Source organism: Escherichia sp. MOD1-EC5189, from assembly GCF_002966045.1.
In the GTDB taxonomy this organism is placed as follows: Bacteria; Pseudomonadota; Gammaproteobacteria; order Enterobacterales; family Enterobacteriaceae; genus Escherichia; species Escherichia coli_F.
This window is the reverse complement of record NZ_PTRX01000034.1, coordinates 1-48,556: the sequence shown is the minus strand read 5'-3', so window position 1 is coordinate 48,556 and position 48,556 is coordinate 1. Positions and strand designations below refer to the sequence as shown.

47 protein-coding genes and 1 pseudogene are annotated in these 48,556 nt (G+C 49.6%); 26 read left to right on the top strand and 22 right to left on the bottom strand.

Features of this window, described 5'->3' with window-relative positions; all coding sequences use genetic code 11:
* The 3 genes and pseudogenes from ATB02_RS26785 to ATB02_RS21965 all read left to right on the top strand — a co-directional run.
* Window positions 1–82: pseudogene (locus tag ATB02_RS26785) on the top strand (3'-5' exoribonuclease); the annotation flags it as partial.
* 72 nt (window positions 83–154) lie between these two features.
* Window positions 155–406, top strand: coding sequence for an excisionase family protein (locus tag ATB02_RS21970; RefSeq protein WP_000005552.1), 252 nt, complete (start codon window positions 155–157; stop codon window positions 404–406).
* A 34-nt stretch (window positions 407–440) separates the two neighbouring features.
* Window positions 441–1,721, top strand: coding sequence for a tyrosine-type recombinase/integrase (locus tag ATB02_RS21965; RefSeq protein WP_001459782.1), 1,281 nt, complete (start codon window positions 441–443; stop codon window positions 1,719–1,721).
* 187 nt (window positions 1,722–1,908) lie between these two features.
* On the opposite strand, the gene ATB02_RS21955 is transcribed toward ATB02_RS21965, so the two are convergent.
* From ATB02_RS21955 to ATB02_RS21940, 3 genes are all read right to left on the bottom strand, one after another.
* Window positions 1,909–2,928 (bottom strand): Zn-dependent oxidoreductase, encoded by a 1,020-nt coding sequence (locus ATB02_RS21955; protein ID WP_000836045.1) that lies wholly within the window; start codon window positions 2,926–2,928, stop codon window positions 1,909–1,911.
* 11 nt (window positions 2,929–2,939) lie between these two features.
* Entirely contained in the window at window positions 2,940–4,154 is a 1,215-nt protein-coding gene (rspA, locus tag ATB02_RS21950) for a starvation-sensing protein RspA (protein ID WP_039021285.1), read from the bottom strand.
* Between the two features lie 205 nt (window positions 4,155–4,359).
* Entirely contained in the window at window positions 4,360–4,686 is a 327-nt protein-coding gene (locus ATB02_RS21940; RefSeq protein WP_105272233.1) for a YnfA family protein, read from the bottom strand.
* 134 nt (window positions 4,687–4,820) lie between these two features.
* On the opposite strand from ATB02_RS21940, the gene ATB02_RS21935 reads away from it, so the two are divergent.
* Both ATB02_RS21935 and speG read left to right on the top strand, forming a co-directional pair.
* A complete protein-coding gene (locus ATB02_RS21935) occupies window positions 4,821–5,162 on the top strand; it encodes a DUF1283 family protein (protein ID WP_000705193.1) in 342 nt (113 codons plus the stop codon).
* Between the two features lie 34 nt (window positions 5,163–5,196).
* Entirely contained in the window at window positions 5,197–5,757 is a 561-nt protein-coding gene (gene speG / locus ATB02_RS21930) for a spermidine N1-acetyltransferase (RefSeq protein WP_001138584.1), read from the top strand.
* Window positions 5,758–5,759: 2 nt separating this feature from the next.
* On the opposite strand, the gene ATB02_RS21925 is transcribed toward speG, so the two are convergent.
* Window positions 5,760–6,470 (bottom strand): YnfC family lipoprotein, encoded by a 711-nt coding sequence (locus tag ATB02_RS21925; protein WP_105272236.1) that lies wholly within the window; start codon window positions 6,468–6,470, stop codon window positions 5,760–5,762.
* 107 nt (window positions 6,471–6,577) lie between these two features.
* Between ATB02_RS21925 and ATB02_RS21920 the strand changes: the two genes are divergently transcribed.
* The 7 genes from ATB02_RS21920 to clcB all read left to right on the top strand — a co-directional run bounded on the left by ATB02_RS21920 (window position 6,578) and on the right by clcB (window position 15,583).
* The gene (locus ATB02_RS21920) at window positions 6,578–6,883 is read left to right on the top strand and encodes a DUF1161 domain-containing protein (protein WP_105272232.1); all 306 of its coding nucleotides are present in this window, start codon (window positions 6,578–6,580) and stop codon (window positions 6,881–6,883) included.
* A 198-nt stretch (window positions 6,884–7,081) separates the two neighbouring features.
* Window positions 7,082–9,508, top strand: coding sequence for a selenate/tellurate reductase subunit YnfE (gene ynfE / locus ATB02_RS21915; protein ID WP_105272231.1), 2,427 nt, complete (start codon window positions 7,082–7,084; stop codon window positions 9,506–9,508).
* Window positions 9,509–9,568: 60 nt separating this feature from the next.
* Window positions 9,569–11,992, top strand: coding sequence for a selenate/tellurate reductase subunit YnfF (gene ynfF / locus ATB02_RS21910; protein WP_105272235.1), 2,424 nt, complete (start codon window positions 9,569–9,571; stop codon window positions 11,990–11,992).
* Window positions 11,993–12,002: 10 nt separating this feature from the next.
* Entirely contained in the window at window positions 12,003–12,620 is a 618-nt protein-coding gene (ynfG, locus tag ATB02_RS21905) for a DMSO reductase like molybdoenzyme iron-sulfur subunit YnfG (protein WP_105272230.1), read from the top strand.
* 1 nt (window position 12,621) lies between these two features.
* Entirely contained in the window at window positions 12,622–13,476 is an 855-nt protein-coding gene (gene ynfH, locus ATB02_RS21900; RefSeq protein ID WP_105272229.1) for a selenate reductase membrane anchor subunit YnfH, read from the top strand.
* Between the two features lie 42 nt (window positions 13,477–13,518).
* Window positions 13,519–14,133, top strand: a complete 615-nt coding sequence (gene dmsD / locus ATB02_RS21895; protein WP_000148700.1) for a Tat proofreading chaperone DmsD — start codon at window positions 13,519–13,521, stop codon at window positions 14,131–14,133.
* 157 nt (window positions 14,134–14,290) lie between these two features.
* Window positions 14,291–15,583, top strand: coding sequence for a voltage-gated ClC-type chloride channel ClcB (gene clcB / locus ATB02_RS21890; RefSeq protein ID WP_105272234.1), 1,293 nt, complete (start codon window positions 14,291–14,293; stop codon window positions 15,581–15,583).
* Here clcB and bioD read toward each other — a convergent pair.
* The 3 genes from bioD to ATB02_RS21875 form a co-directional block, all read right to left on the bottom strand.
* On the bottom strand, window positions 15,536–16,231 hold the full coding sequence (bioD, locus tag ATB02_RS21885) for a dethiobiotin synthase (RefSeq protein WP_000919226.1): 696 nt from the start codon (window positions 16,229–16,231) through the stop codon (window positions 15,536–15,538). The two genes, clcB and bioD, sit on opposite strands and share 48 nt — an antisense overlap.
* Before the next feature lie 124 nt (window positions 16,232–16,355).
* Window positions 16,356–17,576, bottom strand: a complete 1,221-nt coding sequence (gene mlc, locus ATB02_RS21880) for a sugar metabolism global transcriptional regulator Mlc (protein WP_000225276.1) — start codon at window positions 17,574–17,576, stop codon at window positions 16,356–16,358.
* A gap of 134 nt (window positions 17,577–17,710) precedes the next feature.
* Window positions 17,711–18,604, bottom strand: a complete 894-nt coding sequence (locus ATB02_RS21875; RefSeq protein WP_001019560.1) for a LysR family transcriptional regulator — start codon at window positions 18,602–18,604, stop codon at window positions 17,711–17,713.
* A gap of 106 nt (window positions 18,605–18,710) precedes the next feature.
* On the opposite strand from ATB02_RS21875, the gene ATB02_RS21870 reads away from it, so the two are divergent.
* On the top strand, window positions 18,711–19,964 hold the full coding sequence (locus ATB02_RS21870) for an MFS transporter (RefSeq protein ID WP_000091858.1): 1,254 nt from the start codon (window positions 18,711–18,713) through the stop codon (window positions 19,962–19,964).
* A 47-nt stretch (window positions 19,965–20,011) separates the two neighbouring features.
* On the opposite strand, the gene ATB02_RS27120 is transcribed toward ATB02_RS21870, so the two are convergent.
* Window positions 20,012–20,116 (bottom strand): KPN_01571 family protein, encoded by a 105-nt coding sequence (locus ATB02_RS27120; RefSeq protein WP_001351109.1) that lies wholly within the window; start codon window positions 20,114–20,116, stop codon window positions 20,012–20,014.
* Window positions 20,117–20,386: 270 nt separating this feature from the next.
* Between ATB02_RS27120 and asr the strand changes: the two genes are divergently transcribed.
* The 3 genes from asr (at window position 20,387) to ATB02_RS21850 (ending at window position 21,792) form a co-directional block, all read left to right on the top strand.
* On the top strand, window positions 20,387–20,695 hold the full coding sequence (asr, locus tag ATB02_RS21860) for an acid resistance repetitive basic protein Asr (protein WP_001362115.1): 309 nt from the start codon (window positions 20,387–20,389) through the stop codon (window positions 20,693–20,695).
* Window positions 20,696–20,787: 92 nt separating this feature from the next.
* On the top strand, window positions 20,788–20,871 hold the full coding sequence (locus tag ATB02_RS21855) for a hypothetical protein (protein ID WP_000233092.1): 84 nt from the start codon (window positions 20,788–20,790) through the stop codon (window positions 20,869–20,871).
* Between the two features lie 99 nt (window positions 20,872–20,970).
* Window positions 20,971–21,792 (top strand): trypsin-like serine peptidase, encoded by an 822-nt coding sequence (locus tag ATB02_RS21850; protein ID WP_032184293.1) that lies wholly within the window; start codon window positions 20,971–20,973, stop codon window positions 21,790–21,792.
* A 38-nt stretch (window positions 21,793–21,830) separates the two neighbouring features.
* On the opposite strand, the gene mdtI is transcribed toward ATB02_RS21850, so the two are convergent.
* The 3 genes from mdtI to ATB02_RS27115 all read right to left on the bottom strand — a co-directional run bounded on the left by mdtI (window position 21,831) and on the right by ATB02_RS27115 (window position 22,789).
* A complete protein-coding gene (gene mdtI, locus ATB02_RS21845; protein ID WP_105272228.1) occupies window positions 21,831–22,160 on the bottom strand; it encodes a multidrug/spermidine efflux SMR transporter subunit MdtI in 330 nt (109 codons plus the stop codon).
* Window positions 22,147–22,512, bottom strand: coding sequence for a multidrug/spermidine efflux SMR transporter subunit MdtJ (gene mdtJ, locus ATB02_RS21840; protein WP_105272227.1), 366 nt, complete (start codon window positions 22,510–22,512; stop codon window positions 22,147–22,149). Before mdtJ ends, mdtI begins: the two co-directional genes overlap by 14 nt.
* Window positions 22,513–22,618: 106 nt before the next feature.
* On the bottom strand, window positions 22,619–22,789 hold the full coding sequence (locus tag ATB02_RS27115; protein ID WP_085948401.1) for a protein YdgV: 171 nt from the start codon (window positions 22,787–22,789) through the stop codon (window positions 22,619–22,621).
* Window positions 22,790–22,923: 134 nt separating this feature from the next.
* Here ATB02_RS27115 and tqsA point away from each other — a divergent pair, with 134 nt between their 5' ends.
* A complete protein-coding gene (gene tqsA / locus ATB02_RS21830) occupies window positions 22,924–23,958 on the top strand; it encodes an AI-2 transporter TqsA (protein ID WP_097435872.1) in 1,035 nt (344 codons plus the stop codon).
* A gap of 24 nt (window positions 23,959–23,982) precedes the next feature.
* Here the strand turns inward: tqsA and pntB are convergent, their stop codons facing one another.
* Both pntB and pntA read right to left on the bottom strand, forming a co-directional pair.
* Window positions 23,983–25,371, bottom strand: a complete 1,389-nt coding sequence (pntB, locus tag ATB02_RS21825; RefSeq protein ID WP_000014036.1) for a Re/Si-specific NAD(P)(+) transhydrogenase subunit beta — start codon at window positions 25,369–25,371, stop codon at window positions 23,983–23,985.
* A 10-nt stretch (window positions 25,372–25,381) separates the two neighbouring features.
* Window positions 25,382–26,914 (bottom strand): Re/Si-specific NAD(P)(+) transhydrogenase subunit alpha, encoded by a 1,533-nt coding sequence (pntA, locus tag ATB02_RS21820; protein ID WP_001219378.1) that lies wholly within the window; start codon window positions 26,912–26,914, stop codon window positions 25,382–25,384.
* 523 nt (window positions 26,915–27,437) lie between these two features.
* Here pntA and ydgH point away from each other — a divergent pair.
* From ydgH to folM, 3 genes are all read left to right on the top strand, one after another.
* Window positions 27,438–28,382 carry a DUF1471 family protein YdgH gene (gene ydgH / locus ATB02_RS21815; protein WP_000769317.1) on the top strand — a complete coding sequence of 315 codons (945 nt, stop codon included), beginning with the start codon at window positions 27,438–27,440 and terminating at the stop codon, window positions 28,380–28,382.
* A gap of 185 nt (window positions 28,383–28,567) precedes the next feature.
* Window positions 28,568–29,950, top strand: a complete 1,383-nt coding sequence (locus ATB02_RS21805; protein WP_000412394.1) for an amino acid permease — start codon at window positions 28,568–28,570, stop codon at window positions 29,948–29,950.
* Between the two features lie 36 nt (window positions 29,951–29,986).
* Complete coding sequence (folM, locus tag ATB02_RS21800) at window positions 29,987–30,709, top strand: dihydromonapterin reductase (protein WP_000520808.1); 723 nt, start codon at window positions 29,987–29,989, stop codon at window positions 30,707–30,709.
* On the opposite strand, the gene ATB02_RS21795 is transcribed toward folM, so the two are convergent.
* Window positions 30,706–31,041, bottom strand: coding sequence for a GlpM family protein (locus ATB02_RS21795; RefSeq protein ID WP_000524867.1), 336 nt, complete (start codon window positions 31,039–31,041; stop codon window positions 30,706–30,708). The two genes, folM and ATB02_RS21795, sit on opposite strands and share 4 nt — an antisense overlap.
* Window positions 31,042–31,169: 128 nt before the next feature.
* On the opposite strand from ATB02_RS21795, the gene rstA reads away from it, so the two are divergent.
* The 3 genes from rstA (at window position 31,170) to tus (ending at window position 34,200) form a co-directional block, all read left to right on the top strand.
* Window positions 31,170–31,889, top strand: coding sequence for a two-component system response regulator RstA (gene rstA / locus ATB02_RS21790; RefSeq protein ID WP_001092512.1), 720 nt, complete (start codon window positions 31,170–31,172; stop codon window positions 31,887–31,889).
* A gap of 3 nt (window positions 31,890–31,892) precedes the next feature.
* Window positions 31,893–33,194 (top strand): two-component system sensor histidine kinase RstB, encoded by a 1,302-nt coding sequence (gene rstB, locus ATB02_RS21785; RefSeq protein WP_000732518.1) that lies wholly within the window; start codon window positions 31,893–31,895, stop codon window positions 33,192–33,194.
* A 76-nt stretch (window positions 33,195–33,270) separates the two neighbouring features.
* A complete protein-coding gene (gene tus / locus ATB02_RS21780) occupies window positions 33,271–34,200 on the top strand; it encodes a DNA replication terminus site-binding protein (protein WP_105272226.1) in 930 nt (309 codons plus the stop codon).
* Here the strand turns inward: tus and fumC are convergent.
* Together fumC and fumB are read right to left on the bottom strand one after the other, a co-directional pair.
* The gene (gene fumC, locus ATB02_RS21775) at window positions 34,197–35,600 is read right to left on the bottom strand and encodes a class II fumarate hydratase (protein WP_105272225.1); all 1,404 of its coding nucleotides are present in this window, start codon (window positions 35,598–35,600) and stop codon (window positions 34,197–34,199) included. The two genes, tus and fumC, sit on opposite strands and share 4 nt — an antisense overlap.
* Before the next feature lie 142 nt (window positions 35,601–35,742).
* Window positions 35,743–37,389, bottom strand: a complete 1,647-nt coding sequence (gene fumB, locus ATB02_RS21770; RefSeq protein WP_000066639.1) for a class I fumarate hydratase — start codon at window positions 37,387–37,389, stop codon at window positions 35,743–35,745.
* A 198-nt stretch (window positions 37,390–37,587) separates the two neighbouring features.
* Between fumB and manA the strand changes: the two genes are divergently transcribed.
* Entirely contained in the window at window positions 37,588–38,763 is a 1,176-nt protein-coding gene (gene manA, locus ATB02_RS21765; RefSeq protein WP_105272224.1) for a mannose-6-phosphate isomerase, read from the top strand.
* A 100-nt stretch (window positions 38,764–38,863) separates the two neighbouring features.
* Window positions 38,864–40,372, top strand: coding sequence for a YdgA family protein (locus tag ATB02_RS21760; RefSeq protein ID WP_105272223.1), 1,509 nt, complete (start codon window positions 38,864–38,866; stop codon window positions 40,370–40,372).
* A gap of 44 nt (window positions 40,373–40,416) precedes the next feature.
* Here the strand turns inward: ATB02_RS21760 and uidC are convergent, their stop codons facing one another.
* From uidC to malI, 6 genes are all read right to left on the bottom strand, one after another.
* Window positions 40,417–41,682 (bottom strand): glucuronide uptake porin UidC, encoded by a 1,266-nt coding sequence (uidC, locus tag ATB02_RS21755; protein ID WP_001227017.1) that lies wholly within the window; start codon window positions 41,680–41,682, stop codon window positions 40,417–40,419.
* A 38-nt stretch (window positions 41,683–41,720) separates the two neighbouring features.
* Window positions 41,721–43,094, bottom strand: a complete 1,374-nt coding sequence (gene uidB / locus ATB02_RS21750; protein ID WP_105272222.1) for a glucuronide transporter — start codon at window positions 43,092–43,094, stop codon at window positions 41,721–41,723.
* Window positions 43,091–44,902 (bottom strand): beta-glucuronidase, encoded by a 1,812-nt coding sequence (gene uidA / locus ATB02_RS21745; RefSeq protein ID WP_105272221.1) that lies wholly within the window; start codon window positions 44,900–44,902, stop codon window positions 43,091–43,093. The genes uidB and uidA overlap by 4 nt, the downstream gene beginning before the upstream one ends.
* Window positions 44,903–45,291: 389 nt before the next feature.
* Window positions 45,292–45,882: a DNA-binding transcriptional regulator UidR gene (uidR, locus tag ATB02_RS21740; protein WP_000969092.1), complete on the bottom strand. Its 591-nt coding sequence runs from the start codon at window positions 45,880–45,882 to the stop codon at window positions 45,292–45,294.
* 220 nt (window positions 45,883–46,102) lie between these two features.
* Window positions 46,103–46,870, bottom strand: coding sequence for a 7-alpha-hydroxysteroid dehydrogenase (hdhA, locus tag ATB02_RS21735; protein ID WP_105272220.1), 768 nt, complete (start codon window positions 46,868–46,870; stop codon window positions 46,103–46,105).
* A gap of 111 nt (window positions 46,871–46,981) precedes the next feature.
* Window positions 46,982–48,010, bottom strand: coding sequence for a mal regulon transcriptional regulator MalI (gene malI / locus ATB02_RS21730; RefSeq protein WP_000179513.1), 1,029 nt, complete (start codon window positions 48,008–48,010; stop codon window positions 46,982–46,984).
* 174 nt (window positions 48,011–48,184) lie between these two features.
* Here malI and ATB02_RS21725 point away from each other — a divergent pair.
* On the top strand, window positions 48,185–48,556 hold a 372-nt coding region (locus ATB02_RS21725), incomplete at its 3' end, for a PTS transporter subunit EIIC (RefSeq protein WP_157945215.1).

Sequence of the window (48,556 nt, the reverse complement as noted above, 5' to 3'; positions counted from 1 at the left end):
TGCACTTGATGACGCCCGTTACCAGGCAAAATACGTTTCAGTTATCTGGCAAAAACTGATCCCGAGTCAGGCTGATTCTTAATGTTCAACTGTCGCCGGTTGTGACTGGTATTCTGCAACCGGCGCTCGTCTAATGTAAGAGATAAAGAAATCGATGAGCGAAGTAATCATGATTGTCTCTCCCGGCAAATGGGTATCCGAAGAGCAGTTAATTGCGCTGAAAGGAATAAAAAAAGGTACCTTAAAAAAGGCCCGGGAAAAATCGTTTATGGAAGGAAGGGAATATAAGCATGTCGCTCATGACGGTATGCCATGGGATAACAGTCCATGCTTTTACAACCTGGAAGAAATTGATCGCTGGATTGAGCGCCAGGCATCAGCAAGACCAAGACGTCATCTTACTTGACTAAAAGCCACACTAACTAATGAGAGAAGTTGAAATGAAATATCCGACAGGCGTGGAAAACCATGGAGGGAAATTACGTATCTGGTTTGTTTATAAAGGCGTAAGAGTCAGGGAAAACCTGGGGGTTCCTGACACAGCAAAAAACAGGCGCGTTGCAGGTGAGCTACGCGCCTCTGTTTGTTACGCAATAAAAACTGGTGTTTTCGACTATGCAAAACAGTTTCCCTCCTCACGCAATCTGGAAAAATTTGGTGAGGCCCGACAAGATTTAACCATAAAAGAACTGGCTGAAAAATTTCTGGCACTGAAAGAAACTGAAGTCGCAAAAACATCACTCAACACATACCGTGCCGTCATCAAAAATATCCTGAGCATAATCGGTGAAAAAAATCTTGCCTCATCGATTAATAAAGAAAAATTACTGGAGGTTCGTAAAGAGCTACTGACTGGATACCAGATCCCCAAAAGTAACTATATTGTTACACAACCAGGGAGATCGGCTGTAACTGTAAATAATTACATGACAAATCTTAACGCCGTGTTCCAGTTTGGTGTTGATAACGGTTACCTGGTAGATAACCCGTTTAAGGGGATCTCGCCATTAAAGGAATCAAGAACCATTCCGGATCCTCTTTCGCGGGAGGAATTCATCCGTCTTATCGATGCGTGCAGAAATCAGCAAGCCAAAAATTTATGGTGTGTTTCTGTTTATACTGGCGTTCGCCCTGGTGAGCTGTGTGCACTTGGATGGGAGGACATAGATCTGAAAAATGGAACAATGATGATCAGGAGAAATTTAGCAAAAGACCGTTTCACGGTACCAAAAACACAGGCGGGAACCAATCGGGTCATTCATCTTATTAAGCCAGCAATCGACGCTCTCCGGAGTCAGATGACATTAACGAGACTGAGCAAAGAGCATATCATTGATGTTCACCTCAGAGAGTATGGCAGAACAGAAAAACATAAATGCACCTTTGTTTTTCAACCTGAAGTGTCAGCGAGAGTAAAAAATTATGGTGACCATTTTACCGTTGACTCAATAAGGCAGATGTGGGACGCAGCGATAAAACGTGCCGGACTCCGCCATCGAAAATCATATCAGTCGAGACATACTTATGCCTGCTGGTCGCTGACAGCTGGTGCTAACCCGGCATTTATAGCAAACCAGATGGGCCATGCAGATGCGCAAATGGTATTTCAGGTATACGGAAAATGGATGTCTGAAAACAATAATGCACAGGTAGCTTTGTTAAATACACAGTTAAGCGAGTTTGCCCCAACCATGCCCCATAACGAAGCAATGAAAAATTAATTTAATATTTATCAAATAGTTGACACGTATGACTCTTGAAATCCATGAATTCAAGCGCAGTGCCCAGCCATCCCGATACTGCTGCTTTCACCAAATCCTTAGTGCTTCTTTCGTGTTTTTCTATTGTCATAATGGTTATCTCTAAAAAAGAGGTAAGATGCGTACTACTTACTCGCCGTTATTGGTATTATTCAGAAAAAGTGAGTAAGACTTTGCAGCAATGCTTTTGATCCTGTTCAAATAAACTAATGGCATCAGCAACATGCTGGAAATCAAACGTATGGGTAATTAGTTTTTCTGGTTTAATTAACCCTTTACTTAACCAGTCGATAACGACCGGGAATTTATTTGCATTTAAGCGTGAAGAGAAAATAGAGAGTTCTTTTCCGGTAATTCCTTGCTGAATCACTTCAGACGGTTCACTGGAGAAGCCCATCAATACAATACGTGCCGCTGGAGAAGCCAGCGTTACGGCTTCTTTCAGGATTGAAGGATGACAAGCCGCATCGATAATTAATGTCGGTTTTATGCCTTTTTCAGCGAAAATCTCGCCAAGCGGTGTCTGGCTGTTATTAATCGCCCAGTCTGCCCCGCTCTCTTTCGCTTTTTCCAGTCGTTCATCAATGCGATCGGCAACAATCACATTCTTAACGTTATAGACGCCTTTTAATACCTGAACGATCGTCAGGCCGATTGGACCTGCACCGTAAACCAGAACGGTATCATTTTCAGTCGGTTGACCATGACCGGTAACGTTAGCCGCAATGGTAAAAGGTTCGATCATCACCGCATATTGATCGGCCACTGCTTCAGGAATTTTCCACGCATTTTTTGCCGGCACCACGGCATATTCACTGAAACCACCGTCAGCGTGCACACCTAATACAGCCAGTGTCGTACAAACGTTCGGCTTACCTATAGAGCACGGATAGCAATGCCCACAGCTGACCACCGGATCGACAGCAACGCGTTCACCGACTCTGTCGCTTTCCACGCCTTCACCCACTGCATCAATGACGCCAAAGAATTCATGTCCAATGACGCGCGGATATTTCGCAAAAGGATTATGCCCACGATAAATATGGCTATCTGAACCACAAATTCCGGCAAGTTTCACTTTTACTCGTACTTCACCCGCTGACGGGGTGGGTATTTCGCGTTCGATAATTGCCAGTTGATTCGGTTTTTCAATTAAAATGCTTTTCATTATCTTACTCCTTACCAGTTCCACAGCGTGCCATCTTCCAGACGTGCGACTGGCAGATATGCAGGTTCATAGGGATATTTCGCTGCCAGTTTTTCATCAAACTCGATGCCAAGACCTGGTTTATCGCCCGGATGCATATAGCCGTTATCGAAAATCCAGTTGTGCGGGAAGACTTCGAGCATTTGTTCGGAATAGCCCATGTATTCCTGGACACCGAAATTGGGGACCCACAGATCAAAGTGCAGCGCCGCAGCCATGCAGACTGGTGACAAATCGGAAGGACCGTGTGAGCCAGTACGTACCTGATACAACGAAGCAAAATCGGCAATCCGGCGCATACCGGTAATCCCCCCCGCGTGAGTCAGCGTGGTGCGGATATAGTCGATAAGTTGTTCTTCAATCAGCTGTTTGCAGTCCCAGATGCTGTTGAAGACTTCACCCACTGCAATTGGCGTGACGGTGTGTTGGCGAATCAGGCGGAAGCATTCCTGGTTTTCCGCAGGCGTCGGGTCTTCCATCCAGAACATGCGATAATCTTCAATGCTTTTACCAAAGCGCGCCGCTTCAATAGGCGTTAAGCGATGGTGCATGTCATGCAGCAAATGTTCATTAAAACCAAACTTGTTACGTACCGCGTCAAACAATTTCGGCATGAAATCGAGGTATTTCTCCGTCGACCACAGCTGCTCTTCCGGCCACTGTCCTTTGGTTGCGGGTTCATAAGCCAGACCTTTGCCTTTCGACATGCCGTAGGTGGTTTTCATACCAGGGATTCCGCACTGCACGCGGATGGCTTTGAATCCCAGCTCCTGATGACGGGCATAATCATCCAGAGCTTCATCAATACTGTGACCGGTGGTATGGCAATAAACCATCACCCCTTCTCGAGACGCGCCGCCGAGTAACTGGTAAAGCGGCATGTTGGCAGCTTTGGCTTTAATGTCCCACAGTGCCATATCAACAGCTGAAATGGCTGACATCGTCACCGGACCGCGACGCCAGTACGCACCTTTATAGAAAAACTGCCAGATATCTTCGATACGCTGTGCATCGCGACCAATAAGCTGCGGACAAAGGTGATCCTGCAAATAAGAGGCCACGGAAAGCTCACGTCCATTGAGGGTGGCATCCCCAAGGCCCGTAATACCGTCCTCAGTGGTGATTTTTAATGTGACGAAATTACGCCCCGGACAGGTAACAAAAACTTCAGCCTTTACGATCTTCATGTTCGATTCCTTGCATCGCTTGTCGTGATGCATGAAATCTACGCAACTGAGCTACTACCATACAAGTATGAAGATCGAAAAAGGCCGGAGTGATCACAAAAAAAGGCGTATATTTGCGCCGTGAATGGTTGACAAAAGATGAAATAGAATACCTTTTGTCAGCTGACACTTCCTTGTATCTTATTGATAAAATGGATTTATGTCCTTACGCGCGCCCCCAGCCCGCAACAATGATCAACATGCCGCAAAGCGCAATCAACGCCCCCGTCCAGTCATAAAGACTTAACTTCACGCCATCCACAACGCGCAGCCAAATCAACGCCGTGCAGACATAAACGCCACCATAAGCCGCGTAAACACGCCCACTCGCCGCAGGATGCAACGTTAACAACCAGACAAACAGTGCCAGAGAAATCCCCGCCGGAAGCAACAGCCAGATACTGGCGTTTCGTTTTAACCACAACCTGGGCAGAAAGCATCCAATAATTTCACACAGCGCAGTAGCAAAAAATAGTAACGTTGTTTTAATCATCTTTGTCACTCATTGACATCATGTATAGTTATAGGACGACATAATATCATCAATATAAACATCCTCCTGGTACGTTTTGCGTTCGCAGTGGATGGTGTAGAATCACCTTTAATCATTCATACAGGGAATGAATTATGAAAATTACTCTCAGCAAACGAATTGGCCTGCTCGCTTTTCTGCTGCCTTGCGCACTGGCATTGAGCACAACGGCCCATGCCGAAACTAACAAACTGGTGATTGAGTCTGGCGACAGTGCACAAAGCCGCCAGCACGCCGCTATGGAAAAAGAGCAATGGAATGACACGCGCAATCTGCGCCAGAAAGTGAATAAACGCACTGAAAAAGAGTGGGATAAAGCCGACGCCGCTTTTGATAACCGCGATAAATGTGAGCAAAGCGCCAATATCAATGCCTACTGGGAGCCAAATACTTTGCGCTGCCTGGACCGTCGAACTGGCCGCGTTATTACCCCCTAACCTGTTATTGATTTAAGGAATGTAAGGACACGTTATGCCAAGCGCCCACAGTGTTAAGCTACGCCCGCTGGAGCGTGAAGATTTACGCTATGTACATCAACTCGACAATAACGCCAGTGTGATGCGTTACTGGTTCGAGGAACCCTACGAAGCCTTTGTTGAACTCTCTGATCTGTACGATAAGCATATTCACGATCAGAGCGAACGGCGCTTTGTGGTGGAATGTGACGGCGAAAAAGCCGGTCTGGTGGAGCTGGTGGAAATTAACCATGTTCATCGCCGCGCAGAATTTCAGATAATTATCTCCCCGGAATATCAGGGGAAAGGTCTGGCAACGCGTGCCGCAAAATTAGCAATGGACTATGGCTTCACCGTTCTCAATCTCTATAAGCTGTATCTGATCGTCGATAAAGAGAATGAAAAAGCGATTCACATTTACCGCAAGCTTGGCTTTACGGTTGAAGGTGAATTGATGCATGAGTTCTTTATTAATGGTCAATATCGGAATGCCATTCGCATGTGCATATTCCAGCATCAGTATCTGGCAGAGCACAAAACACCGGGTCAGACTCTCCTGAAGCCGACCGCACAATAGCATTAATAATAATCGATAGTATTTTTGATGGTGTAAACCCGTTCGACGGCGGGTTTTACTCCTTCATCAACAATGATTAACTGACAGTCCACCGGATTGGCGTGACTGTCATATTCACAGCTCTGTTTTACATTACCTACCCGTTGATTATTCAGTAAAGTAACCGCGGTGTAATCTAATTTTTTGATCGGATCCGTTGATGGCGTGGCGCTGACAGATAATGTTTTGTCGTTACTTTTCGTGGTTTTACCCAGCGGATAACCCTGATCATCATAGCGATATTCCATCTGCATTTGTTGGCTGCTGGCTTTAATCACGAAGCCATTATCATCGGTTTCCCAACTCACCCCGGCAGAAGGTAATTCTGCTAGCTGGCATTTTCCCTGCAAACGAACTCTTTTCTCCAGTGTCTGGGCATCACGGTAATAATTGGCGTCCAGTACCAGGGCAACCACGGTATTATTTTCCAGATCCAGTAATTCGAGTGAATCAAAACAGCCTTCTTCCGACAAAGTCCCCGAAACACGTTTCGTCACTTCACCTTGCTCATCCATTAACGTCTGAGTGAAATCTTTTACCGGACCACGCAGCGGATCAAAATCGAATTCATTCGAGAAACTGGCCATCTCAGGGGTAAATGAAAGTGTTACCTCTGTGCGGTCACATCCTGTGAGGAATATCGCGAGTAAGCATGGCAGTAATTTGTATTTCACAACAGTCACCAGAGAGTAGAGATGATTCTCAATCATAGTAGCAAATACAGTACTTTACACGTTAAATGCTATGCTTAAAGAAGTTATATTCGCGTAAGGAGCTTATGATGAAACTCTCAACTTGCTGTGCCGCGCTTCTGCTCGCACTCACCTCACCCGCGGTACTCGCCGTGCCGGTTTCCTGTGAGCGCATACAGAGCGATATATCACAGCGCATTATCAATAATGGCGTACCCGAAAGCAGCTTCACGTTAAGTATTGTACCCAATGACCAGGTTGATCAGCCTGATTCCCAGGTCGTCGGGCATTGCGCTAATGATACGCATAAAATTCTCTACACCCGCACCACCAGCGGTAACGTCTCTGCTCCCGCGCAGTCTACCCAGGATGGCGCGCCTGCCGAACCGCAGTAACACATTATCGACTGAACGCCGGATACGACACATCCGGCGATTTGAACATACAACATAATCCCACCTTATTACTCATACCCTTCTATTGATATGGATTAATAATTCTTAACCCAAAATGGGTAGACTCCCTCTATTGTTAGCGCGCTAAATATTCAATATATAAACTTTTATATAACGATAAAGAACAGGGAGTGAGTTATGTCCAAAAATGAACAAATGGTGGGCATCAGCCGCAGAACACTCGTTAAATCTACCGCGATAGGTTCTCTGGCGCTGGCTGCAGGCGGTTTTTCTTTACCGTTCACCCTGCGCAGTGCAGCGGCAGCGGTACAACAGGCCAGCGAAAAAGTGGTCTGGGGTGCCTGTTCCGTCAACTGTGGTAGCCGCTGTGCACTTCGTCTACATGTTAAAGATAATGAAGTCACCTGGGTGGAAACTGACAACACCGGCAACGACGAGTATGGCAATCATCAAGTACGCGCCTGTTTGCGCGGTCGGTCCATCCGTCGACGTATTAATCATCCCGATCGCTTGAATTACCCAATGAAACGCGTGGGCAAACGTGGCGAAGGCAAATTCGAACGGATTAGCTGGGATGAAGCCCTGGATACTATCGCCAGTAGTCTGAAAAAAACCGTCGAACAATATGGCAATGAGGCTGTTTATATTCAGTACTCTTCGGGGATCGTTGGCGGCAATATGACCCGCTCTTCGCCATCAGCCTCGGCGGTCAAACGCCTGATGAACTGCTACGGCGGTTCACTCAACCAGTATGGCTCCTACAGCACCGCGCAAATTTCCTGTGCCATGCCCTACACCTACGGCAGTAATGATGGCAACAGCACCACGGATATTGAAAACAGCAAGCTGGTCGTGATGTTTGGTAACAACCCGGCAGAAACCCGCATGAGCGGTGGTGGCATCACTTATCTTCTTGAAAAAGCGCGCGAGAAATCGAACGCAAAAATGATTGTTATCGATCCGCGATATACCGACACGGCTGCCGGTCGTGAAGACGAATGGATTCCTATTCGCCCGGGCACTGATGCCGCGCTGGTAGCGGGCATTGCCTGGGTATTGATTAACGAAAATCTCGTTGATCAACCTTTTCTCGATAAATACTGCATCGGTTATGACGAAAAAACCTTACCCGCAGATGCACCAAAAAATGGCCACTATAAAGCCTATATTCTTGGTGATGGTGACGATAAAACAGCAAAAACGCCGCAGTGGGCTTCGCAAATTACCGGTATCCCGGTGGACCGTATCATCAAACTGGCGCGTGAAATCGGCACAGCAAAACCCGCTTATATCTGCCAGGGTTGGGGACCGCAACGCCAGGCAAACGGTGAGCTGACCGCACGCGCTATTGCGATGTTGCCTATTCTGACGGGCAATGTCGGCATCAGCGGCGGAAATAGTGGCGCGCGTGAATCCACCTATACCATTACCATAGAACGCCTGCCGGTGCTGGATAATCCGGTCAAAACATCAATCTCCTGCTTCAGCTGGACGGATGCTATCGATCATGGCCCGCAAATGACGGCAATCCGCGACGGCGTCCGCGGCAAAGATAAACTGGATGTGCCCATTAAGTTCATCTGGAACTACGCGGGAAATACCCTGGTTAATCAGCATTCTGACATTAACAAAACGCATGAAATTCTGCAGGACGAATCGAAATGCGAAATGATTGTGGTCATCGAAAACTTTATGACCTCATCGGCAAAATATGCCGACATTCTGCTGCCAGACCTGATGACCGTTGAGCAGGAAGATATTATTCCTAACGATTACGCCGGTAACATGGGATATCTCATTTTCCTCCAGCCAGTCACCAGCGAAAAATTCGAACGCAAACCGATTTACTGGATCCTAAGTGAAGTCGCGAAACGTCTTGGCCCTGACGTCTATCAAAAATTCACTGAAGGCCGCACTCAGGAACAATGGTTACAACATCTGTACGCCAAAATGCTTGCCAAAGATCCGGCATTACCGTCTTACGACGAACTGAAAAAAATGGGTATCTATAAGCGTAAGAATCCCAATGGTCATTTTATCGCCTACAAAGCATTTCGTGACGACCCCGAGACAAATCCACTTAAAACGCCTTCCGGTAAGATCGAAATTTATTCCAGCAAACTGGCGGAAATTGCCCGTACCTGGGAACTCGAAAAAGATGAAGTAATAAGCCCACTGCCGGTTTATGCCTCAACCTTCGAAGGCTGGGACGCCCCTGAACGTAGTACCTTCCCGCTACAACTGTTTGGTTTCCATTACAAATCTCGTACTCACTCGACCTACGGCAACATTGATGTCCTGAAGGCAGCCTGCCGTCAGGAAGTATGGATCAACCCTATAGATGCACAGAAACGTGGGATTGCCAACGGCGATATGGTGCGGGTGTTTAACCATCGTGGCGAAGTTCGGCTACCAGCCAAAGTGACACCACGCATTCTCCCTGGAGTTAGCGCTATGGGCCAGGGAGCCTGGCACGAGGCCAATATGTCTGGCGATAAAATCGACCACGGCGGCTGTGTGAATACGCTAACCACTCTGCGCCCTTCACCACTGGCGAAGGGAAACCCGCAGCACACTAATCTGGTCGAGATCGAAAAAATATAACCCACTACGACCATAAATTTTGACATGACATTTTGTTTGAAAAGCAATAAGTGAGTAATGATGAAAATCCATACCACAGAGGCGCTCATGTCGGCTGAAATCAGCCGTAGAAGTCTGGTGAAAACCTCCGCTCTTGGCAGTCTCGCGCTAGCAAGCAGTGCTTTCACTCTGCCATTTTCCCAAATGGTCCGAGCGGCAGAGGCTCCGGTAGAAGAGAAAGCGGTCTGGAGTTCCTGCACCGTTAACTGCGGGAGCCGCTGTCTGTTACGTTTGCATGTGAAAGATGACACCGTGTACTGGGTGGAGTCTGATACGACAGGTGACGACGTCTACGGTAATCATCAGGTTCGCGCGTGTTTACGCGGGCGCTCTATCCGCCGACGGATGAATCATCCTGATAGGTTGAAATATCCCATGAAGCGCGTCGGCAAGCGCGGTGAAGGTAAATTTGAACGGATAAGTTGGGACGAAGCCCTGGATACCATCAGTGATAATCTTCGGCGGATCCTAAAAGATTACGGCAATGAGGCTGTACATGTCCTGTACGGAACAGGCGTAGATGGCGGAAACATCACCAACTCAAACGTCCCGTACCGTCTGATGAACTCTTGCGGTGGTTTTCTCAGTCGCTATGGCAGCTACAGTACCGCACAGATCAGTGCCGCAATGAGTTATATGTTCGGTGCCAATGATGGCAACAGCCCGGATGATATCGCCAATACGAAACTGGTCGTTATGTTCGGAAATAACCCGGCAGAAACGCGGATGAGCGGCGGTGGTGTCACTTACTACGTCGAGCAAGCCCGCGAACGTTCAAACGCACGCATGATCGTCATCGATCCACGTTATAACGACACAGCTGCCGGGCGTGAAGATGAATGGCTGCCCATTCGCCCTGGCACCGATGGCGCACTGGCCTGTGCGATTGCCTGGGTACTGATTACGGAAAACATGGTCGATCAGCCATTTCTCGACAAATATTGTGTTGGTTACGATGAAAAAACGCTGCCCGCCAACGCACCACGTAACGCGCATTATAAAGCCTATATTCTGGGCGAAGGGCCTGACGGCATAGCTAAAACGCCGGAATGGGCAGCAAAAATCACCAGCATCCCGGCAGAAAAAATTATCCAGTTGGCACGAGAGATCGGTTCAGCAAAACCTGCTTATATTTGTCAGGGTTGGGGGCCACAACGACACTCCAACGGCGAGCAAACGTCCCGCGCTATTGCCATGCTTTCCGTTCTCACCGGTAACGTCGGCATAAACGGCGGCAACTCAGGGGTACGCGAAGGTAGCTGGGATCTGGGGGTCGAATGGTTCCCGATGCTTGATAATCCTGTTAAAACGCAGATTTCCGTCTTTACATGGACAGATGCCATCGACCACGGTACGGAAATGACCGCGACCCGTGATGGTATTCGTGGAAAAGAAAAACTGGATGTCCCCATCAAGTTTTTATGGTGCTACGCCAGTAACACATTGATCAATCAACATGGCGACATCAATCACACCCATGAGGTGCTTCAGGATGACAGCAAGTGCGAGATGATTGTTGGCATTGACCACTTCATGACGGCCTCGGCTAAGTATTGCGATATCCTGTTGCCCGACCTGATGCCAACAGAGCAAGAAGACCTTATCTCTCATGAATCTGCAGGGAATATGGGCTATGTGATCCTCGCCCAACCCGCCACCTCGGCAAAATTTGAACGCAAACCCATCTACTGGATTCTGAGTGAAGTCGCGAAACGCTTAGGACCAGACGTTTATCAAACTTTTACTGAAGGTCGCAGCCAGCATGAATGGATCAAATATCTCCATGCGAAAACGAAGGAACGTAACCCTGAGATGCCGGACTACGAGGAGATGAAAACGACCGGGATCTTTAAGAAAAAATGCCCGGAAGAACATTACGTCGCTTTCCGCGCATTCCGTGAAGATCCACAGGCAAACCCGTTGAAAACACCTTCGGGGAAAATCGAAATTTATTCTGAACGGCTGGCGACGATTGCGGATACCTGGGAATTGAAAAAAGATGAAATTATTCATCCCCTCCCTGCGTATACCCCAGGTTTTGATGGCTGGGACGATCCCCTGCGCAAAACCTATCCACTGCAGCTAACGGGCTTCCACTACAAAGCACGTACCCACTCCAGCTACGGCAATATTGATGTGTTACAGCAGGCCTGCCCACAAGAGGTGTGGATCAACCCCATTGATGCTCAGGCACGCGGTATCCGTCATGGCGATACAGTGCGGGTATTTAACAATAATGGAGAAATGCTGATTGCCGCAAAAGTGACTCCGCGTATTCTGCCTGGCGTTACCGCCATCGGGCAAGGTGCGTGGCTTAAAGCGGATATGTTTGGTGACCGGGTCGATCACGGCGGCAGTATCAATATTCTGACCTCTCACCGCCCTTCACCGCTGGCAAAGGGAAACCCGTCGCACAGCAATCTCGTCCAGATCGAAAAGGTTTAAGGAGTAGCCCATGACCACACAATATGGATTTTTTATCGATTCCAGCCGCTGTACAGGCTGTAAAACCTGCGAACTGGCGTGCAAAGATTTTAAAGATCTTGGCCCGGACGTCAGTTTCCGCCGTGTTTATGAATATGCTGGCGGCGACTGGCAGGAAGATAATGGCGTCTGGCACCAGAACGTGTTCGCTTATTATCTCTCCATCTCCTGTAACCATTGCGATGACCCCGCATGTACAAAAGTCTGCCCCAGCGGCGCAATGCATAAGCGTGAAGATGGCTTTGTGGTGGTTGATGAAGATGTTTGTATCGGCTGCCGCTACTGCCACATGGCTTGTCCGTACGGCGCGCCACAGTACAATGCTGAAAAAGGGCACATGACGAAGTGCGATGGTTGTTATTCGCGCGTCGCCGAGGGGAAACAACCCATATGTGTCGAATCCTGCCCGCTGCGTGCACTTGAATTCGGTCCAATTGAAGAACTGCGCCAGAAACACGGTACTCTGGCTGCCGTCGCGCCACTGCCGCGCGCGCATTTCACAAAACCTAATATCGTAATCAAACCTAACGCCAACAGCCGCCCGACCGGCGATACCACTGGTTACCTGGCTAATCCGGAGGAAGTTTAAAATGGGAAATGGATGGCACGAATGGCCACTGGTTATCTTTACCGTATTGGGCCAATGCGTCGTAGGCGCGCTGATTATTAGCGGAATCGGCTGGTTCGCCAGCAAAAATGACGCAGACCGTCAGCGTATTGTCCGTGGCATGTTTTTCCTCTGGCTGCTGATGGGCATCGGGTTTATTGCCTCTGTCATGCACCTGGGATCGCCACTGCGGGCGTTTAACTCGCTGAATCGAATCGGAGCTTCCGGCCTGAGTAACGAGATTGCTGCCGGTTCAATATTTTTTGCCGTTGGCGGATTATGGTGGCTGGTGGCGGTCATTGGTAAAATGCCGCAAGCGCTGGGGAAACTCTGGTTACTTGTCAGCATGGCGCTCGGCGTCATTTTCGTCTGGATGATGACCTGCGTGTATCAAATCGACACTGTGCCAACCTGGCATAACGGTTACACTACGCTGGCTTTCTTCCTGACAGTTTTATTGAGCGGTCCAATACTTGCTGCCGCAATTCTGCGGGCAGCCCGCGTTACATTTAATACCACACCATTTGCCATCATTAGCGTTCTGGCGCTGATCGCTTGTGCCGGGGTGATTGTGCTGCAAGGTTTGTCTCTGGCGTCTATTCACTCATCCGTACAACAAGCCAGCGCACTGGTACCAGATTACGCCTCCTTACAGGTCTGGCGTGTGGTATTGTTATGCACAGGTCTAGGATGCTGGCTTTGTCCGCTCATTCGTCGCCGTGAACCTCACGTTGCCGGACTTATTCTGGGGCTAATCCTCATACTTGGCGGTGAGATGATCGGGCGTACGCTCTTTTATGGCCTGCATATGACGGTAGGAATGGCTATTGCAGGTTAACAAATTGGTGCGGGGAAACCCGCACATTTCAGGATGTTAGGAATGACCCATTTTTCACAGCAAGATAATTTTTCTGTCGCGGCGCGCGTGTTGGGCGCGCTGTTTTATTACGCTCCAGAGAGTGCAGAAGCCGCACCTCTGGTTGCGGTACTCACCAGTGACGGCTGGGAAACTCAGTGGCCTCTACCAGAAGCGTCATTAGCGCCGCTGGTGACGGCTTTTCAGGCACAGAGTGAAGAGACTCGCGCCCAGGCCTGGCAGCGTTTGTTTGTCGGCCCGTGGGCACTGCCGTCTCCGCCGTGGGGGTCGGTCTGGCTGGATCGCGAATCTGTGCTGTTTGGCGATTCAACATTGGCACTTCGTCAATGGATGCGCGAGAAAGGCATTCAGTTCGAAATGAAGCAAAACGAACCGGAAGATCATTTTGGTTCACTGCTGTTGATGGCTGCGTGGTTGGCGGAGAATGGTCGCCAGACAGAATGCGAAGAATTGCTGGCATGGCACCTTTTTCCGTGGTCAACACGATTTCTTGACGTTTTTATCGAAAAAGCAGAACACCCTTTCTACCGTGCACTGGGTGAACTGGCTCGCTTAACGCTGGCGCAATGGCAATCACAACTGTTGATTCCTGTCGCGGTTAAACCACTCTTTCGATAGGATCACCGTAATATTGCCGGATGGTGGCGATTACGCGCAATTCGGCAATAATAGGTTACATTGTCACGTTTTTTATCTCTTAAAGCACGCACTGCTTTAGCGGCTGGCTTCTTTTGCCGCAAAATAGTCGCCCGTGTTTCATTGCCCATTTCTGCTCATGCATCATCTACACATCTATCCGGATCTGCGCACTATGTTCCGCCGTCTGCTTATCGCAACAGTCGTCGGTATTCTTGCGGCCTTTGCCGTTGCCGGGTTTCGTCATGCGATGCTGCTACTGGAGTGGCTGTTCCTCAATAATGACTCCGGCAGTCTGGTCAATGCAGCTACAAATCTTTCCCCATGGCGACGACTGCTAACTCCGGCGCTCGGCGGACTGGCGGCGGGTTTGTTGTTGATGGGCTGGCAGAAATTTACCCAGCAACGCCCTCATGCGCCGACCGATTACATGGAAGCGTTGCAAACCGATGGTAAATTCGATTACGCAGCAAGCCTGGTTAAATCGCTTGCCTCTCTGCTGGTAGTAACTAGCGGCAGCGCAATTGGTCGCGAAGGTGCGATGATTCTTTTAGCTGCCCTTGCCGCCTCCTGTTTTGCTCAGCGTTTTACGCCACGCCAGGAGTGGAAATTATGGATTGCCTGTGGGGCCGCGGCGGGAATGGCTGCGGCCTATCGTGCCCCGCTTGCTGGCAGTTTATTTATAGCCGAAGTGCTGTTTGGCACTATGATGTTGGCCTCTCTCGGCCCGGTGATTATTTCCGCCGTCGTGGCATTGCTGGTTAGCAATCTGATTAATCATAGCGACGCGTTACTCTACAGCGTACAACTCTCAGTGACGGTTCAGGCTCGTGACTATGCGCTGATTATCAGTACAGGTGTGCTGGCAGGTCTGTGCGGACCACTGTTGTTAACGTTAATGAACGCCTGTCATCGTGGATTTGTGAGTCTCAAACTTGCGCCGCCCTGGCAACTGGCACTAGGCGGGTTGATCGTGGGTCTGCTTTCCCTGTTCACACCTGCAGTGTGGGGCAACGGCTATAGCACCGTACAATCCTTTTTAACCGCCCCACCACTGTTAATGATCATTGGCGGGATCTTCCTTTGTAAACTGTGTGCCGTGCTGGCGAGTAGCGGTTCCGGCGCACCCGGTGGTGTCTTTACACCGACGCTATTTATCGGTCTTGCCATTGGCATGTTGTATGGTCGTAGCCTGGGATTATGGTTCCCTGATGGCGAAGAAATTACGCTTTTACTCGGATTGACCGGGATGGCGACACTGTTGGCGGCAACCACGCACGCGCCGATTATGTCGACGTTGATGATATGTGAAATGACCGGGGAGTATCAGCTACTCCCCGGTTTATTGATAGCCTGCGTAATTGCGTCGGTAATCTCGCGGACGTTACACCGTGACTCTATCTACCGCCAGCACACTGCGCAGCATAGCTAAGCGGATGTATTGCCCCAGTTCACGCTGTTCGGCGCGCGGTAAATAAGGCAGTTCACCAATGAGCGGTGCTGGAAGTTTTTTACCCAGCACATCAATGATTTCCGCATAATGCGCCAGTCCTGGGTTGATTCGGTTAGCCACCCAGCCAATGAGCGGCAGCCCGTCGTTGGCAATCGCCTGAGCTGTTAGCAGTGCATGGTTAATGCAACCTTCCTGAATACCGACAACCATCAACACCGGCAGTTGTTCCTGCACCACCCATTCAGAGAGCGGACGTAAATCATTCATCAGACTGCGCCAGCCGCCAGTCCCTTCTACCACGACATGATCGACTTTATCGGTCAGGTTTGCCAGGCCGTTTGAAATGAGGGTGTAATTGATTGGGCAACTATGCGCCACGCTACTTTCTTCTTCGCTTAACGCGATAGGATTAACTGCTTCATAAGGCAGTTCGATGGTTGAAACACTCTGCAACACCAGGGCATCTTTATTACGCAGCCCTTCGGGTGTCTCTTTGCTCCCCTTCGCTACGGGTTTATATCCCGCAACCGTTTTTCCCTGGGAGGCTAACGCTTGTAGCAATGCGCGGGAAACCACCGTTTTCCCTACAGAAGTGTCTGTACCGGTAATAAAGAAACGCTTCAGCATCACTAACTCCACCGTTATGCTTCACAAATATAAACCAGGAAAATAATTAACCTTGAAAGTCTAAGTTATGCTTTCCTGGCCCAAATTGAGATAGCGCAAATTTTGGTAGAACAGTTAAAAAATGTTAACCCTGCAACAGACGAATCAACAAAGAACCGTTATACATCGCGTCTTTTACCAGCGCAGCGCCCGCCATCGTACCCTGGTTAGAAAATTGAGTACTCTCAACGCTAATGTGCTGACTATACGCAGGAAGGGCCTGCTGACGGATGCTGTCCGAGATGACCGGGAAGAGGATATCTGCCGCTTTACTTAACGGTGAGCCAATCAGTATTTTTTGTGGGTTAAATAAATTCACCATGATGGCAAGAATGCGCCCGACATGCGCGCCTACCCCGGTAATGATGTCTTTTGCCAGCAGATCGCCGCGCAATGCCGCCTGACACAATGAGTCCACGGTTAACGGCTGTCCATGTAACATCGAGCTCATGGATTGATTGAGACGCAGCTGTGCCAACTCAAGAATACTGTCCACACTGGCAATGGTTTCGAGGCAGCCGTGATTCCCGCAATAACAGCGTTTCCCATATGGGTCGACCTGCGTGTGACCTATTTCCACGAGGCTACTGCTGCCTGCGTGTAGCAGATGACCATCGGTAATGACGCCCGCCCCCACGTTGTGATCGATAACCACCTGAATCACATCGCGCGCCCCGCGTGAGGCACCAAACAAGGCCTCAGCCATCGTCCATGCGCTGATATCATGCTGAATATAAACCGGTACGCCGGTATGCTGCTCCAGCGCCTCGCCGAGCGGCATCTCTTTTACATCCTCGTAGAACGGCATGCGATGTACAATACCATTTTCCGTATCAATAATTCCCGGCAAGGTAATGGCAATCGAAGTCAGACGCTCAAGTTTTTTCTGATGGCGGATAAAAAACTGATCGATATGGGAAATGATACGATCCAACAATGGCGAGTCATCTTTTAACGCCAGTTCCTGCGACTCCTCCACCACCAGTTTGCTGCTCAGATCGCGCAAAGCAAGGAAAATCTCCCCGCGACTAATGCGCAGAGAAAGATAGTGCCAAGCTTCAGTTTCAACCACCAGCCCCACCGCCGGACGGCCACGGTTCCCCGCTTCTTTGATTTCCAGCTCTTGCACCAGGTGTGCTTCGAGCATCTCACGGACAATTTTGGTGATACTGGCAGGAGCCAGTTGCGCCAGACGGGAAAGATCGATACGCGAGACTGGACCAAGCTGATCAATCAGGCGATAAACCGCGCCCGCGTTGGTCTGCTTTATTTGATCAATGTGCCCAGGCTGGTTTTCAGCAACCACCGCATACTCCCTATATTTTCGCGCTCCGAAATAATCTGTAGGCTATGGTGAAGCACTTCAATACGTGTCGTCAAATTTTTACTTAGGCATGTGATTAACAGCACATTTTTCGGGCTTTTTCGCTGAAATTTCCCTCACCTGAGAGCATTCAGCAGATGAATACGAAAGTTACGCGCAGCCGGACTTTGTTCATGGTGTTTCGGCCAGACCAACCACATTTCAGAAACCGCATCCTCTTCAGCAATCGGCACCCAGCGCATTTCGTTGAGCTGAACACGTTTAAATGACGCAGGCAAAATTGAAACACCCAGACCAGCGGAAACCAGACCGATGATGGTCATTGCCTCACCCACCTCCTGAGTGATGACGGGCGTCAAATTGTAACGTCTCATCAGCCCGAGAATATCGTCATACAGCCCTGTCCCTACGTGCGGATCAAAAAAGACAAAGGGTTCTTTCGCCAGTTCAGCCAGCGTTACACTCGGGTTATTTGCCAGGGGATGATCGTGCGGGATCATCGCCATAAGCGGTTCATGGACGATGACTGCGTGTTCAAGCGTCTCCGGTAACGCTGTGTTACGCAGCAATCCCATATCCAGCGTTCCTTCAATGAGCGGAGCGATTTGCTCGCGAGTGTTCATTTCGCGGGTTTGTAAATGGACATCGGGATAATCACGACGAAACAACGATAACGTATCGGACACCGCCCGAATAAAAGGAGCGGACGAAGTAAAACCAATGCGCAACTCCCCCGCTTCGCCCTGATGCAGCCTTTCAGCGCGAGCGGCAGCGTCATCCACCATAGACAGGATTTGCCGACTATCTGCAAGAAACTGTTTTCCTGCTTCCGTCAGCAATACACTGCGATTGGTTCGTGCCAGCAGTCGGGCACCAATTTGTTGCTCCAGCGCCTGAATCTGCTGACTTAGCGGTGGTTGCGAAATATTCAGGCGGGCAGCGGCGCGCCCGAAATGCAGCTCTTCCGCAACAGCAACAAAGTAACGCAGATGACGAAGTTCAATATTCATATTTAATAAATCTTATTTGAGATTATTAATATATTAGACAGAACAATTCGATTTTCCTAATCTATTCATAAGCCTGATCCACAGGCATATTTAGCAAGGATTTCAAGTGAGCCGTACTACAACTGTTGATGGCGCTCCGGCAAGCGTCACTGACAAGCAAAGCATTTCTCAGCCAAATCAATTTATTAAACGCGGTACGCCGCAATTTATGCGCGTCACCCTGGCGCTTTTCTCTGCCGGACTGGCAACCTTCGCACTTCTCTATTGTGTGCAACCTATACTTCCGGTGCTTTCGCAGGAGTTTGGCTTAACGCCTGCGAACAGTAGTATTTCACTGTCCATTTCAACGGCGATGTTGGCTATCGGTTTGCTGTTTACTGGCCCGCTATCCGATGCCATTGGTCGCAAACCAGTGATGGTCACGGCGCTACTGTTGGCCTCCATTTGTACGTTACTTTCGACAATGATGACCAGCTGGCACGGCATTTTGATTATGCGCGCCTTGATTGGGCTTTCGTTAAGTGGCGTGGCCGCTGTTGGTATGACTTATCTTAGCGAGGAAATCCACCCCAGTTTCGTGGCCTTTTCGATGGGGTTGTATATCAGCGGCAACTCAATTGGCGGCATGAGCGGACGCTTAATTAGCGGTGTCTTCACGGACTTTTTCAACTGGCGAATTGCTCTGGCGGCTATCGGCTGTTTCGCGCTGGCCTCGGCGTTGATGTTCTGGAAAATCCTCCCGGAATCACGCCATTTTCGCCCGACTTCCCTGCGACCAAAGACGTTATTTATCAACTTTCGTCTGCACTGGCGTGACCGGGGATTGCCGTTATTGTTCGCAGAAGGCTTTTTGCTGATGGGGTCGTTCGTCACGCTGTTTAATTACATCGGCTATAGGTTGATGCTTTCCCCCTGGCATGTCAGTCAGGCCGTGGTTGGCTTATTATCGCTGGCTTATTTGACCGGTACATGGAGCTCACCCAAAGCCGGAACCATGACCACCCGTTATGGGCGCGGTCCAGTGATGTTGTTTTCGACGGGGGTTATGCTGTTTGGTTTACTGATGACCTTATTCAGCTCGCTGTGGCTGATCTTTGCCGGAATGTTACTCTTCTCAGCCGGATTCTTCGCAGCCCACTCCGTTGCCAGCAGCTGGATCGGCCCCCGCGCAAAACGCGCTAAAGGCCAGGCCTCCTCGCTGTATCTGTTCAGTTACTATCTGGGGTCGAGTATTGCCGGGACGCTGGGTGGTGTTTTCTGGCATAACTATGGCTGGAACGGCGTCGGCGCATTTATTGCTCTGATGCTGGTCATTGCTCTGCTGGTCGGGACGCGTTTGCATCGTCGTCTGCACGCCTAAAAATAAGTCCGGACTGCGGTAAATACCCATCCGGACTTATTGCCTGCTCAAACCAACGTTAATAGCCATCCTAAAATAGACGAAGCGCCAGCCAATTCCCGCAGCGCATCTAGTGTCATCAGGATTATAAGTACCCAAATAAACGGATTCATTTTGCTGTGTGTCATTTATTACTGATGCGCAGTTATTCTACCGCTTTGTAAGTAGTAAAATAGTTAACCCGATCAAGACTACTATTATTGGTAGCTAAATTTCCCTTAAGTCACAATACGTTATTATCAACGCTGTAATTTATTTAACGTTTGTACATATCGTTACACGCTGAAACCAACCACTCACGGAAGTCTGCCATTCCCAGGGATATAGTTATTTCAACGGCCCCGCAGTGGGGTTAAATGAAAAAACAAATTGAGGGTATGACAATGAAAAAAGTATTAGCTCTGGTTGTTGCCGCTGCTATGGGTCTGTCTTCTGCCGCCTTTGCTGCAGAGACTGCGACCACACCTGCTCCGACTGCGACGACCACCAAAGCAGCGCCGGCGAAAACTACACATCATAAAAAACAGCATAAAGCAGCACCTGCCCAGAAAGCGCAGGCGGCTAAAAAGCATCATAAAAATGCGAAAGCTGAACAGAAAGCCCCTGAACAAAAAGCGCAGGCAGCGAAGAAACACGCCAAGAAACACAGCCATCAGCAACCGGCAAAACCTGCTGCACAACCCGCAGCGTAAGTTTTCAACAATAATGCTGGCGCGCCCCCTCGCGCCTGAAAATTACGGTGCTAAGCGGGTAACGTTTAGCACCGCCTTTAGCGGAGGGTAGTATGGTGGGCCGTTATCGCTTTGAGTTCATTCTTATCATCCTTATTTTATGCGCACTGATTGCCACCCGTTTTTATCTTTCCTGATCGTAGTTATCTGATTTTACTCCCACTTTCATCCCGTCCCGTCTATAGTATTTATGAGGGTTTGCTTTTAATAATCATAATTACCCACCAGAGTGTGATATGCGTACAACCATTGCTGTAGTGTTGGGTGCAATTAGTTTGACGTCTGCTTTTGTGTTTGCAGATAAACCAGACGTTGCCAAATCGGCAAACGATGAGGTCAGCACCCTGTTTTTTGGTCATGATGATCGTGTGCCAGTGAATGACACGACCCAATCACCGTGGGATGCGGTTGGGCAACTGGAAACGGCCAGCGGCAATTTATGTACGGCGACGCTGATTGCACCCAATCTGGCATTAACGGCAGGACACTGTTTATTGACGCCGCCAAAGGGTAAAGCCGATAAAGCGGTGGCGCTGCGTTTTGTGTCAAATAAAGGTCTTTGGCGCTATGAGATCCACGACATAGAAGGCCGCGTTGACCCGACACTGGGAAAGCGGTTAAAAGCAGATGGGGATGGTTGGATTGTTCCTCCCGCAGCTGCGCCGTGGGACTTCGGTTTGATTGTGCTACGTAATCCCCCTTCTGGCATTACACCGTTGCCGTTATTTGCGGGAGATAAAGCCGCACTTACCACCGCATTAAAAGCGGCAGGTCGAAAAGTGACTCAAGCGGGATATCCTGAAGATCACCTCGATACGCTATACAGTCATCAAAATTGCGAAGTAACTGGCTGGGCGCAAACGTCGGTGATGTCGCATCAGTGCGATACTTTGCCGGGTGATAGCGGTTCGCCACTGATGTTGCATACCGATGACGGCTGGCAGTTAATTGGCGTGCAAAGTTCGGCTCCTGCCGCGAAAGATCGCTGGCGTGCCGATAACCGGGCCATTTCTGTCACTGGTTTTCGCGACAAGCTAGACCAACTTTTGCAAAAATAGCATTCAAACGCTGCCCGACAGCACGGGCAGCGTGTTCATCAGGCAAACTTCACCATAATCATTCCAGCTAACAGCAAGACCAGACCAATCCAGCCTTTACGATTTAACCGTTGACCAAACAAGATCCAACCTGCGGCTAACGTGGCGGCAATACCAAATCCGCCCCACAATGCATAAGCGACAGACAAGTCGATCCCTTTAACGGCCTGAGAAAGCGCACTAAAGGCAGCCAGCACCGCCGTCAGAGAGAGCACGCCAAATATTTTGCGACGAAAGCCGTCAGAAAATTTCAAAAAAACGTTAGCAACGATTTCCAGCACGATTGCCAATGCCAGCCAGGCGGCGTGAACCCATTCAAACTGCGCCATGGTTCACCTCCAGTTCAGGTTTCTGCGCTTTACGGGTACCTGATTTGATCAACACAATCCCGGCCACCAGGGTGGTTAACCCGGCAATTTTCATCAGCGATAAACTTTCGTCGAATAACAAAACGCTAAACAAGGTAATAAATAAAATACCGATACCTTCCCACAGCGCATAAGCTACGCCTAAGGCGATTTTTTTAACGGCGAAGGAGAGAAATATATACGACAGAGAAATCATCACCAGCATTAAAATAAAACCGCCATTACCCTCACTGACGCTCGCCCATTTCATTGACAGCGTGCCGGTAATTTCCGTAGCAATAGCCAGACCTAATAAAATCCAATAAATATACATCGTCCTTCTCCTGCAAGAGAATTATTTTATCTTTCGCTCAATTCAGCGAAACCAGAGCAAAGTGATCAAGCCCCGCGCATAGCGCAAGGTTAGGCAGAAGAAAGGACTAAAGCGCGTTGCGCCAGTGCTGCTCACCTACGAGCAAAATAGTGGATGAGGTACGAAGATGGGTAAATGTAGAAAATAACGTCCTGAACAAATTGTCCATAATATTACAATTATCCGCAGTGTTGCTTCTCATCATCGCGGATGATAATTGTCCTCGGTAGTTGAACACGCCTGATTTGTATCACAGCTTAAGAATTAACTCAAAATATTTTCACTTCTTTACCCGAGCGGATTGATTTTCGTTATGATGACGGAACGAAAAAGACATTATTATTAGCAAAGAAAGAAAAAACGGGGACAAGCATGGCAAAGCCGATCATCACGCTCAATGGTCTAAAAATCGTCATTATGTTGGGAATGCTGGTCATTATTCTCTGCGGTATCCGTTTTGCCGCCGAGATCATCATGCCGTTTATTCTCGCATTATTTATTGCTGTTATTCTTAACCCGCTGGTGCAACACATGGTCCGCTGGCGAGTGCCGCGTGTACTGGCGGTGTCGATTTTGATGACCATCATCGTGATGGCGATGGTGTTGCTGTTAGCTTATCTGGGTTCCGCGCTCAACGAGTTGACGCGGACGTTACCGCAATATCGCAACTCTATTATGACGCCGCTGCAAGCTCTTGAACCGTTGTTGCAACGCGTAGGGATTGACGTCTCAGTTGACCAACTGGCGCATTACATTGATCCGAACGCGGCGATGACGTTGCTCACCAACTTATTGACGCAGTTATCTAATGCCATGTCATCAATATTTTTATTGCTGCTGACGGTGTTGTTTATGCTGCTCGAAGTGCCACAATTGCCCGGAAAATTTCAGCAAATGATGGCGCGTCCGGTTGAAGGGATGGCGGCGATTCAGCGTGCGATTGACAGTGTGTCTCATTATCTGGTGCTGAAAACAGCCATCAGCATCATCACCGGCCTGGTCGCCTGGGCGATGCTCGCCGCACTCGATGTTCGCTTCGCTTTTGTCTGGGGATTGCTGGCCTTTGCGCTTAATTACATCCCGAATATTGGTTCAGTCCTCGCGGCAATCCCCCCTATCGCTCAGGTACTGGTGTTTAATGGCTTCTACGAAGCGTTGCTGGTGCTGGCGGGATATCTGCTGATTAATCTGGTCTTCGGCAATATTCTGGAGCCGCGGATCATGGGGCGTGGGCTGGGGCTTTCCACATTGGTGGTATTTCTGTCGTTGATTTTTTGGGGATGGTTGTTAGGACCGGTGGGTATGCTGCTTTCCGTGCCGTTGACAATTATTGTCAAAATTGCGCTTGAACAAACAGCGGGAGGTCAAAGCATCGCCGTTCTGTTAAGCGATCTCAATAAAGAGTGACGGCCTCCGCAGAGGCCGTCAAGTTTACAGAGCTTTCAGGATTGCATCCACGCTGGCTTTGGCGTCACCAAACAGCATGTGGGTGTTTTCCTTGAAGAACAGCGGGTTTTGCACACCAGCATAGCCAGTGTTCATCGAACGTTTAAAAACAATCACGTTCTGCGCTTTCCACACTTCCAGCACAGGCATACCAGCAATCGGACTCTTCGGATCATCCTGCGCCGCCGGGTTAACCGTATCGTTAGCACCAATCACCAGTACGGTATCGGTATCAGCAAAGTCATCATTGATCTCGTCCATTTCCAGCACGATGTCATACGGTACTTTTGCTTCAGCCAGCAATACGTTCATATGCCCAGGCAAACGCCCCGCAACCGGGTGGATACCGAAACGCACATTGATACCACGAGCGCGCAGTTTCTCGGTTATTTCAGCGACAGGATATTGCGCCTGCGCGACTGCCATGCCGTACCCCGGAGTAATGATCACTGAATGGGAGTTTTTCAGCAGTTCCGCTGTCTCTTCTGCGGTGATTTCGCGGTGCTCGCCCACTTCCTGATCATCGCCAGTAGAAGAGCCATCGGTGCCGAAACCACCCGCAATAACGCTGATAAAGGAACGGTTCATCGCCTTACACATAATGTAAGAAAGGATTGCCCCCGAAGAACCGACCAGCGCGCCGGTCACGATCAGCAGGTCGTTGCTAAGCATAAAGCCCGCTGCAGCTGCCGCCCAACCAGAGTATGAGTTCAGCATTGACACGACGACTGGCATATCTGCACCACCGATGGAGGCGACTAAATGCCAGCCGAATACCAGCGCAATAGCGGTCATTATCAGCAATGCCAGCACTTGCAGGCCGACGCTGTCCGTGCGAACAAATACAATCAGCAGCAGGAAGGAAACGACCAGAGCTGCCAGGTTCATTTTGTGACGGTTTGGCAGCATCAACGGTTTAGACGAAATTTTGCCACACAGTTTGCCGAACGCCACCACCGAACCCGTGAACGTTACCGCCCCGATGAAGATACCGAGGAACACTTCCGTCAGGTGAATATTGACCAGAATCGGTGCCATTCCCGCGTCATGATGCAGATAGCTGTTAAAGCCAACCAGCACTGCCGCCAGACCCACAAAGCTATGCAGGATCGCCACCAGTTCTGGCATTTCGGTCATTTCAACTTTCTTCGCCAGGCGGATACCAATTGCCCCACCAATGACCATAGCCAGCAAGATCCAGCCAACATTACCCGTATCCGGTCCAAAAATGGTTGCGATTAACGCAATCGCCATCCCGGCGATACCGAAGTTGTTACCCTGGCGAGACGTTTCATGTTTCGAAAGACCGGCCAGACTGAAGATAAACAGGATCGCGGCAACAATGTATGCAGCTGTAACTAATCCTCCAGACATATGTTACCCCTTAATTTTTGCGGAACATTTTCAGCATGCGCTGAGTCACGGTGAAGCCACCGAAAATATTAATGCTGGCTATAAGCACCGCGATAAAACTAAGGAAGCTAACCCAGCCGCCCTGGCCAATCTGCAACAGTGCTCCGACAACAATAATCCCTGAAATCGCGTTGGTGACCGACATCAACGGTGTATGCAGCGCGTGCGAAACATTCCACACCACGTAATAGCCGACAACGCACGCCAGCGCGAAAACGGTGAAGTGCCCAAGAAACTCTTTCGGCGCAACGCTTGCCAGCCAGCCGAAAAGGATAATTGCCAGCGCCATCAACGCGTATTTACGCCACGGTGAGCAGGTACATTTTTCCTCAGTTTTCACTTCCGGTGCCGCTTTTTGTGCCGCCTGCGGCTGAGCTGATACCTGAATCGGCGGTGCCGGCCAGGTAATTTCGCCAGCACGGATCACGGTCACACCGCGAATCACCACATCATCAAAATCAACCGTGATGTTGCCGTCTTTCTCTTTGCACAACAGTTTCAGCAGATTAACGAGGTTAGTGCCGTAAAGCTGTGAGGATTGCGTCGGCAGACGGCCCGGAAGATCGGTATAACCAATCACTTTGACACCATTTTCCGTAGTGAAAATTTCACCCGGTACGGTGTATTCACAGTTGCCGCCGTTTTGGGCTGCCAGGTCGACAATCACACTGCCCGACTTCATGGAGTCAACCATTTCACGGGTAATCAGCTTCGGCGCTGGTTTGCCTGGAATAAGCGCGGTGGTGACAATGATATCGACCTCTTTTGCCTGGGCGGCAAAGAGCTCCATTTCCGCTTTGATGAACGCATCCGACATCACTTTGGCATAGCCATCGCCGCTGCCCGCTTCCTCTTTAAAGTCCAGCTCGAGGAATTCCGCGCCCATACTTTGAACTTGTTCTTTCACTTCCGGGCGGGTGTCGAATGCACGCACAATCGCGCCGAGACTATTGGCTGCGCCAATGGCGGCCAGACCTGCAACACCCGCACCAATCACCATCACTTTTGCCGGTGGCACTTTCCCTGCCGCCGTGATTTGCCCGGTAAAGAAGCGCCCAAATTCATGTGCCGCTTCAACAATGGCGCGATAACCAGCGATGTTCGCCATCGAACTGAGTGCGTCCAGCGATTGTGCGCGTGAGATACGCGGCACAGAGTCCATCGCCATCACGGTCACGTTACGTTCCGCAAGTTTTTGCATTAATTCCGGATTCTGCGCAGGCCAGATAAAACTCACCAGCGTTGTCCCTGGATTCAGTAACGCAATTTCATCATCTAACGGCGCATTGACCTTCAGAATGATCTCTGACTGCCAGACGTTATTCCCTTCTACAATTTCGGCGCCCGCTTGCACAAACGCTTTATCGTCAAAACTTGCCAGTTGACCCGCGCCGCTCTCTACCGCGACGGTAAAACCCAGTTTCAGCAGCTGTTCCACTGTTTTTGGCGTTGCTGCAACACGGGTTTCATTGGTTAACCGTTCTCTTGGTATGCCAATTCGCATGATATTCCCTTCCATCGGTTTTATTGATGATGGTTTGCCTGTGTCAGGATCCACACAAGCCGCTCATGTACGAGCTAAATGTTACTCCGTTAAAATAAATTAGTAACAAACGCCCTATAACGTACTGAAAATTATGCCTGTGATCTAGCGCCAAAAATCAGTATTTCGGCGTGAACTCGCAAAATATTAACGATTCAGCCGTGATAGTGGGATAAACACCTTAGAACGCTAGATAAAGACTGATAATTATCTTCGGTGGACAGGTAAAACGTGATATCGCCCCGGCACGAATCATTACTTAACATTAAATTAACTTATACAATTCAGTTGCTTCAGTAGTATTGATGCTGATACGGCTGTTTTTTAAGCATAGACCGTCATTTGAACAGGATTAAAATTGGCTTAAGGAATGTGATATGAAAAATGACGCAGACAGTTACACCGTTTAAATGCAATAATCAGCCACGTTTCTCGTTAATAACAATACCAGTACCTGGTTTGCGCAAGGCGAAGGATTATTTTTATGAAGCTTAAGAACACCCTCCTGGCGTCGGCACTGCTTTCTGCTACGGCCTTTTCCGTTAACGCAGCAACAGAACTGACACCGGAGCAAGCGGCAGCGGTTAAACCTTTTGACCGTGTAGTGGTTACCGGTCGTTTTAATGCTATTGGCGAAGCGGTGAAAGCCGTTTCTCGTCGCGCTGATAAAGAAGGTGCCGCCTCTTTTTATGTTGTCGACACTTCTGATTTTGGTAACAGCGGTAACTGGCGTGTGGTCGCTGACCTCTATAAAGCCGATGCTGAAAAAGCCGAAGAAACAAGTAATCGCGTTATCAACGGTGTTGTCGAACTGCCAAAAGATCAGGCCGTTCTGATTGAACCGTTTGATACGGTTACCGTTCAGGGCTTCTATCGTAGCCAGCCTGAAGTCAATGACGCCATCACCAAAGCGGCAAAAGCGAAAGGCGCTTACGCTTTCTACATTGTTCGTCAAATCGATGCTAACCAGGGCGGTAACCAGCGCATTACAGCGTTCATCTATAAAAAAGATGCTAAGAAACGCGTCGTACAAAGCCCGGATGTGATCCCGGCAGATTCCGAAGCGGGACGTGCAGCTCTGGCTGCGGGTGGCGAAGCAGCGAAGAAAGTAGAGATCCCAGGGGTTGCGACAACCGCATCACCAAGTTCTGAAGTTGGTCGCTTCTTTGAAACCCAGTCATCAAAAGGCGGGCGTTACACTGTCACGCTTCCTGATGGTACTAAAGTCGAAGAACTGAACAAAGCAACAGCAGCGATGATGGTTCCATTCGACAGCATCAAATTCTCTGGCAACTATGGCAACATGACCGAAGTCTCCTATCAGGTTGCGAAACGTGCCGCGAAGAAAGGCGCTAAGTATTACCACATCACCCGCCAGTGGCAGGAACGTGGTAATAACCTCACCGTTAGCGCAGATCTGTATAAATAACTATTCAGTTACCACTATAAGGCGGCTTAATGCCGCCTTTCGCATTTTTAGTCACAAATTTCCCCACGACCATTGCATGCAGACACATCTCTTCGTAAAATCCCGCGCTTCAGTGGCAAACTCCATTTTTATGCGTTTTGCCCTAATATTTATTCTTCTAATCACGTTTTAACCACTGGATATCGATGGAAAAGAAACTGGGACTGAGCGCACTCACCGCGCTGGTATTAAGCTCAATGCTGGGCGCGGGTGTTTTCAGTCTGCCGCAAAATATGGCGGCAGTTGCCAGCCCGGCAGCACTGCTCATCGGCTGGAGCATTACTGGTGCTGGCATTTTATTGCTGGCCTTTGCCATGCTGATCCTCACACGCATTCGCCCCGAGCTTGACGGCGGCATCTTTACCTATGCCCGCGAAGGGTTTGGTGAGTTAATCGGCTTTTGTTCCGCATGGGGGTACTGGCTGTGCGCGGTTATCGCCAACGTCTCCTATCTGGTGATCGTTTTTTCCGCGTTAAGCTTTTTTACGGACACGCCGGAATTGCGTCTGTTTGGCGATGGCAATACCTGGCAATCGATCGTCGGTGCCTCGGCTTTATTGTGGATTGTTCACTTTTTGATCCTGCGCGGGGTACAAACCGCTGCCAGCATTAACCTGGTGGCGACACTGGCAAAATTGTTGCCGCTGGGCCTGTTTATTGTGCTGGCGATGATGATGTTCAAACTGGACACCTTCAAGCTCGACTTTACTGGCCTTGCACTTGGCGTACCGGTATGGGAACAGGTGAAAAACACCATGCTGATCACCCTGTGGGTTTTCATTGGTGTGGAAGGTGCTGTGGTCGTTTCGGCGCGTGCGCGTAATAAACGTGATGTAGGTAAAGCAACACTGCTGGCGGTTCTCTCCGCTCTGGGTGTTTACTTGCTGGTAACGCTGCTTTCGCTGGGCGTGGTAGCACGTCCTGAACTGGCTGAAATTCGTAACCCGTCAATGGCCGGTCTGATGGTGGAAATGATGGGACCGTGGGGCGAAATCATCATCGCTGCCGGTTTGATCGTTTCCGTTTGCGGTGCGTACTTAAGCTGGACCATCATGGCGGCAGAAGTTCCGTTCCTGGCAGCCACCCATAAAGCATTCCCGCGCATTTTCGCGCGCCAGAACGCACAAGCCGCGCCATCCGCCTCACTGTGGCTGACCAATATCTGCGTGCAAATTTGTCTGGTACTGATCTGGCTGACCGGTTCCGATTACAACACGTTGCTGACCATCGCCTCAGAAATGATTCTGGTGCCTTATTTCCTGGTCGGCGCGTTCTTGCTGAAAATTGCAACCCGTCCACTGCATAAAGCGGTAGGTGTCGGTGCCTGCATTTATGGCTTATGGTTATTGTACGCCTCTGGTCCAATGCATCTGCTGTTGTCCGTCGTTCTGTATGCGCCAGGGCTACTGGTCTTCCTGTACGCGCGTAAAACGCATACACATGATAATGTACTGAATCGTCAGGAAATGGTGCTGATTGGCATGCTGTTAATTGCCTCAGTTCCGGCGACCTGGATGCTGGTGGGATAACGTTCATCCCATCGTTGGATAGCAAAGGAGATAACGATGGGTAAAACCCAGCCCTTGCCAATATTAATTACTGGAGGCGGCCGTCGCATCGGCCTCGCCCTCGCATGGCATTTCATTAATCAAAAGCAACCGGTGATAGTCAGCTATCGGACACACTATCCTGCCATTGATGGGCTGATGAATGCGGGTGCGCTGTGTATTCAGGCTGATTTTTCGACCAACGACGGTGTGATGGCGTTTGCCGATGAAGTGCTAAAAAGCACCCACGGCCTGCGTGCGGTGTTGCACAATGCCAGTGCGTGGATGGCAGAAAAACCAGGTATGCCACTCACCGACGTACTGGCCTGCATGATGCAGATCCACGTTAATGCCCCATACCTACTTAACCACGCGCTGGAAAGATTACTGCGCGGGCACGGGCACGCCGCCAGCGATATTATTCACTTTACCGATTATGTGGTGGAGCGCGGTAGTGACAAACATATTGCCTATGCTGCAAGCAAAGCAGCACTGGATAATATGACCCGCTCGTTTGCCCGCAAGCTGGCACCTGAAGTGAAAGTAAATTCTATTGCGCCATCGCTGATCCTGTTTAATGAGCATGATGATGCCGAATATCGTCAACAGGCACTGAATAAATCGCTGATGAAAACCGCACCTGGCGAGAAAGAAGTGATCGACCTGGTCGATTACTTACTTACCAGTTGCTTTGTCACCGGACGCAGTTTCCCACTTGATGGCGGTCGTCATCTGCGTTAATGCAGCTTAATCCAGCATATAATCAACACCCATGCGCTTAGTCCCCAGCACACTACAGAACCGATAAAAGCGGCGGGCAAGCGCATAATTCCGGTGAAATACCACAGCGACACCAGGTAAACAAAATAGGGAATTATCGACCACATACTAAAAATGATTGTTGCACGTAAGGCTTCAATGCCGCGTTCGCTGGCAACAATATAATGCGCGATGAGCGCAAAGGTCGGGAAAAGTGGAATCAGCCCGGCGATATAATAATTTTTCGTTTTTGCTAAAACACCAATCAACAGCACTACCAGCGCACCGAGCGCGGCTTTGATTACCAGCCCCATCTTTTTACCTTAACACTTCCATAACAAGTCACCAGTAGAATACCTGATGAAAACTTGTTTAGAAACGATTGATAGTAAGTAAAAACAGCGCGGTGTATTGTGACGTTTTTATATCTACCGTGAATAATATGAACACTATCGTATTTGTGGAAGATGATGCGGAAGTCGGTTCACTGATTGCCGCGTACCTGGCAAAACATGATATGCAGGTTACCGTAGAGCCGCGCGGCGACCAGGCCGAAGAAACTATTCTGCGAGAAAATCCGGATTTGGTGTTACTCGATATCATGCTGCCCGGCAAGGACGGCATGACCATTTGTCGTGATTTACGCGCAAAGTGGTCCGGACCGATTGTTCTTCTAACCTCTCTCGATAGCGACATGAACCACATCCTGGCACTGGAAATGGGTGCCTGCGACTATATTCTCAAAACGACACCCCCTGCTGTATTGTTAGCGCGCTTACGTTTACATTTGCGTCAGAATGAGCAAGCCACACTGACCAAAGGTCTTCAGGAAACGACGCTGACTCCCTACAAAGCCCTGCATTTCGGCACGTTGACCATCGATCCCATCAACCGCGTAGTCACTCTGGCTAATGCTGAAATCTCGCTCTCGACGGCTGATTTCGAATTATTGTGGGAATTAGCCACTCATGCCGGGCAAATCATGGACCGCGATGCATTGCTGAAGAACTTACGCGGCGTCAGTTATGATGGTCTGGATCGTAGCGTGGATGTGGCTATTTCGCGATTAAGAAAAAAACTGCTCGATAACGCCGCCGAACCTTATCGCATTAAAACTGTGCGTAACAAAGGCTATCTTTTTGCGCCTCATGCATGGGAATAAGCGATGAAAAAACTGTTTATCCAGTTTTACCTGTTATTGTTTGTCTGCTTCCTTGTGATGTCTCTGCTGGTTGGGCTGGTGTACAAATTTACCGCCGAACGCGCGGGCAAACAGTCGCTGGATGATTTGATGAACAGTTCGCTGTATCTGATGCGCAGCGAATTGCGTGAGATCCCCCCACACGATTGGGGTAAGACGCTGAAGGAGATGGATTTAAATCTCTCTTTCGATCTGCGTGTCGAGCCGCTGAGTAAATATCATCTTGATGATATTTCCATGCACCGGCTGCGTGGCGGCGAAATTGTCGCTCTGGACGATCAGTACACCTTTTTGCAACGTATCCCGCGCAGCCACTACGTGCTGGCAGTTGGTCCTGTTCCTTATCTTTATTACCTCCATCAGATGCGATTACTGGATATCGCCCTGATCGCTTTTATTGCCATTTCCCTCGCCTTTCCGGTGTTTATCTGGATGCGTCCGCACTGGCAGGATATGTTAAAACTGGAAGCAGCGGCGCAACGATTTGGCGATGGGCATCTCAGTGAGCGTATCCACTTTGATGAAGGTTCGAGCTTTGAACGACTTGGCGTCGCGTTTAATCAGATGGCGGACAATATCAACGCCTTGATTGCCAGCAAAAAACAGCTTATTGACGGTATCGCTCATGAACTGCGAACACCGTTAGTGCGCCTGCGTTATCGACTGGAGATGAGCGATAACCTGAGCGCCGCCGAATCCCAGGCGTTGAATCGCGATATCAGTCAACTTGAAGCTTTAATTGAAGAGCTGCTGACTTATGCCCGACTCGATCGCCCACAAAATGAGCTTCATCTTAGCGAACCAGACCTGCCGTTGTGGCTGTCAACGCATCTGGCAGACATTCAGGCAGTAACGCCCGATAAAACGGTACGGATTAAAACGCTCGCGCAAGGCCATTATGCGGCGTTGGATATGCGCTTAATGGAGCGCGTGCTGGATAATTTGCTCAATAACGCCCTGCGCTACTGTCACTCAACGGTTGAAACCAGCCTGCTACTGTCGGGGAACAGAGCGACATTAATTGTTGAGGATGATGGCCCAGGGATCGCCCCAGAAAATCGCGAACACATCTTTGAACCTTTTGTTCGCCTCGACCCCAGCCGCGACCGCGCAACCGGCGGCTGTGGGCTAGGGCTGGCAATTGTCCACTCTATAGCACTAGCAATGGGCGGTACGGTTAATTGTGACACCAGCGAACTGGGGGGTGCCCGCTTCTCGTTTAGCTGGCCGTTATGGCATAACATCCCGCAATTTACCTCTGCTTGACATTACGCGCACGGTGGTCAGGCTGTCGATACTGTGTTATAAAATAAAGTATGTTGTAACTAAAGTGATTAATATTATGGCGCGTTACGATCTCGTAGACCGACTCAACACTACCTTTCGCCAGATGGAACAAGAGCTAGCTGCATTTGCCGCTGAGCTAGAACAGCACAAATTGCTGGTTGCCCGCGTGTTCTCTTTACCGGAGGTGAAAAAAGAGGATGAGCATAATCCGCTTAATCGTATTGAGGTAAAGCAACATCTCGGCAAAGAGGCGCAGGCGCAGGCGATACGTCATTTCCGCCATTTGTTTATTCAGCAACAGTCCGAAAATCGCAGCAGCAAGGCTGCTGTTCGACTGCCTGGCGTGTTGTGTTACCAGGTCGATAACCTTTCGCAAGCAGCGTTGGTCAGTCATATTCAGCGCATCAATCAACTCAAGACTACGTTCGAGCATATCGTCACGGTTGAGTCAGAACTTCCCACAGCGGCGCGTTTTGAATGGGTGCATCGTCATTTGCCGGGGCTGATCACCCTTAATGCTTATCGCACGCTCACCGTTCTTCACGACCCCGCCACTTTACGTTTTGGCTGGGCGAATAAACATATCATTAAGAATTTGCATCGTGATGAAGTCCTGGCACTGCTGGAAAAAAGCCTGAAATCACCGCGCAGTGTTGCACCGTGGACGCGCGAGGAGTGGCACAGAAAGCTGGAGCGAGAGTATCAGGATATTGCTGCCCTGTCGCAGAATGCGAAGTTAAAAATCAAACGTCCGGTGAAGGTGCAGCCGATTGCCCGCGTCTGGTATAAGGGAGATCAAAAACAAGTACAACACGCCTGCCCTACGCCGCTTATTGCGCTGATTAATCGGGATAATGGTGCGGGCGTGCCGGACGTTGGCGAGTTGTTAAATTACGATGCTGACAATGTGCAGCACCGCTATAAACCACAGGCGCAGCCGCTTCGCTTGATCATTCCACGGCTGCACCTGTATGTTGCAGATTAACGCCCTGCTTTCATACTGCCGACCATCTGTTCTGGCCGTACCCGGCTGTCAAACTCGGCTTCGCTAAGATACCCCAGCGCAAGGGCCGCAGCTTTTAAGGTCAGCCCTTCTTTATGCGCTTTTTTGGCGATCTCGGCGGCTTTGTCATAACCAATGTGAGTGTTGAGCGCAGTCACCAGCATCAGCGATTCATTGAGTAATTGATTGATTCGCTCACGATTCGGTTCAATGCCCACTGCGCAGTGTTTGTTGAAACTTTCCATGCCATCTGCCAGCAAGCGCACCGATTGCAGGAAATTGTGGATCACCATCGGACGGAAGACGTTCAGTTCAAAGTTACCGGAAGCGCCCCCCATGTTGATCGCCACGTCGTTCCCCATCACCTGACAGCAGAGCATGGTTAATGCCTCACACTGGGTTGGGTTCACTTTCCCCGGCATGATTGAGCTGCCCGGCTCATTTTCCGGGATTGAGATTTCACCAATTCCGCAGCGCGGGCCTGAGGCCAGCCAGCGGACATCATTGGCAATTTTCATCAGTGACGCAGCCAACCCTTTCAACGCGCCGTGCGCCTGAACCAGGGCATCACAGGTCGCCAGCGCTTCAAATTTGTTCGGCGCGGTAACAAACGGTGCGCAGGTAATGACTGCCAGTTCATCTGCCACGCGACGCGCATACTCCGGATGGGTATTTAGTCCAGTACCCACAGCTGTACCGCCCATAGCCAGTTCCGCTACATGCGGCAGGCTGTATTCGATATGTTTGAGATTATGCTCCAGCATCGCTACCCAGCCGGAAATCTCCTGCCCCAGTGTTAGCGGCGTGGCATCCTGCAAGTGGGTACGACCAATTTTGACGATATCGGCAAATGCGCGCGATTTCTCATTCAGCGTCTGTGTCAGGGTTTTAAGCTGCGGAATGAGTTGCTTGCGCAGCGCCAGTAGCGCCGCAACGTGCATCGCCGTCGGAAAGACATCATTGGAACTTTGGCTTTTGTTCACGTCGTCGTTAGGGTGAACTTTACGCTCCATCCCGCGCACGCCGCCAAGTAATTCACTGGCCCGATTAGCCAGCACTTCGTTCATGTTCATATTACTTTGCGTGCCGGAGCCGGTCTGCCAGATTGCCAGCGGGAATTCATCATCATGCTGTCCTGCCAGTACTTCATCCGCCGCCTGACGAATGGCGCTCGCTTTCTCTTCAGACAACAAGCCTAAATCTTCATTAACTTTTGCCGCTGCGCGCTTGGTTAGCGCCAGCGCATGAATCAGTGAGGTGGGCATTTTCTCCGTCGAAATGCGGAAATGCTCCAGCGAGCGTTGAGTTTGTGCGCCCCACAGCTTATCTGCCGGGACATCAATCGCCCCCATCGAATCTTTTTCGCTGCGTACTGTATTCATGGCCTGCTCCTCACCTGATTAATTTTTTCTTTCTGTTTTGCTTTCGTTAAGCAACTTTTAGCTCACTCATTATTTACTATTTGATAACAAATGTTTGGTCTTTCGTGCCATGTAAAAAAACCGCCCCGAAGGGCGGCTCTGTTTATTTCACACAGCGGGTGCACTGTGTGAGTTGTATCTGCTGGAAGAAGTCATTTCCTTTATCATCCACAAGGATAAACGCCGGGAAATCTTCTACTTCAATTTTCCAGATGGCTTCCATTCCCAGTTCCGGATATTCAACACATTCCAGGCTCTTAATACTTCCCTGCGCCAATACTGCTGCCGGACCACCGATACTACCGAGGTAGAAACCGCCGTGTTTTTTACAGGCATCCGTCACCTGCTGGCTGCGGTTGCCTTTCGCCAGCATGATCATACTTCCGCCCTGCGCTTGCAGTTGATCGACATAAGAATCCATCCGTCCGGCGGTCGTTGGGCCAAGAGAACCGGAGGCATAACCTTCCGGCGTTTTGGCCGGCCCCGCATAGTAAATCGGATGATCTTTGATGTACTGCGGCAGCCCTTCACCGTTATCCATCCGCTCTTTCAGTTTGGCGTGAGCAATATCACGACCGACGATAATCGTGCCATTCAGCGATAAGCGTGTAGAAACGGGATACTGCGACAACTGTGCGAGGATCTCTTTCATCGGACGGTTAAGGTCAACGCGCACCGCTTCGCCTTCTCCCGCTTTGCGCAGCTCTTCCGGGATATATTTGCCTGGATTATGTTCCAGTTTTTCGATCCAGATCCCCTGACGGTTGATCTTCGCTTTGATATTACGGTCAGCAGAACAGGAGACGCCCATACCGACCGGGCAGGATGCGCCGTGACGTGGCAGGCGAATCACGCGGATGTCGTGAGCGAAGTATTTACCACCAAACTGCGCACCCAGACCAAGATTTTGCGCTTCGATCAGCAATTCTTTTTCAAGTTCCACATCGCGGAACGCCTGACCGTGCTCATTCCCTTCCGTTGGCAGTTCATCATAGTATTTAGCGGAAGCCAGTTTCACCGTTTTAAGATTCGTTTCTGCAGAAGTTCCACCAATAACGAACGCAATATGATAGGGAGGACAGGCCGCCGTACCCAGCGTGCGCATCTTCTCAACCAGATAATTTTTCAGTTTTCCCGGCGTCAGTAACGCTTTGGTTTCCTGATAGAGATACGTCTTGTTTGCCGAACCGCCACCTTTGGCGATACAGAGGAATTTGTACTCGTCACCATCAACGGCATAAAGATCGATCTGCGCTGGTAAGTTAGTGCCGGTATTCACCTCTTTATACATATCCAGCGGCGCGTTTTGCGAGTAGCGCAGATTATCCTCGATATAAGTGTTATAGACACCGCGCGCCAGCGCTGCTTCATCACCGCCACCGGTCCATACACGCTGCCCTTTTTTACCAACAATAATCGCGGTGCCGGTATCCTGACAGGTTGGCAGAACGCCTTTCGCCGCGATGTCGGAGTTGCGCAGGAATTGCAGCGCCACATATTTATCATTTTCGCTGGCTTCCGGGTCACGCAGAATGTCGGCCACCTGTTGTTGGTGAGCCGGACGCAGCATAAATGACGCATCATGAAACGCCTGACGCGCCAACAAAGTTAACGCTTCGGGTGCGACTTTCAAAATCTCCTGCCCTTCAAATTCAGATACGCTAACGTGTTCGCTGGTTAGCAGGTAATACTCAGTATCATCTTTTTTGAGTGGAAAAGGAGCCTGATAATGAAAGGGTTTGTTTGACATTGTTCTCTCACTTACTGCCTGGTTTGGTTATGCTCTGGGCGGGTGTTCCGTTGCCCTGTTAAAAGCGAGTAACAATATCCTACACAGTTTTTTAACAAAAACTGAGACTAGTACGACTTTTTGCGGCTCCAGGTTACTTCCCGTAGGATTCTTGCTTTAATAGCGGGATTAATTTCCACATTAAAACAGGGATTGATCATGCAAAAACTCATTAACTCAGTGCAAAACTATGCCTGGGGCAGCAAAACGGCGTTGACTGAACTTTATGGTATGGAAAATCCGTCCAGCCAGCCGATGGCCGAGCTGTGGATGGGCGCACATCCGAAAAGCAGTTCACAGGTGAAGAATGCCGCCGGAGATATCGTTTCACTGCGTGATGTGATTGAGAGTGATAAATCGACTCTGCTCGGAGAGGCCGTTGCCAAACGCTTTGGCGAACTACCTTTCCTGTTCAAAGTATTGTGCGCAGCACAGCCGCTCTCCATTCAGGTTCATCCAAACAAACGCAATTCTGAAATCGGTTTTGCCAAAGAAAATGCTGCAGGTATTCCGATGGATGCCGCTGAGCGTAACTATAAAGATCCTAACCACAAGCCGGAGCTGGTTTTTGCGCTGACGCCTTTCCTTGCGATGAACGCGTTTCGTGAGTTTTCCGAGATTGTCTCCCTACTCCAGCCAGTCGCAGGTGCACATCCGGCGATTGCTCACTTTTTACAACAGCCTGATGCCGAACGTTTAAGCGAACTGTTCGCCAGCCTGCTGAATATGCAGGGGGAAGAAAAATCCCGCGCGCTGGCGATTTTAAAATCGGCGCTCGACAGTCAGCAGGGTGAACCGTGGCAAACGATTCGTTTAATTTCTGAATTTTACCCGGATGACAGCGGTCTGTTCTCCCCGCTGTTGCTGAATGTGGTGAAATTGAATCCTGGCGAAGCGATGTTCCTGTTCGCTGAAACGCCGCACGCTTACCTGCAAGGTGTGGCGCTGGAAGTGATGGCGAACTCCGATAACGTGCTGCGTGCGGGTCTGACGCCTAAATATATTGATATTCCGGAACTGGTTGCCAACGTGAAGTTCGAAGCCAAACCGGCTAACCAGTTGTTGACCCAGCCAGTGAAACAAGGTGCAGAACTGGACTTCCCGATTCCGGTGGATGATTTTGCCTTCTCGCTGCATGACCTTAGTGATAAAGAAACCACCATCAGCCAGCAGAGTGCCGCCATTTTGTTCTGCGTCGAAGGCGATGCAACGCTGTGTAAAGGTTCTCAGCAGTTACAGCTTAAACCGGGTGAATCAGCGTTTATTGCCGCCAACGAATCACCGGTGACTGTCAAAGGCCACGGCCGTTTAGCGCGTGTTTACAACAAGCTGTAAGTGCTTACTGAAAAAATTAACATCTCTTGCTAAGCTTATTAAAGGCTTATAACACCTTCAGGCGGCCAGTCCGCCTGATTTCATTTTATGGATAATCATTATGAATAAATCGCTGGTAGCGGTAGGCGTCATTGTTGCGCTAGGCGTAGTCTGGACAGGCGGCGCATGGTATACAGGCAAGAAGATAGAAACCCATCTCGAAGACATGGTCGCGCAGGCGAACGCGCAACTCAAACTGACAGCTCCTGAATCCAACCTGGAAGTAAGTTATCAAAACTATCATCGCGGCGTATTCAGCAGCCAGTTGCAGCTGTTGGTGAAACCCGTTGCCGGAAAAGAAAATCCGTGGATTAAAAGTGGTCAGAGCGTCATCTTCAACGAATCAGTTGATCATGGCCCCTTCCCCTTTGCCCAGCTTAAAAAACTGAACCTGATCCCGTCTATGGCATCAATTCAAACCACGCTGGTCAATAACGAAGTAAGCAAGCCACTGTTTGATATGGCAAAGGGTGAAACGCCTTTTGAGATTAACTCCCGCATTGGTTATAGCGGTGATTCCAGTTCCGATATTTCGCTCAAGCCACTGAATTACGAGCAAAAGGATGAAAAAGTCGCCTTTAGCGGCGGCGAGTTCCAGTTAAATGCTGACAGAGACGGTAAAACTATCTCCCTTTCAGGGGAGGCGCAAAGTGGTCGGATAGACGCGGTTAACGAATACAACCAGAAAGTGCAGTTGACCTTTAATAATCTGAAAACCGACGGTTCCAGCACGCTGGCAAGTTTTGGTGAGCGCGTAGGAAACCAAAAACTGTCGCTGGAGAAAATGACCATTTCAGTGGAAGGCAAAGAACTGGCACTGCTGGAAGGCATGGAGATCAGCGGTAAATCGGATCTGGTCAATGACGGTAAAACGATCAATAGCCAACTGGATTACTCGCTAAATAGCCTTAAGGTACAGAATCAGGATCTGGGCAGCGGCAAGCTGACTTTAAAAGTCGGCCAGATTGATGGCGAAGCCTGGCATCAGTTTAGTCAGCAATATAACGCGCAAACTCAGGCGCTTCTGGCACAGCCAGAGATTGCCAACAATCCCGAACTTTATCAGGAGAAAGTGACGGAAGCCTTCTTTAGCGCCCTGCCGCTGATGTTGAAAGGCGATCCGGTGATTACTATCGCGCCGTTAAGCTGGAAAAACAGTCAGGGTGAAAGTGCGTTGAATCTGTCGCTGTTCCTGAAAGATCCGGCAACGACAAAAGAAGCGCCGCAAACGCTGGCACAGGAAGTAGACCGCTCGGTTAAATCTCTGGATGCGAAACTGACCATTCCGGTGGGTATGGCAACTGAGTTGATGACTCAGGTAGCGAAGCTGGAAGGTTATCAGGAAGATCAAGCGAAAAAACTGGCGAAACAGCAAGTTGAAGGTGCATCAGCAATGGGGCAGATGTTCCGTCTGACCACCTTGCAGGACAATACCATCACCACCAGCCTGCAATATGCTAACGGTCAGATCACGTTAAACGGGCAGAAAATGCCACTGGAAGATTTTGTTGGCATGTTTGCGATGCCGGCATTAAACGTTCCGGCTGTACCCGCTATTCCGCAGCAGTAATTCACAGCCAAAATGCCGGAGATTTTTCTCTCCGGCGTTTTTTCTTACTTCAGCATAAAGTCATACTGAATACTCATTTTCACATCCCAGTAATTCAGGCGATCGCCCAGTGTACTGCCATCTCGCTTTTCCCGCCCTTTATCGGCAGCAAGAAAGAAATTCATCCCTTGTAACGGCCCTTCGCTGACCCGATAGTTCATACCACCTAAGATACCCGCGCCTTCAATCCGCACATCTCGTTTACTGGATTCATAGCCGCGAGTCACAATCGGTGCAAATGTCAGCGTAAATTGCGGAGTTAAACGATAATTGACGCCCAATTGCCAGGACTGCATTCCTTCACGGTTACGATCAAGACTTAATGAAAAGGGATAGCCAATGTCGGTGTCCACCACGGCACCATTCATTGCATGGCGCAAATAACCACCACTGCCAAATACGCTTCCCCACGGCGCATTCCAGGTCAATTGTCCACTAACCAACGCCGTTTCATTGGGCTGGCTGGTATTACGACTTAAACCTTCGAGTTGCGCGTAAAAGCCGAGCAACTCCCCTTTCAACGTATAATTCGGGTCGAGCGGTATGCTTTTCTCGAGAATACTTTGTATCTGATTGGAAACATCTTTCTGTACCGATGCCCCCAGAGAATAGCGACTGGTATCATCATGCCAACTGGCGGCTAAAAAAGAACGTGCGCGATGTTTATCGTATTTTCCCGTCTGGCTGTTATAAACCCCTTCATCACGAATACCGGTTGTTGAATCGGTCCATAAAAATACTCGTGACCGCCACATTCCCCACAGATCAATATTTGGCGTTAAAGCCCAGTAACCTAATGCTCCTTCAGAAACTGTCGGTAATGTACGTTGCGAACTGCCAGCCATTAACGGAATACGATAAGGTAAGCTACCATAACTATAATCCGTCCCGAAGCGACCTAATTTAAGCAGGCTATTTTCACTGGGTTTTATTTTTACTGCACCCAGGGCAAAGCCAAAACTTTTATCACCATCAAGATACCACCGGGTACTCATATCAGCACGAGCACCTAATTTATAAACATAATACGCCCCGCCTTCAACGCCAATAATATTGGAATAATAACCACTATTGAAATCGAGCAATCCTCCCTGTACCCATGCGTAAATATCTCTTCCCGCGCCAGCACTGGGCTTATCCGCCCTGCGCAATTCGTTTTTCAGTCTGATGCGTAGTCCCGCTTCATCGTCAGCCAGTTGCGCCGCGTAAGCAGAGGTAAGGCCAGAGGCAGCCGTCAGGCAAATAACGGCCATGGCCACTATTTTTCTCATAGTTGCACCTTTGATGTTCTGATTATTTTTATTGAATATTAATTAGTGATATCGGTGATTAATTGCTGCTGCATTTTTTTACGATTATCAATTTCAACCACGATTTCTTTGAATTTTTTATCCGTGAGAGGATAAAACCAGATAATGACGAATGCCAGCAGCATAAATCCGCAAGGTACTAAGGCAATTGATGTGCGGATGCCCATAATAACTTCCGGCGTTTGTACCTGATTGGCAATATATCCGCTTAATCCCAAAATAAAGGCAGGAATTGAACCTCCGATTGCCTGACCGCATTTACGGGTAAATGAGAATAGTGAATAGGTGAGCCCTTCTATTCGCACGCCGGTCAGGTATTCACCGTATTCTACAGTATCAGCTTCCAGTGCCCACATCACGGTCATGGTAACGCCCTGACCAATTGAAGCGATGGCCAACGCAACCAACGCCACCGGCAGTGACCAGACCGAAACCCAGAAGAACAGCAGATAACCGCAGGTTCCCAGCAAAGCGCCAATCAGGAAGGTATTCTTTTTACCGATCCTCGCGACCATCCCCGGCACCAGCGGTGCCGATGCCACAGTACCGACCAGGTTTTGCACCAGTACCAGCACAGTGAACAGCCCGGTATCATTTAACACATAGCGCACGTAGAACAACGACGAGGCGCTGACCGCGAAGGTCGAAATCAGCACACACAGCGCACCGATGCACAACATAAACAGCGGGCGATTCCGTTTCAGGGTTTGCAGACTGATCTTCAATGACGGCTGCGCCACGATACGTACCACATTCTCACGCGTCGATTTGAAGCAGATGAAGTAAAGCACCATTCCGGCAATCGCCAGCACAATCGTCCAGAAATGGTATACCGACACCATCTCTTCCGGACTGGAGTTCTTAATGCTCGGTCCTATCAGAAATGCCAGACAGACAAAGGTCAATGAAGCGGCAATCCCGCGAGCCGCGCCCAGACGGGCGCGGGATTGTGGTTGTTGGGTCATCGCGGTAGCAAGTGAACCATAAGGAATATTCACCAGGCTGTAGCAAAGCCCGAGGCCCATGTAGGTCCAATATGCATACACTACTTTGCTGCTATGGCTCCAGTCGGTCGGCACCCAGAATACCAGCACACTGAAGATCATTAACGGCGCAGTACCGAAGAGTAAAAACGGGCGGAATTTTCCCCAGCGGGTATTCACACTGTCCACCACTCGTCCGGCAAAGACGTCGGCGAAGGCATCGAATACCCGCACCAGTAACAGCATGGTGCCCGCCGCAGCGGCACCGACGCCAGCGACGTCGGTGTAGTAACTCAACAGGAAGAGCGCCCCCATTGCGAAGGCGAAGTTATTGGCGACGTCACCGAGGCTGTAGCCGACGATGGTGCGCCAGGAGAGTTGTTGATTCATTGTTTGCCTCCCTGCTGCGGTTTTTCACCGAAGTTCATGCCAGTCCAGCGTTTTTGCAGCAGAAAAGCCGCCGACTTCGGTTTGCGGTCGCGGGTGAAGATCCCTTTCTTGTTACCGCCAACGCGCAATATGCCTTGTGAGGTCGCAAAATCGGCGAAATTCCATACCTGTTCACCGACGACGGCGCTGACTCGATCAAAGACGCGGTGATACATATCCAGCCATGCACACTGATACTCTTCACTCCACATGTCGGTGTACATTGAGTGCAGCCCGGCTAACGTATCCACGCCGTATTCGGTGATGATAATCGGCTGATGCAGTTTCTCCTGCCAGGCCAGTAGTTCTTTTTCCAGTACCTTCTCTGCCGTTTCCAAATCGCCGCTTTGGACATACCAACCGTAATAACGGTTCAGACACAGCACATCAAAGAGATCGCTGATGGTATCGGTGTGAGCGTCGCAGAACATTACATTGACGCAGGTGATCGGACGCGTCGGGTCGAGTTTACGCGTTGCTTCCGCCAGTGGCGCGAAATAATCCCGTGCACCTTGCGGACGGGTATCCGGTTCGTTGGCAATACTCCACATCACCACGCTTGGGTGGTTTTTGTCACGCGCAATCAGCTCTTTAATCGCCTGTAAGTGCGCCTGCTGGGTTTCTCCGTTGACTGCCTCTTCGCTGTACAGTTCTTTCGGCTTGTTGCCCGCTTCGAAACCAATGCCTAAAGAGAGGTTAAAGCCTACAGCTGCAGTTTCATCAATCACCACGATGCCATGTTCATCTGCCCAGTCGAGCATCTCTTCAGCGTAAGGGTAATGCGAGGTACGGTAGGAGTTGGCCCCAATCCAGTCCATTAATGCGTGATCGTGCACCATCAGCACGTTATCGAATCCTTTGCCACGCAAATCCGCATCTTCATGACGACCAAAGCCAGTAAAATAGAACGGTTTGTGGTTAATCAGGAACTGCTCGCCCTTCACTGCCACTGACCGGATGCCGACGCGCAGCGGGTAGATATCACACTCTGTCTGGCTTTTGGCTGTGACGCACAGTTCATAGAGATAACCTTCACCCGGTTGCCAGAGGTGCGGATTCACCACTTGCAAAGTCCCGCTGGTGCCTTGTCCAGTTGCAACCACCTGTTGATCCGCATCACGCAGTTCAACGCTGACATCACCATTTGCCACCACCTGCCAGTCAACAGACGCGTGGTTACAGTCTTGCGCGACATGCGTCACCACGGTGATATCGTCCACCCAGGTATTCGGCGTGGTGTAGAGCATTACGCTGCGATGGATCCCGGCGTAGTTAAAGAAATCATGAAAGTAAGACTGCTTTTTCTTGCCGTTTTCGTCGGTAATCACCATTCCCGGCGGGATAGTCTGCCAGTTCAGTTCGTTGTTCACACAAACAGTGATACGTACACTTTTCCCGGCAATAACATACGGCGTGACATCGGCTTCAAATGGCGTATAGCCGCCCTGATGCTCCATCACTTCCTGATTATTTACCCACACTTTGCCGTAATGAGTGACCGCATCGAAACGCAGTACAATACGCTGGCCCGTCCAACCTTTCGGTATAAAGACTTCGCGCTGATACCAGACGTTACCCACATAATTACGAATATCTGCATCGGCGAACTGATCGTTAAAACTGCCCGGCACAGCAATTGCCCGGCTTTCTTGTAACGCGCTTTCCCACCAACGCTGATCAATTCCACAGTTTTCGCGATCCAGACTGAATGCCCACAGGCCGTCGAGTTTTTTGATTTCACGGGTTGGGGTTTCTACAGGACGTAACATAAGGGACTCCTCATTAAAATAAAAATACTGGTCAACCTTTAATCTGATTAGTTAACCAATTATGTGTTGCACACAGTTATCTGTGAGAAACCCATGGAAGAGAAATGGAAATAAAAAGAACTGACACCGGGATCAAAAAACCAAAAACTGCAATACCCACAGCGTGATATAGATCGCATTAATCTTTAAAACAGCGTTGACAGAAGCCATAAAATAAGCAATCGAACGTTCGTTCGAATATATTGGAAGCGATAAACCTTCATGATATATTGCTACGATGAATATTTAGGTGGGATTCTCCGATCCCTGGGAGGATGATTTTTGCACAGAGAAATTACGATATGAAACGCGGGCTCAGTTGTCACCAGCCCGCGGAAAGAGAGAGAGGATCAGGATGCGGTTAAGATACCGCCAATCATCGCGCGTAATCCCTGAGCAAACGACGCTTCACGCGCCAGATCTTCCGCTTCGATATCGGCCAGTACACCGTAGGTCAGATCCAGCAGTAAACGTGAAGTCATTGCCGTGTTGATGTCTGGGCTTATCTCGCCTTTTTGCTGGGCATCACGCATCCGCTGGGCAACAAATTCCGTGATCGTCATATGCTTATTTTTAAGCATGGCGGCGACCTGTGGGTTACGCATCCCTTCCGCCATAATTTCGACCACCAGCGCCCGTTGTCCAAAGGCTTCATGGGTGAGAGAGACAATAGACTCGACCATATAGTCAACGAAATGAATCCCTTCAATCGGTTCCCGGAAACGGGCCAGCGCCCTCTCCTGGTCCTGTAAGATAATCGCCTGAATCAAGGCTTCTTTGGAGATGAAATGGTGATAGAGCGTCCCGGGACTAATGGCGCAGGATTTACAGATGGCTTTCATCGAGGCACTGTGAAATCCATTTTCTGAAAAAATCTCTCTGGCAGCATTGAGGATCCGGGTCCGTGTCGGTTGTGCTTCAGTCTGCATGTTATCCATTATTAAACCATTATAGTTAGCGTGAATAACTAGTTTACCGGTTTGTCAGGTGAGCGCCTATCATTGCTGTTGAATAGTGCGAAGGCACACTCAATTCGTAAGCTTTTTATCCAGATATTGGTTAACCAATAGCCGTGATTTGGTTGCCAGTTGTTTAGCAGAGACGTTGATGAGTTTATCCCGGTAAACAACACGGACGGTTGTTTACCGGTCCGTTAGTGTATTAATTGAGCTCCTGTACCCCCCCACCGGAGACCGTGAGGATTTGTCCGCTTACCCAGCTGGCTGCAGGCGAGCAAAGGAATAGCGCCGCGTTAGCAATATCTTGCGGTTGGCCCAGACGTCTGATCGGCGTGTGCTGTAACATTTTTTGTTCAATTTCTGGTGTAATAACGGATTTCAGGGCATCGGTTAATATTGCCCCCGGCGCAATGCCATTCACCCGAATATTTTTTTCACCCAGGTCAAACGCCATATTTCTGACCAGATGACTGGCCGCAGCTTTAGATGACGCATAGGAGGTCATGTTGATATTTTTATTTTCTGCCGCCATAGAAGTAATGGTCAGAATAACGCCACCGCCATTTTTTTCCATTTCTGGCGCAACAAGTTGTGACAGATGGAAAAAAGAAAACACATTCAGCTCATAAGCACGGCGAAAATCTGCCATTGGCATATCAAACGGTTTAGGACCACCGCCACCAGCGTTGTTAACCAGAATATCAACTTTACCTAACTTGCTGATGGCAAAGTCTGCCAGAGCAGAAAGTTCCTGTTCGGAAGTAACATCGCAGCGCCAGGCAAATGCCTGTCCACCCAGTTGTTGAATTTCATCGACAGCATGATTAGCGGCATCCGCGTTAATATCACTGACCACCACAGATGCGCCAGCCGTCGCAAATGTAATGGCGATTTCTTTACCAATACCTGCACCCGCACCTGTGATGATGGCGCATTTTCCGTCGAGTCTCAGGTTGTCAGAATTAAACACATAAACCTCCTGTGAACTTCAGTAAAAATAAAAGGCACCGCCTGTGTGCCACATTTTTTATCATTAACCTTGAGGAAAGGACACTACCAGGTATAGCAGATAAAGAGAGGATTATTTTGCCGCTATGAGCCGGGCGGGGATAATAAGATTGCGCGAATGCGTCTCTTCGTGGGTGATTTTTTGCATCATGCGATCCGCAAGTGTGGTTCCAAGTTCCCGCGCAGGCGTGCTGGCCCAGGTAACAGGTATGTCATCAAGTGTGGTTGGCGTTGCATCGGTAAATGCCGCCAACGAAACCTGTTGTTCAAAGTAACGATCGACTCCGCTTTCCCCGCTTTGCCGCCCTGCTTTCAGCAAACCAAACCATGCCCCCATCGCAATAGTTTCGTTATAGCAAACCACAGCACTGATGGTCGGGTTATGACGCAAAAGCGCCGTGATAGCTTCCGCGGCTTGCTTCTGGCTGGAAGTGCACTCCAACACCCAATCGCTGTGAAACGGCAGGCCAAATTTTAGTAGAGTTGCACAATAGCCCCCCACCCGCTCTGCCCGGGTTAATGAGGAACTTTGCCCTCCCAGCCAGGCGATACGCTGATGCCCATTGCGAATGAGATGCTCCGTCAACAACTGTGCAGCCTGCATGTTATCCGGGCGAACCGTATCAACATCATCAAGATAACTGGCACGGGAAGCGAAAATCACCGGGATAGCTTTTTCTTCTGCCATCCGTCGCAGGTCATCGCTGCTTCCTGCAGCCCCGGCAATTACCACACCATCGACCCCCTGATTCAGTAACAGTGAAAACCGTTGTGCCAGCTGCTCGCCGTCTTTACCGCCGTGAAGCAAAAAAACCATCCGTCCCTGCGCTTCCAGAGCTTCCGTCAATCCGGCCGTTAATTCGGCGTAAAACGGCGCAGATAAATCACGGACGATCAAACCAATGACGCCGCTTTGCCCGCCGCGCAGCGCCGACGCCTGACGATTGCGCACAAATCCCAGCTCTTCAATGGCGGCGTTAACACGTTCTCCTGTGGCGGTAGAGATTCGCCCTTTGCCACTTAGCACCAGCGAAACGGTACTTACCGACACGCCCGCAGCCAGCGCAACATCATGAATGGTTATTTTTTTGGCGGTAGCCATGCAGATGACCTACTCCCTGATTATGTGACAGATAAAACGTTTTACCTTTTATTTATCTTATACCCGCTATTATCGTTGCGTAATGTGATTTGTGCCTCACTAAAATTTGATAAAACGTTTTATCTTCTCGCGCAATTTACTGAATCCAGATTGTTCTCTACGAGGAGTCGTTTTATGACGGCGAAAACAGCACCGAAAGTCACGCTGTGGGAGTTCTTCCAGCAGTTAGGCAAAACCTTCATGCTACCCGTGGCATTATTGTCGTTCTGCGGCATTATGCTCGGCATTGGTAGTTCTCTTAGCAGCCATGATGTCATCACCCTGATCCCGGTCCTGGGCAACCCCGTGTTGCAGGCTATCTTTACCTGGATGAGTAAGATTGGCTCGTTTGCTTTTAGTTTCCTGCCAGTCATGTTCTGTATCGCCATCCCGCTGGGCCTGGCACGCGAAAACAAAGGTGTAGCGGCATTTGCTGGCTTTGTCGGTTATGCGGTAATGAATCTCGCGGTAAACTTCTGGTTGACCAATAAAGGCATTCTGCCAACC

Coding starts and splice junctions, on each gene's coding strand:
- ATB02_RS21850 (WP_032184293.1), top strand. CDS start 20,971: ATGCGTACAACCATTGCTGTAGTGTTGGGTGCAATTAGTTTGACGTCT.
- ATB02_RS21965 (WP_001459782.1), top strand. CDS start 441: ATGAAATATCCGACAGGCGTGGAAAACCATGGAGGGAAATTACGTATC.
- ATB02_RS21935 (WP_000705193.1), top strand. CDS start 4,821: ATGAAAATTACTCTCAGCAAACGAATTGGCCTGCTCGCTTTTCTGCTG.
- ATB02_RS27120 (WP_001351109.1), bottom strand. CDS start 20,116: ATGAATCCGTTTATTTGGGTACTTATAATCCTGATGACACTAGATGCG.
- clcB (WP_105272234.1), top strand. CDS start 14,291: ATGCATCATCTACACATCTATCCGGATCTGCGCACTATGTTCCGCCGT.
- tus (WP_105272226.1), top strand. CDS start 33,271: ATGGCGCGTTACGATCTCGTAGACCGACTCAACACTACCTTTCGCCAG.
- speG (WP_001138584.1), top strand. CDS start 5,197: ATGCCAAGCGCCCACAGTGTTAAGCTACGCCCGCTGGAGCGTGAAGAT.
- ATB02_RS21920 (WP_105272232.1), top strand. CDS start 6,578: ATGAAACTCTCAACTTGCTGTGCCGCGCTTCTGCTCGCACTCACCTCA.
- ynfH (WP_105272229.1), top strand. CDS start 12,622: ATGGGAAATGGATGGCACGAATGGCCACTGGTTATCTTTACCGTATTG.
- dmsD (WP_000148700.1), top strand. CDS start 13,519: ATGACCCATTTTTCACAGCAAGATAATTTTTCTGTCGCGGCGCGCGTG.
- ydgH (WP_000769317.1), top strand. CDS start 27,438: ATGAAGCTTAAGAACACCCTCCTGGCGTCGGCACTGCTTTCTGCTACG.
- ATB02_RS21855 (WP_000233092.1), top strand. CDS start 20,788: ATGGTGGGCCGTTATCGCTTTGAGTTCATTCTTATCATCCTTATTTTA.
- pntB (WP_000014036.1), bottom strand. CDS start 25,371: ATGTCTGGAGGATTAGTTACAGCTGCATACATTGTTGCCGCGATCCTG.
- asr (WP_001362115.1), top strand. CDS start 20,387: ATGAAAAAAGTATTAGCTCTGGTTGTTGCCGCTGCTATGGGTCTGTCT.
- uidA (WP_105272221.1), bottom strand. CDS start 44,902: ATGTTACGTCCTGTAGAAACCCCAACCCGTGAAATCAAAAAACTCGAC.
- mdtI (WP_105272228.1), bottom strand. CDS start 22,160: ATGGCGCAGTTTGAATGGGTTCACGCCGCCTGGCTGGCATTGGCAATC.
- tqsA (WP_097435872.1), top strand. CDS start 22,924: ATGGCAAAGCCGATCATCACGCTCAATGGTCTAAAAATCGTCATTATG.
- ynfG (WP_105272230.1), top strand. CDS start 12,003: ATGACCACACAATATGGATTTTTTATCGATTCCAGCCGCTGTACAGGC.
- uidC (WP_001227017.1), bottom strand. CDS start 41,682: ATGAGAAAAATAGTGGCCATGGCCGTTATTTGCCTGACGGCTGCCTCT.
- rstB (WP_000732518.1), top strand. CDS start 31,893: ATGAAAAAACTGTTTATCCAGTTTTACCTGTTATTGTTTGTCTGCTTC.
- ATB02_RS21795 (WP_000524867.1), bottom strand. CDS start 31,041: ATGGGGCTGGTAATCAAAGCCGCGCTCGGTGCGCTGGTAGTGCTGTTG.
- ATB02_RS21955 (WP_000836045.1), bottom strand. CDS start 2,928: ATGAAAAGCATTTTAATTGAAAAACCGAATCAACTGGCAATTATCGAA.
- fumC (WP_105272225.1), bottom strand. CDS start 35,600: ATGAATACAGTACGCAGCGAAAAAGATTCGATGGGGGCGATTGATGTC.
- bioD (WP_000919226.1), bottom strand. CDS start 16,231: ATGCTGAAGCGTTTCTTTATTACCGGTACAGACACTTCTGTAGGGAAA.
- ATB02_RS21805 (WP_000412394.1), top strand. CDS start 28,568: ATGGAAAAGAAACTGGGACTGAGCGCACTCACCGCGCTGGTATTAAGC.
- rspA (WP_039021285.1), bottom strand. CDS start 4,154: ATGAAGATCGTAAAGGCTGAAGTTTTTGTTACCTGTCCGGGGCGTAAT.
- ynfF (WP_105272235.1), top strand. CDS start 9,569: ATGAAAATCCATACCACAGAGGCGCTCATGTCGGCTGAAATCAGCCGT.
- fumB (WP_000066639.1), bottom strand. CDS start 37,389: ATGTCAAACAAACCCTTTCATTATCAGGCTCCTTTTCCACTCAAAAAA.
- malI (WP_000179513.1), bottom strand. CDS start 48,010: ATGGCTACCGCCAAAAAAATAACCATTCATGATGTTGCGCTGGCTGCG.
- ATB02_RS21970 (WP_000005552.1), top strand. CDS start 155: ATGAGCGAAGTAATCATGATTGTCTCTCCCGGCAAATGGGTATCCGAA.
- pntA (WP_001219378.1), bottom strand. CDS start 26,914: ATGCGAATTGGCATACCAAGAGAACGGTTAACCAATGAAACCCGTGTT.
- uidB (WP_105272222.1), bottom strand. CDS start 43,094: ATGAATCAACAACTCTCCTGGCGCACCATCGTCGGCTACAGCCTCGGT.
- mdtJ (WP_105272227.1), bottom strand. CDS start 22,512: ATGTATATTTATTGGATTTTATTAGGTCTGGCTATTGCTACGGAAATT.
- ynfE (WP_105272231.1), top strand. CDS start 7,082: ATGTCCAAAAATGAACAAATGGTGGGCATCAGCCGCAGAACACTCGTT.
- rstA (WP_001092512.1), top strand. CDS start 31,170: ATGAACACTATCGTATTTGTGGAAGATGATGCGGAAGTCGGTTCACTG.
- ATB02_RS21760 (WP_105272223.1), top strand. CDS start 38,864: ATGAATAAATCGCTGGTAGCGGTAGGCGTCATTGTTGCGCTAGGCGTA.
- folM (WP_000520808.1), top strand. CDS start 29,987: ATGGGTAAAACCCAGCCCTTGCCAATATTAATTACTGGAGGCGGCCGT.
- ATB02_RS21940 (WP_105272233.1), bottom strand. CDS start 4,686: ATGATTAAAACAACGTTACTATTTTTTGCTACTGCGCTGTGTGAAATT.
- manA (WP_105272224.1), top strand. CDS start 37,588: ATGCAAAAACTCATTAACTCAGTGCAAAACTATGCCTGGGGCAGCAAA.
- ATB02_RS21875 (WP_001019560.1), bottom strand. CDS start 18,604: ATGAATATTGAACTTCGTCATCTGCGTTACTTTGTTGCTGTTGCGGAA.